44 protein-coding genes (2 of these 44 only partly in view) are annotated in these 57,671 nt (G+C 50.7%); 21 read left to right on the top strand and 23 right to left on the bottom strand.

Translation table 11 applies throughout. The features are described 5' to 3' along the window. From ACNI29_RS05650 to ACNI29_RS05620, 7 genes are all read left to right on the top strand, one after another. On the top strand, window positions 1-404 hold the 3' portion of the coding sequence (locus tag ACNI29_RS05650; RefSeq protein WP_419781224.1) for an ERF family protein. 277 nt of this gene lie to the left of the window's left edge; 404 of the gene's 681 nt are visible here — the last part of the coding sequence; the start codon falls outside the window, past its left edge; it ends in the stop codon at window positions 402-404. 77 nt (window positions 405-481) lie between these two features. Next, entirely contained in the window at window positions 482-868 is a 387-nt protein-coding gene (locus ACNI29_RS05645) for a hypothetical protein (protein ID WP_419781223.1), read from the top strand. Window position 869: 1 nt separating this feature from the next. Further along, window positions 870-1,865, top strand: coding sequence for an AAA family ATPase (locus ACNI29_RS05640; protein ID WP_419781222.1), 996 nt, complete (start codon window positions 870-872; stop codon window positions 1,863-1,865). Window positions 1,866-1,937: 72 nt separating this feature from the next. Next, window positions 1,938-2,909 carry a DUF3150 domain-containing protein gene (locus ACNI29_RS05635; RefSeq protein WP_419781221.1) on the top strand — a complete coding sequence of 324 codons (972 nt, stop codon included), beginning with the start codon at window positions 1,938-1,940 and terminating at the stop codon, window positions 2,907-2,909. A gap of 12 nt (window positions 2,910-2,921) precedes the next feature. After that, window positions 2,922-4,451: a cobaltochelatase CobT-related protein gene (locus tag ACNI29_RS05630; protein ID WP_419781220.1), complete on the top strand. Its 1,530-nt coding sequence runs from the start codon at window positions 2,922-2,924 to the stop codon at window positions 4,449-4,451. Window positions 4,452-4,467: 16 nt separating this feature from the next. Continuing rightward, window positions 4,468-4,803, top strand: coding sequence for a hypothetical protein (locus ACNI29_RS05625; protein WP_419781219.1), 336 nt, complete (start codon window positions 4,468-4,470; stop codon window positions 4,801-4,803). Window positions 4,804-4,817: 14 nt separating this feature from the next. After that, complete coding sequence (locus ACNI29_RS05620) at window positions 4,818-4,982, top strand: hypothetical protein (RefSeq protein ID WP_419781218.1); 165 nt, start codon at window positions 4,818-4,820, stop codon at window positions 4,980-4,982. A gap of 133 nt (window positions 4,983-5,115) precedes the next feature. Here ACNI29_RS05620 and ACNI29_RS05615 read toward each other — a convergent pair whose 3' ends face one another. The 8 genes from ACNI29_RS05615 to ACNI29_RS05580 form a co-directional block, all read right to left on the bottom strand. Further along, the gene (locus ACNI29_RS05615) at window positions 5,116-6,240 is read right to left on the bottom strand and encodes a hypothetical protein (protein ID WP_419781217.1); all 1,125 of its coding nucleotides are present in this window, start codon (window positions 6,238-6,240) and stop codon (window positions 5,116-5,118) included. Window positions 6,241-6,266: 26 nt separating this feature from the next. Continuing rightward, window positions 6,267-7,244: a protein NO VEIN domain-containing protein gene (locus tag ACNI29_RS05610; protein ID WP_419781216.1), complete on the bottom strand. Its 978-nt coding sequence runs from the start codon at window positions 7,242-7,244 to the stop codon at window positions 6,267-6,269. 33 nt (window positions 7,245-7,277) lie between these two features. Further along, complete coding sequence (locus ACNI29_RS05605; protein WP_419781215.1) at window positions 7,278-7,721, bottom strand: hypothetical protein; 444 nt, start codon at window positions 7,719-7,721, stop codon at window positions 7,278-7,280. Window positions 7,722-7,903: 182 nt separating this feature from the next. Beyond that, window positions 7,904-9,214, bottom strand: coding sequence for a tyrosine-type recombinase/integrase (locus ACNI29_RS05600; protein WP_419781214.1), 1,311 nt, complete (start codon window positions 9,212-9,214; stop codon window positions 7,904-7,906). A gap of 395 nt (window positions 9,215-9,609) precedes the next feature. Then, entirely contained in the window at window positions 9,610-9,960 is a 351-nt protein-coding gene (locus tag ACNI29_RS05595) for a tyrosine-type recombinase/integrase (RefSeq protein WP_419782090.1), read from the bottom strand. After that, the gene (locus tag ACNI29_RS05590) at window positions 9,960-10,541 is read right to left on the bottom strand and encodes a site-specific integrase (RefSeq protein WP_419781213.1); all 582 of its coding nucleotides are present in this window, start codon (window positions 10,539-10,541) and stop codon (window positions 9,960-9,962) included. The genes ACNI29_RS05595 and ACNI29_RS05590 overlap by 1 nt, the downstream gene beginning before the upstream one ends. A gap of 4 nt (window positions 10,542-10,545) precedes the next feature. Beyond that, the gene (locus ACNI29_RS05585) at window positions 10,546-10,797 is read right to left on the bottom strand and encodes a MerR family transcriptional regulator (protein ID WP_419781212.1); all 252 of its coding nucleotides are present in this window, start codon (window positions 10,795-10,797) and stop codon (window positions 10,546-10,548) included. A gap of 296 nt (window positions 10,798-11,093) precedes the next feature. Beyond that, a protein-coding gene (locus ACNI29_RS05580; protein WP_419781211.1) for an IS3 family transposase occupies window positions 11,094-12,181 on the bottom strand; the annotation gives its coding sequence in 2 pieces (ribosomal slippage) (window positions 11,094-11,929 and window positions 11,929-12,181; 1,089 coding nt in all). A 448-nt stretch (window positions 12,182-12,629) separates the two neighbouring features. Between ACNI29_RS05580 and ACNI29_RS05575 the strand changes: the two genes are divergently transcribed. From ACNI29_RS05575 to ACNI29_RS05565, 3 genes are read left to right on the top strand one after another with little or no spacing between them, the layout of a single operon-like run. Then, the gene (locus tag ACNI29_RS05575) at window positions 12,630-20,417 is read left to right on the top strand and encodes an amino acid adenylation domain-containing protein (RefSeq protein ID WP_419781210.1); all 7,788 of its coding nucleotides are present in this window, start codon (window positions 12,630-12,632) and stop codon (window positions 20,415-20,417) included. Window positions 20,418-20,438: 21 nt separating this feature from the next. After that, window positions 20,439-22,226, top strand: a complete 1,788-nt coding sequence (locus ACNI29_RS05570; RefSeq protein WP_419781209.1) for an MATE family efflux transporter — start codon at window positions 20,439-20,441, stop codon at window positions 22,224-22,226. Window positions 22,227-22,252: 26 nt separating this feature from the next. Further along, window positions 22,253-23,629, top strand: coding sequence for a phenylacetate--CoA ligase family protein (locus ACNI29_RS05565; RefSeq protein ID WP_419781208.1), 1,377 nt, complete (start codon window positions 22,253-22,255; stop codon window positions 23,627-23,629). A gap of 307 nt (window positions 23,630-23,936) precedes the next feature. Here the strand turns inward: ACNI29_RS05565 and ACNI29_RS05560 are convergent, their stop codons facing one another. Together ACNI29_RS05560 and ACNI29_RS05555 are read right to left on the bottom strand one after the other, a co-directional pair. Continuing rightward, window positions 23,937-24,803, bottom strand: coding sequence for a class I SAM-dependent methyltransferase (locus tag ACNI29_RS05560; RefSeq protein ID WP_419781207.1), 867 nt, complete (start codon window positions 24,801-24,803; stop codon window positions 23,937-23,939). After that, entirely contained in the window at window positions 24,803-25,615 is an 813-nt protein-coding gene (locus ACNI29_RS05555; protein ID WP_419781206.1) for a class I SAM-dependent methyltransferase, read from the bottom strand. The genes ACNI29_RS05560 and ACNI29_RS05555 overlap by 1 nt, the downstream gene beginning before the upstream one ends. Before the next feature lie 126 nt (window positions 25,616-25,741). On the opposite strand from ACNI29_RS05555, the gene ACNI29_RS05550 reads away from it, so the two are divergent. The 6 genes from ACNI29_RS05550 to ACNI29_RS05525 all read left to right on the top strand — a co-directional run bounded on the left by ACNI29_RS05550 (window position 25,742) and on the right by ACNI29_RS05525 (window position 31,991). Continuing rightward, entirely contained in the window at window positions 25,742-27,295 is a 1,554-nt protein-coding gene (locus ACNI29_RS05550) for an ABC transporter substrate-binding protein (RefSeq protein WP_419781205.1), read from the top strand. A gap of 8 nt (window positions 27,296-27,303) precedes the next feature. Further along, window positions 27,304-28,248: an ABC transporter permease gene (locus ACNI29_RS05545; RefSeq protein ID WP_419781204.1), complete on the top strand. Its 945-nt coding sequence runs from the start codon at window positions 27,304-27,306 to the stop codon at window positions 28,246-28,248. Further along, a complete protein-coding gene (locus tag ACNI29_RS05540) occupies window positions 28,238-29,083 on the top strand; it encodes an ABC transporter permease (RefSeq protein ID WP_419781203.1) in 846 nt (281 codons plus the stop codon). Before ACNI29_RS05545 ends, ACNI29_RS05540 begins: the two co-directional genes overlap by 11 nt. Before the next feature lie 10 nt (window positions 29,084-29,093). Further along, window positions 29,094-30,044, top strand: coding sequence for an ABC transporter ATP-binding protein (locus tag ACNI29_RS05535; protein ID WP_419781202.1), 951 nt, complete (start codon window positions 29,094-29,096; stop codon window positions 30,042-30,044). An 80-nt stretch (window positions 30,045-30,124) separates the two neighbouring features. Continuing rightward, window positions 30,125-30,970 carry an ABC transporter ATP-binding protein gene (locus ACNI29_RS05530; RefSeq protein WP_419781201.1) on the top strand — a complete coding sequence of 282 codons (846 nt, stop codon included), beginning with the start codon at window positions 30,125-30,127 and terminating at the stop codon, window positions 30,968-30,970. Between the two features lie 94 nt (window positions 30,971-31,064). Then, the gene (locus tag ACNI29_RS05525; RefSeq protein ID WP_419781200.1) at window positions 31,065-31,991 is read left to right on the top strand and encodes a sirohydrochlorin cobaltochelatase; all 927 of its coding nucleotides are present in this window, start codon (window positions 31,065-31,067) and stop codon (window positions 31,989-31,991) included. A gap of 75 nt (window positions 31,992-32,066) precedes the next feature. Here ACNI29_RS05525 and ACNI29_RS05520 read toward each other — a convergent pair whose 3' ends face one another. From ACNI29_RS05520 to ACNI29_RS05480, 9 genes are all read right to left on the bottom strand, one after another. Continuing rightward, a complete protein-coding gene (locus ACNI29_RS05520; protein WP_419781199.1) occupies window positions 32,067-32,945 on the bottom strand; it encodes a DMT family transporter in 879 nt (292 codons plus the stop codon). Window positions 32,946-33,054: 109 nt separating this feature from the next. Then, on the bottom strand, window positions 33,055-34,437 hold the full coding sequence (locus ACNI29_RS05515; protein ID WP_419781198.1) for an SLC13 family permease: 1,383 nt from the start codon (window positions 34,435-34,437) through the stop codon (window positions 33,055-33,057). Window positions 34,438-34,445: 8 nt separating this feature from the next. Continuing rightward, window positions 34,446-35,363 carry an NAD(P)/FAD-dependent oxidoreductase gene (locus tag ACNI29_RS05510; RefSeq protein ID WP_419781197.1) on the bottom strand — a complete coding sequence of 306 codons (918 nt, stop codon included), beginning with the start codon at window positions 35,361-35,363 and terminating at the stop codon, window positions 34,446-34,448. A gap of 27 nt (window positions 35,364-35,390) precedes the next feature. Then, window positions 35,391-35,699, bottom strand: a complete 309-nt coding sequence (locus ACNI29_RS05505; protein WP_419781196.1) for a thioredoxin family protein — start codon at window positions 35,697-35,699, stop codon at window positions 35,391-35,393. A 62-nt stretch (window positions 35,700-35,761) separates the two neighbouring features. Continuing rightward, window positions 35,762-37,285 (bottom strand): sulfatase family protein, encoded by a 1,524-nt coding sequence (locus ACNI29_RS05500; protein WP_419781195.1) that lies wholly within the window; start codon window positions 37,283-37,285, stop codon window positions 35,762-35,764. A 181-nt stretch (window positions 37,286-37,466) separates the two neighbouring features. After that, window positions 37,467-38,174 carry a Crp/Fnr family transcriptional regulator gene (locus tag ACNI29_RS05495; protein ID WP_419781194.1) on the bottom strand — a complete coding sequence of 236 codons (708 nt, stop codon included), beginning with the start codon at window positions 38,172-38,174 and terminating at the stop codon, window positions 37,467-37,469. A gap of 143 nt (window positions 38,175-38,317) precedes the next feature. Beyond that, window positions 38,318-39,940: a sodium/proton antiporter NhaB gene (nhaB, locus tag ACNI29_RS05490; protein WP_419781193.1), complete on the bottom strand. Its 1,623-nt coding sequence runs from the start codon at window positions 39,938-39,940 to the stop codon at window positions 38,318-38,320. A 140-nt stretch (window positions 39,941-40,080) separates the two neighbouring features. Next, a complete protein-coding gene (locus ACNI29_RS05485) occupies window positions 40,081-41,880 on the bottom strand; it encodes an SLC13 family permease (RefSeq protein WP_419781192.1) in 1,800 nt (599 codons plus the stop codon). A 41-nt stretch (window positions 41,881-41,921) separates the two neighbouring features. After that, on the bottom strand, window positions 41,922-42,533 hold the full coding sequence (locus ACNI29_RS05480; RefSeq protein ID WP_419781191.1) for a hypothetical protein: 612 nt from the start codon (window positions 42,531-42,533) through the stop codon (window positions 41,922-41,924). A 503-nt stretch (window positions 42,534-43,036) separates the two neighbouring features. On the opposite strand from ACNI29_RS05480, the gene ACNI29_RS05475 reads away from it, so the two are divergent. Then, a complete protein-coding gene (locus tag ACNI29_RS05475; protein ID WP_419781190.1) occupies window positions 43,037-45,082 on the top strand; it encodes a S16 family serine protease in 2,046 nt (681 codons plus the stop codon). Here the strand turns inward: ACNI29_RS05475 and ACNI29_RS05470 are convergent. The 3 genes from ACNI29_RS05470 to ACNI29_RS05460 are packed head-to-tail and all read right to left on the bottom strand — an operon-like array spanning window position 45,079 to window position 48,672. Further along, the gene (locus tag ACNI29_RS05470; RefSeq protein WP_419781189.1) at window positions 45,079-46,422 is read right to left on the bottom strand and encodes a sigma-54-dependent transcriptional regulator; all 1,344 of its coding nucleotides are present in this window, start codon (window positions 46,420-46,422) and stop codon (window positions 45,079-45,081) included. The two genes, ACNI29_RS05475 and ACNI29_RS05470, sit on opposite strands and share 4 nt — an antisense overlap. Further along, window positions 46,419-47,834, bottom strand: coding sequence for an ATP-binding protein (locus tag ACNI29_RS05465; RefSeq protein WP_419781188.1), 1,416 nt, complete (start codon window positions 47,832-47,834; stop codon window positions 46,419-46,421). Before ACNI29_RS05465 ends, ACNI29_RS05470 begins: the two co-directional genes overlap by 4 nt. Next, complete coding sequence (locus tag ACNI29_RS05460) at window positions 47,722-48,672, bottom strand: GDSL-type esterase/lipase family protein (RefSeq protein WP_419781187.1); 951 nt, start codon at window positions 48,670-48,672, stop codon at window positions 47,722-47,724. Before ACNI29_RS05460 ends, ACNI29_RS05465 begins: the two co-directional genes overlap by 113 nt. A 301-nt stretch (window positions 48,673-48,973) precedes the next feature. Here ACNI29_RS05460 and ACNI29_RS05455 point away from each other — a divergent pair, with 301 nt between their 5' ends. The 4 genes from ACNI29_RS05455 to ACNI29_RS05440 all read left to right on the top strand — a co-directional run bounded on the left by ACNI29_RS05455 (window position 48,974) and on the right by ACNI29_RS05440 (window position 56,508). Next, complete coding sequence (locus tag ACNI29_RS05455; protein WP_419781186.1) at window positions 48,974-50,683, top strand: alpha/beta hydrolase family protein; 1,710 nt, start codon at window positions 48,974-48,976, stop codon at window positions 50,681-50,683. A 13-nt stretch (window positions 50,684-50,696) separates the two neighbouring features. After that, on the top strand, window positions 50,697-51,956 hold the full coding sequence (locus tag ACNI29_RS05450) for an alpha/beta hydrolase family protein (protein ID WP_419781185.1): 1,260 nt from the start codon (window positions 50,697-50,699) through the stop codon (window positions 51,954-51,956). A 21-nt stretch (window positions 51,957-51,977) separates the two neighbouring features. Further along, entirely contained in the window at window positions 51,978-53,069 is a 1,092-nt protein-coding gene (locus ACNI29_RS05445) for a hypothetical protein (protein WP_419781184.1), read from the top strand. A 127-nt stretch (window positions 53,070-53,196) separates the two neighbouring features. Continuing rightward, complete coding sequence (locus ACNI29_RS05440; RefSeq protein WP_419781183.1) at window positions 53,197-56,508, top strand: ATP-binding protein; 3,312 nt, start codon at window positions 53,197-53,199, stop codon at window positions 56,506-56,508. A gap of 73 nt (window positions 56,509-56,581) precedes the next feature. On the opposite strand, the gene ACNI29_RS05435 is transcribed toward ACNI29_RS05440, so the two are convergent. Continuing rightward, on the bottom strand, window positions 56,582-57,671 hold the 3' portion of the coding sequence (locus ACNI29_RS05435; RefSeq protein ID WP_419781182.1) for a methyl-accepting chemotaxis protein. 1,055 nt of this gene lie beyond the right edge of the window; 1,090 of the gene's 2,145 nt are visible here — the last part of the coding sequence; its start codon lies beyond the right edge, outside the window — the gene reads right to left on this strand; the stop codon is at window positions 56,582-56,584.

Raw genomic sequence — 57,671 nt, 5'->3', positions numbered from 1 at the left:
TGGTCATGCCGTTACCCAAAGGTGATCCGCAGGGCTACGGTTCGGCCATGACCTATGCTCGTAGGTACGGACTTGCTGCTTTGATCGGAATCGTTACCGAGCATGATGACGATGGAGAGGGATCGTGCCGCCCGCAAAATCAAAATAGCGGATACAATCCGGGTAGACATCTGGGAACACAGTCCTCGACTACCCCGCAAAAGAAATCTCAGCCCTCTGAACCGGTCAACCCGAACCTGCCGCGTCTTGAGGGAGTGCAGTACCGTAAGGAGAATGCACGGGATGGCAAACCTTGTATTCTGGCAACCGGTAACACTCTTCAGCAGAAAGATTCACTACGGAAGGCCGGGTTTCGCTGGGATGGTAACCGCAAATTGTGGTGGAAATACGAACAGGCCGCATAGCCGGTAACAAAATTTAACGCAGCACATGAAGCGCGTCTCTTAGGAGGCGCGCTTTTTTATTGCCTAAAGGAGTACATATGGAACCCTTCAGCTACATTACCATTTTTCTGTCCAGTTCCGGACTCACAAAATTTAACAATCAACAGGCAGAAGCTCAAAGGACGTTGACCAAGCCTGAATTGGTGGCCGTGCAGGAAATGCTGGAAGAAAATGTAAGCAGCCAGACCGGACAAGGATACGGCGGACACCTCTTTTACTGGACTCGTACCGCGTGGGATAAGCGTCATCCTTTGGTCTTTTTGATGGAATCTGTTCTGGATGAACTCGATACCGTCGACTACAGCTTCCTGCGCATCGGTGAGGACGAAAGTGATTTCGAAACTCGCGGCGACTATTACAATAACCCTTTTGATAATCCAGACGGTCTGATCCAACAGGTCGTGTCAAGTAATTGCGGAGGATAACATGACCAATACAATCGAAGAGATTGAAAGACTCAGTCCAGCTGAGCTGGATGCCGGGTTGATCTTCAGCGGAAAGACTTCCGGACGCATGGTACAGGGATTTGGAGAGGCCTCATCATTCACCCCGAGTCTGGATATCGAATACCTTTTTCATGAATCCAGCCGGGATGTGGTGGTCTGGTTCATGGACAGTTCCGACCCGATCTACCTGTTTGGACCGAGCGGCAGTGGTAAGACAAGTCTCATCAAGCAGCTTGCGGCCAAACTGAATTACCCGGTGTTCGAAATCACGGGGCATAGCCGTCTGGAGTTTCCTGAAATGGTCGGTCATTTGACCGTGGAAGAAGGGAGCATGGAATTCCAGTATGGACCTCTTGCTCTGGCAATGAAATACGGCGGTCTTCTGCTCTTAAATGAAATCGACATTATTGATCCGGCGACTGCGGCAGGACTGAACGGGATTCTGGACGGCGAACCGCTCTGCATCCCGGAGAATTCCGGGGAGATCATTCATCCGCATCCCATGTTCAGATTTGCAGCTACGGCCAACTCCAACGGCGCGGCTGACGAAACCGGGCTTTATCAAGGAGTCGTCCGTCAAAATCTTGCGTTCATGGATCGTTTTTGGCTCTGCGAAATTGGATATCCCACACCGGAAGCTGAGACGGAACTGCTCTCACGTAAGGCTAACACTCTGCCTGAAAACGTCCGTAAAAAGATGGTCGAGTATGCCAATTCCGTCCGCAAACTGTTTATGGGTGAGGCATCCGGTAATCTTGCCGATACCATTGAGGTTACGTTTTCAACTCGCACCTTGATCCGTTGGGCTGATCTTACTGTCCGGTTCCAGCCGTTGGCGCGGCAGGGAATCCAGCCGATAGCTTATGCCTTGGACCGGGCTCTGGGGTATCGGGCCAGTCGGGAAACTCGCACGGTCCTGCATGAACTGGCTCAGCGTATTTTTCCTGTTGAAGACGGATCAGAATCAACATCATAGAATACACGCAAATTTCATTAGCGGGGCGGCTTAGGCTGCCCCGCTTTTGTTTTGCAAAAAACAGGAGGAATCATGGAAAACAATACTAGAATCACGGTCCTCAATCATATTTTGGCCTTGAATCTGGATATAAATATCTGGTCTGCCAGAAAGAAACTTACCCCGTCCGACTTCGGAGCAACCCAGCTTCCGCCGGAAGAGTTGGCTTCACTAGGGAGTAAGCGAATTTGCAATCCTGAAGATCTTCGTATTTTCGGTACTCTCAAATCTCGTGCTGTGAACATACTTGATCGGCATGGCGTGCGTTTCCTTGGTGGCTGGGCCATTCCTGAAAAGGTTGCTGATGAAATCGTGAAGGAGCTTACAGTTATTGAAAAGGAATTCTTCGCAGCCAAGGAAGATTTCCTCAGTCGTTACGATGAAGCAGTGCAAGACTGGATCAAACAACATCAAGGGTGGGAAAAGCTCATCGGAAGCTCGACAGTCAGTGCTGAGTATGTGCGCTCACGGATCGGTTTCAAGTGGCAGTTCTTTAAGCTGGCTGCTCCTGAAAAGAACTCCGTAAAGAAAGGACTCAAAGAAGAGGTTAACAAGCTTGGCTCCACGCTCTTCGATGAAATCTCCAAGGCCGCAACAGATACATGGAATCGCTGCTATGCCGGAAAGGTCAAGGTGACGCATAAGGCACTGTCGCCGTTGCGGTCCATTCAGAACAAGCTCAATGGACTTTCCTTTGTTGACCCCAGAGTCCTGCCCATTACCGATCTGCTTCAGACGGCATTTGACAAGGTACCGTCCCGTGGATTCATCCGGGATACCGACCTGCTCATGCTGCAGGGGGTAGTCTCCCTGCTCCGGGAACCTGCTTTGCTTGTTGATAACGCACAGAAGATTCTTGATGGGAGAACTGCCGAGGACCTTCTGAAAAGTCTGGTCGCAGTACCGATAAAATCTGACATTCAGGATATTCCTGAAAACCCCAAATCGACCCACATTCCACATTCCGTGCTTCAGCAGCAGATTGATAGCCATGGATTGTGGTAATTCGGAGGAGCCATGAATAGTAAACTGCTCATGAAGTCTTTGCCCTTTGTGACAAGCGTGCTTGGTCGGAAGTATGGAGTGCAGGTCCGCATAGGTGGAGACAAGGCTTTCACTGATGGAAAGATGATTCAATTACCGGCCTTACCGTTGGGTAATGAAGAGCTGGTGCTGAAACTCGCCAGAGGTTACGCGGACCACGAAGCAGCTCACATCCGCGAGACGGACTTCGAATCGCTTAAGCTGGCAAAATTTACTCCATTTGAAATGCACATATGGAATTCGCTGGAAGACTGGCGGGTAGAGAATAAGCTGGCCGAAATCTTCCCCGGCTGTTGTCAAAACTTCCATTGGTTAATCCGACATATCTTTATTGATGATAGTGGAGATGCTCAGGCAGCTAAAAACGATTCGGCGACATCCATTCTTAACTGGTTGTTGCTGACCGTCCGCTCCTGGGATGTTGAAGAACTGGACACTGAATGCGTTCGCTTAGCCTCAATTATCGATACGCAATATCCTGACCTTACGGATCGTTTAAATGTCATTCTGCAAAAAGTCCGGGCAAAGTGTGACTCAACTCAGGATTGCATCCTTTATACCCGTGAGATCGTGTCCCTGCTGAAAGGATATCTCACTCAACTTGAGTCCTCGAAGCAGTCTAGATTAGCCAAGAAAATCAAAAAGATACTTAATTCAAGCCCTGAAAGTCTGCCTAAGGCGTTCGGAGAAGTTCTGGAAGAGCAACTTACTAGCCATTCTCCGGATAATGCTGACGAAGGACTTCGAGTTGCCAGGAATGGCTATAAACAACTCAGCCCACTGGACGCAGAAGAACTTAAACTGACTCGCAGGGCTTCCACTGCCCTCAAGTCACGTCTCCATGGCATTATTCAAGCCAAAACTATCAAACATGACCGCATCGGCAGGCGCGGACAGTTAAGTACTGCTCACCTGCACCGCATAGCTGTTGGAAATTCCCGGATATTTCGTAGCAGACATGAAAGCCGGGGCATCAGTACAGCTGTTCATATCCTTATTGATTGTTCCGGCTCTATGCGCCGAAGTATCGGGCTGGCCTCGCAGATCAGTCATACCGTGGTCAGTGCGCTTAATTCCATCAACGGCGTGAGTGTGGGCGTCAGTGCCTTTCCCGCTGTCAGGGCTCAGGGAGGCGAAAATTATGATGAGCCGACTGTGGCCCCTATCCTTAACCATGGACAGAAACAGCATACACACTTCGGTGTATCTGCTTCAGGATCAACTCCACTGGGGGAAGTGCTCTGGTGGACATTTCAGCAAATGCTGCCGCTACCGGAGAATCGAAAAATCATCCTCTGCATAACAGACGGCGTCCCGGACAACCCGGCTAACGCCCAGCAAGCGATCAAAGACGGAAGCGCATACGGCTTCGAAATCTACGGTCTCGGAATCAAATCCGAGGCCGTTTTTAATTTGTTCCCCGGAAAAAGCAGTGTCATTACCGAAATCTCGGATCTGGCTCCGGCCATGTTTGACCTGCTTCAGGAATCATTAACCAAATAGAACAGGAGAATACACAATGTCTGAAGATACCCCCTTATGCCCAAACTGCTGCACTGGAACTTTCGTAATACTCGTCAACAATACCCAGAAAATCGGAACCGCAGTCGGCGGAGTTGCCGGAGGCGCAGCCGGATACGCCGGTGCAACTTCCGGAGCCGCAACCGGCGCGGCCATAGGATCGGTTGTACCTATTGTAGGAACAGGAATCGGTGCCATCGCCGGAGGGCTGGCTGGAGCCATGGCCGGATTCTTCGCCGGTTCCAAAATCGGAAATGAAATTGGCGAACATGTGGATCGTCATATGATCGGCCTGTACCGCTGCAACCGTTGCGGTATTCAGTTTGAATCTTAAACAAGGAGGATAAAATGAAAAATTTGCTCACCTTTATCGGCGGTGTAGCTGTTGGTGTTCTGGCCATTACCGGAATTTATGCTCTGGATGATGGGCATGGTGAAGCGTGTGAGGGGGTTGAGGATTTGGCTGAGGTGGATGATGGACTGGAGGAATTATTGGAGCCTGATGGGAGTTAGGATTAGTGGAGATGATGCCGCCGGGAAACCGGCGGTATAACGCAATGCTTGTGTTTGGAGATTTGAGCGGCAGGTTAACCAGCATCCTAATTTGTTTAAAAAGTATTTTTAGAAATACCGGATAGTAATAAAATTAAATAATTGAATAGCCAAAATGATTTCTAAATTCTTCTAAAGTATCCTGAAATATATTCTCTCCCTCATAACAATCAAGAAATGAACTCCACAGTGTCTGTTCAGTTTCTAAGCGGGTAAGAATGTTGATCAAATATGATGCCGCCATAGTGCCGTTAAGGAACTCAATATATTCATTTTCTGCGGCAGGATGGTAGTCCTTTTCACTAAGGAAATTCATTATTTCTTTTGTTGATATAAAGGATAGCGTTTCCAGTACATTGTCGTTTGGTATAAAATTAGCGTCCTTTTTATCTTCACCACTAAATTGCACAATAGGCAGACGCTGCGAGTCTTTTGTTCTAAGTAATTTGTCCGTAGATCTAAATTCTAGATACAATTCTCCAGAACGATCAGTAATGTTAGGTTTTGTTGAGGGGAAACAAGAAATCTCTTCAAATTGTTCTAAATTCTGCAATTCAGAAGGAGAAAGATCATTATTCATTATCCCAAACGAGATGTTATCGTCCAGCTCTTCCAAAACTGACAAGACAAGCTGTGAGCAATATTGTCCACGATAAGAGTCATGGTATTTGAAAGGCGCGAGACTTGATATTACAGATTCGGCTTTTTCTCGATACGAAGGGTTTTCTCTTAAAGAAGGAATAGCGCCAAGAAGTTTTGCCAGTTCAGGATATTTCAATCCCCAGAAAGGTAAAATTTTTGTCAATAAACGTTTAGTTATTTCATTTGGAGGTGTGTCTTTGATTTGCTTGTGTCGCAAGACTTTTATAGCCTTAGGTGTGCTAGGTTTTCGTGGAGTGTTTAGAAAACGATAGCTGTTAACTGAGGCTATGTGTTTCATTCTTCCTTGTACGCTTAAGTCAAATTTATAGCTGCTAGGGTTTATATCCGGATATGAAGCAACCACTTCAAACGTATTCTTACTTTCCCCAACATATTCTGTATGCAAAGCAGTAAAACAAAGTCCGTCGCTTACCGCTTCAAAAATAATTTTTGGAGACACGAATATTGCGGCATGTGAGTATTCTCCTCCTGTAACAGTTTTAATACTCTTACTGGATAGGCTACTTGAGCTGATAAGGAGTACGTCACCGGGGCGAATTTTGTTAAGAGCAAGCATAATGATTTAAGTAGATGTTTGCTAACTTAGTTTGCTGTATTACATCTCCCAACAGCTGAAATTTTCTCATGCAAGTTAAGGATGTTATCATTGCTATCAATCCATACGTTTTCATCATAACAACGGAAAATATGTTTTTGGGGGGCAAGAAGAGCCTCTGTTACAACAAAGATAACGTACTTTTTATGATGCTCGCGCATTTTGTCGTATTCATTCGGGGTAAACTCGACTGAAAGTGTGTCACCACTAAGTCCTTTTACTTCTATAAATAGTTCCAGGTTGTCATTGCGTGCCTCTAAATCCCAGCCAACTCCTTCTGTTTCTTTTGAAATGACAGTGAATCCTAAATTTTCGTAATGGTAGATTGCAAGGTTCACTGCAGTCTCTTCCACCGTTTTACGAAGTTCAGGATCATTATTTCTTGGACTGCTGCCGTTTTTTATTTTTTTAGATGAATTCGGCAGAGCTCCGTTACGGATATATTTGACGGTTGCTTTTTGAATGTCAGGTCGTTTGTCTGCATACCAATATGAACTTTGGCCAAACCCATGCTTCACTGTTCTGGAACTGGGGATAATGAAAACTCGTTGGTCTGTCGGGACCAATTGTGTTTTGTTTTCTTTTGCAACAACTCCATAAATGTATGGATTACCGTGTAGATTTCTTTCTTCCTGTAAATCATCTTGTGGCTTGCGAAATACTTTAGCGTCCTCAAACCAGCCAACAATATAGGTCAAATTGTCAACAGGGCTTCTAGCAATCCAAACAACTAGGATCTCATCAATGCTTTCGTCCTTTCCGCTGGCACCTAATCTATTAATGTTTGCTCCTCTGCCGCCTGGGACATAGCCATAGCAGTATCCGTTTAACGGCTTGAAATTAAAACATTCGTGCCCATGGTCATGGTCTTGCAAGTATCCATGATTGCCAGTTGTGTTGTCCCCTGCAACAGGTCCTTTATAGGAATTCATCCAGCCAATGTTGATATATAGAATTTTGGGCATTTTATTGTTTAGAGATAGTGATTATATTGATATTTAGAGAAGTGCAGCGATGATAGTTATTAAATAGCATACAAGGCCAAGCATCATAAATGATAACGCATAATGGTAATCTTTAAATTTGTAGTTTCTTATAGTTATAGCTTTTTTTCGTAAACATGAAATAAGATCACATTTAAAAGGTTGATGTATGCTGGTAATCAATTTTATTCTGAATACAAACATCCCATTTATTAATGCTGATAACATAACAAATCCACTGCCTATGATTATAGGTATTTTGGGGACTGTGTTTGCTTCTCTTAATACAGGGAGAATCGAAACGGTAATGGCAAGTAAAACACCTGCCATTGTAATCAATTGATGCCCCATGGTGTCTACAGCAGATACCTGGTGCCCAATAAATCTTATTTCTTCAGGACTTTCACTCGCAAACATGCTTTCAATGATTTCAAGTTCTGTTTTTGTTTCATTCTTCATAGTATATGTTTTAATTTTTATCATTATTAATGAATCTTAAATATATTTTTTGACATCTTAAAGCAATACTGGCCTCCTGTTTTTAAAACTGGAAGTAAAATATATTGGTATACGTAAAGCAAAGAATTTCAACAAATCTAACAAGTTTGCTGGGGTGTAGGGCTTGTTCATCGTTATTGCCATTACTCCCCAGTCCCATCCCGATGCAAAGGAATAACCTTAGTCTCTCCATCTCCAAGAATACGGCTCAGCACTTTATCCAATACGAGCATGGTCTTGGTCTTCGATTTTAGGTGCAGACTACGGTCATAGTGTTTCTGTCCGACACCGCTACGTCCATGGTTCAGGAAAAGATCAAGGCGGTAATCTGGTTCTCCGGCATCGGCCAGTTTGGTCCGGATGGTTCTTCTGATGTCCCGTGGGGCCCAATGCTCTCGGTGATGCTTTTTATGGAAGCGGGTGATAGCCTGCCGTAGTGAGGTGTACATGATCGGTTTGGCCGGATTTGTTCCAGGAAAAAGGAATTCGCTGTTATTCTCCTCAATCTGAGCTTCAATGATCCGGATTGCCCGATCCGAGAGGGGGAGGGCATGGAACTTATCGTTTTTGGTCCGGTCCGGGGTCAGGTTCCATCGTTTTTGCTTAAGGTCGAACTCGTCCTGACGGGCCTCGACGCATTCCTTGACCCTTGCGCCTCCGACACTGACCATTAGCTGTAAGACTCTCGCTACCGGCAATGATACATGATTTCCAGGAACAGTCATTTCAGTGAATATAGAGCGGATTTCCTCTTCGCTGAGGACCCTGTTCCCGACTTTCTTGGCCTGCTTGTCTACTCTGATTGCTGCAACCGGGTTGAATTCAATACTGAAGTTGACTTCGCTTGCCTGTACGTAGTCATTTTCGATTACCATTCCGTATTGATAAGCACTATGCAAATAACTGCGGGTGTGATCAGCTGAGCTGGCAGATCCTCGTCTATGAATTGATCCAAGATATTTTTTTATATCGGATGTCGTTACCTGGTTGGCTTTGACGTTACGCCCTAATGCTTTGGCTGCATTGTATTTCCCGGTCAGCAATGACCTTTCGACCTGCGGCCATGTGCCCTTGCCCCGGTGCTTGAGGTCTTCAATGTAGTTGCGGAAAAGCTGCTCAACAGTACCTTGAGATTCTAGTTCCCTGCGTTCCTTTTCAGCTTCCGCTTCTTGTCGCTGGAGTTCTGCTTTTGGGTCAACCCCGTCCACAAGCATGGCCCTGAACTCATCGGCTTTTGCTCGGGCAGCGGCAAGTGTCAGGCAACCTGCTCCATGCGCATTGGCGAGCTTTATCATTTTCCGCTTACCGTTGACGTAATATTGAAACAGCCATTCTGCGGAATATTTTCTCACCCTCAATGCTAACTTGCCTGTTCCCTTCGGGGCATCCTCGGTGAGGATTTGGTCCTTACCTGAACGGATGACTTTCTCGATTTGTTTGACCGTAAAATTCATGTTTTCACCCTCAAAATGTGGTGGCGGTTGTGGTGGCGGTACGGCGGCGTATTTCACCTAAAATCACTCACCGTCACTGGAGGAATATTTTACGTCTTTGAGAGGGATAAATCAAGTATTCAAAAGGTTTTAAGTATGCGTTTAGGGATGGTCTGTGAGGGTGTGTGAAAGTATAGAATTCTTCATTCGTAACCAGCAGGCCGTCGGTTCAATTCCGATCGTTGGCTCCATGAAAAAGTTAAGCCTCACAGTGTGTTATCGCATTGTGAGGCTTTCTTTGTATGGGCCGAAAAGTGGCTGTGTACGCAAATTGTACGCAAAATTCAATTTTGGTGACGGTTGTGGTGGCGGTTTGAAAAACTTGGGGCGCGTACATTTGGGCAATGAGCGAGAAATTATTCTGGCTGATAAGTAAGCTTCTGGATTGACTGAGTAAGGTGTCCACTGGACAGGTGAGCATAAATTTCAGTTGTACGCTTGTCGGTATGCCCAAGCAGCTCTCCGATGGAGTGAAGGGACTCACCTGCTTCTGCCAAGTTGGAAGCAAAAGTATGACGAAGGTCATGAAGTCTGAAATATTCAAAGCCTGCGTTGATCAGAGCCATCTTTACATGTTTGCTGATCGTATCAATATGCAGCCATTTCTTGAAAACACGGCCAGTTCTTTCCTCATAGGACTCTAAGACTTTTCTAAAGGTCGGATGCATGGGGTAGTGCTTTGAGAGGTGGGGTTTGCTTCTGCGGATCAGGTAGGAATTCCTTTCGAAGTCGATGTCTGTCCATTCCAGATTAAAGAGTTATTCCCTGCGCCGTCCGGTGAACAGGTAGCTGATAAGAGTTTTTTTAGTTCGTTATCAGCGATGGACGTCAGAAATTCAGTGCATTGTTCAGGGCTAAGGAAAGCAGGAGGTCGTCTGTTTTTTTTAACTAATTTACAAGATGCAAATGGATTCTCTTTTACGTACTTCCATTCAACTGCCTTGTTCATGACCATGCGGGCATGGCTGATGTAGTTATTGATAGATGCAGGCTTGAGCTTCTTTTTCCGGCTTTGAGCTATCAGTTTATCAATCGTCTTGGGGCTAAGTTTGTCCAGCCGTTTGGAAGCTGATTCAATCGCAAGGATTTTGTTCAGGGCTAATCTGTTGGCCCTGAAGGTCTTATATATCTGTGTAGTCTCTGCCCACTCTAGGTATTCAGCTGCAAAGTCATCTAAAGATATGGATTTTTCTTTTGTAAGCAGCTTCAGTCTACCCGCCAAATATTCCCTTTTGGTCTCGTTAAAAACTCGCAGGGCTTTGGCTTTGTCCTTAGTCTTGAGACTCATTCTTTTACGATTGATTTCGTAGTACCAAAAGTCGCCTCTTTTGAAAGGTTTCCGTATAGCCATTATACTCTTGCTCATACATAAATACCTGTAAATGTTCAACTATTAATCTGTCGTTTTGAAGCATTTCGTCTATGTTGGTGGAATCTATCCGCCAGTGACCGGAAGGAAGTTTTTCGGCACGAACCAACCCTTCTTGGCAATATTTGCGCATGGTATCGCGATAGACATTGAGCTCACTCATTGCCTGTCCCATTTTGAGCCAAGTGATATGTTGGTGGTGTAGTGGTCATGTGACTTCCTCAGTTTTAGAAGCTAAAGAAGTCGGTTAAGGAAAAGTAGGTTGATATAATAGAACCCGGTCAAAACATATTAACCGGGCTTCTAATTTTTAAGTAATTGGTAATTAAGTATGCTGTATATCAATGGGAGTGTCGAATAATGGCTTCCTACGCTCTAATAATATATCTTTGTTGGTAATCGTTTTGATAGTAATTGTTCTGGTATTGGAGGGGTAATCCCCCCATTCTTAGGGGGCCTGAAAAGTAGAGGCTATGCAGCCATTCTCAGTTTCTGCATCGGAGTGATGCCGCCAATGCCCATATTGGGGCATTCATTGTTATATGTCCAGAGCCATTTGGTTGCGTAATCCTGCACCTCTTGGATGCTTTCAAACATGTAATGGCTCAACCAGTCGTACCGCACGGTCCGATTGAAGCGTTCAACGTAAGCGTTTTGTTGCGGATTTCCTGGCTGGATATATTCCAGCCGTATCTTTTCTTTTTCTGCCCATAGCAGTAGCCTGTTGCTTATGTATTCAGGGCCGTTGTCGCATCTTATTGCTTCGGGTTTGCCACGCCACTCGATAATCTGGTTCAGTGTTCGAACAACACGATCCGCAGGCAATGATAGATCTACTTCGATGCTCAATCCTTCACGATTAAAGTCGTCGATTACGTTCAACAAACGAAAACTGCGCCCATCTTCAAGTTGGTCATGCATAAAATCCATGGACCAAACTTGATTGGCAGATTCGGGCTGGGATAAAGGTTCCGGTTTTTCACGCACAAGCCGTTTCTTAGGCTTAATGCGCATGTTCAGCTCAAGTTCTCGGTAAATCCGGTAAACGCGCTTATGATTCCAAGAAAAGCCTTGCACGTTGCGCAGATACAGGAAGCACAATCCAAAACCCCAGTTGCGTTGGTTGTGCGTTAACCGGACTAGCCAGTCGGCAACAAGTTCATTTTCAGCGGAGAGCTTCGGTTCGTACCTGTAGCAAGTTTGGCTGATGCTGAAAGCCTCGCACGCCTGACGGATATTGACCTTTTCTTCCTTCACGGCTGCCTTTGCCATCTTGCGCCGACAAGACGGCTTTACCACTTTTTTTCGAGAGCTTCCTTGACGATTTCCGCTTTCAATCGCTCTTCGGCATACATTTTCTTAAGCTGGCGGTTCTCACGTTCCAACTCTTTCATTCGAGCCATCAAGGATGCATCCATGCCGCCGTATTTGGAACGCCATTTGTAAAACGTGGCACTGCTCATTCCGTGTTCACGGCAAAGCTCGGCAACGGGAACTCCATTCTCGGCCTGCTTCAAAATACTCAAAATTTGACTGTCGCTGTAGCGTGACTTTTTCATCTGAATCTCCTCGGTCTTCTTTACGAGAAAATTCTACTTTTCAGAACAATTAATTTTCGGGGGGATTACCGTGCCATGTCAGTGCTGCAATTTCTCCAAAGTGTAGGCCACAGCGTATAGCAAGCAGAGCCATGTCATGTGTATGACCACGATGCTGTTTCAGTTCGTCTAATAGTTTTTGGGCGTAATTAAGGGAATTGTGCGGACAGTTTGCGTACAAACTGTATCTCTAGCTGGTAGGACCTTCTGTTTATTGGGATAGTCTGCTGATTTTCAATCGGTTGGTAAATGCCGGTTTTGCCCTGTTTTTTTTACTAAGAATTATGAATCTTTTAAGTTCACTGACATTTCTTTTGTTCTGTGTAGTAACATGCTATAAATTCGGCAAAATTTTAGTTTTGGAAAGACTTATTATATTCACTGATACTTCTAAAAAAGCAGGCCGCCTATGTCTGAAATCGTCACTGTTCCACTGACCCATGCTGAAAAGCGTATTTATTTTACCCAGAAGCTGTACCCGCAATCCTGCATGTGGAATGTTCCCATTTCGTTGCGTCTGGCCCGTGGGGACATAAATATCCTCAGGCAGGCAGTGCTTATTGCAATTGAGAATATTCCCGGACTGCATGTGGTGTTCAGCGAAAAGAACGGGGAGCCTGTTAAGTACATCGACAACGCTCTTGAGCCGTCCGTAGGGCTGCGTGATTTCAGGGAAGGCGGCGAGCAGGCCTATCTGGATTGGGCGGAGCAGCAGTCTGGAATGCAGACTCCCATGCTGGATTGCCTGCCATACGGCCTGACTGTTGCCGATGCCGGTTCCGGTGTGGTCTTCCTTTATTTCAGGGGACACCACATAGCCATTGACGGCGGGGGTGTTGATTTCTTTTTCCGGCGCATCATGCAGGTCTATGAAGCCCTTAAAGACGGCGGTGAGATTAAATTCGACCCGGTCCCGGAATTGGATGCCGCTTACAAGGATGAGCAGGAATATCTTCAATCTGAAAAATGCAGAGAAGACAGCGGCTATTGGAATTCAAAGTTCGAAACATCCCCGGACCCGATGGATATTGCAGGTCGGGTGGAAACGGCCGCGCTTAAGCTTGATGCTTACGGACACTTATTTTCCAGAAAGGCATCCCGTGAACTTCTCGCATTCTGCTCGGCAAACCGGGTTTCCCCTTTCAGGGTGGTGCTGGCGGCAATGTCGGCGGTTCTTTCCCGGATCATGCGCCGCGAGGATGTTGTTTTCGGGACCGGGATCGCCAACCGCTATCCAGCGGAACTGCGTGATTCCGTGGGAATGTACGTAAATACATGCGCCCTGCGGATGGAAGTCGAACCGCAAATCTCTTTTGGCGAACTGGTCAAGTCCGCCAGCAGCACGGTCCGGGAATGCCTTGCCCGTGGGCGTTATCCTTATGACAAGTTGGCTGCCGACATCCGCGAACGCAGCGGAGATGTTCCGGACCTTATGTCCTGTACGCTGGTGGAGTTTGTCTACAACAATATGCCGGATTATGTTGAACCTGTTTTGCATAATCATGGCGAATCGCTGGTGGCCCTCACAGCCTTCATGACCTTCCCGCGCCTTGATGATCCGCACAACGACAGAATAAGTTTGCGGCTGGCTTACCAGAAGGCTGTTTTTGAGCCGTGGCGGGTCAGGAAACTTGCCGCCTACATTGAGAATGCGGTGCTGAGCGGGATTCGCAATCCTGATACTCCGGTTTCACGTCTGGAATTCATTCCTGCCGCCGATCTTGATAAGGTCTTGAATGATTTTAATGACATAAGCGGTGACTGGGAGGTGGAAACCACCTTGAATGAATGCGTGGACAGAAGTGTCCGGCGTTTTCCGGGTCGCAGGGCGGTTGTCTACCGGGGACGCTCTCTGACCTACGCGGAACTGGATGCAAAGGCGAATTCCCTTGCCCGGACCTTGCAGTCTCAGGGGGCAGGACCGGAGACTGTTGTGGGCCTTCTCGCAGACCGTTCCGCCGAACTGATTGTTGCTCAGCTGGCTATTCTGAAGACCGGGGCGGCTTTCATGCCCATTGATACCGGATACCCGGAAGAGCGGATCAAATTTATGCTCGATGATATTTCAGCTCCGCTTATCGTCACCCAGTCCCGGTTCATGGACCAGATTGATGCTGAAAAGGTGAATGTGGTGGATATGGATCTCCCGGAAGCCTATTCCGCTGACAGTTCGGCACTGGGCGTTTCCTGCTTTCCCGGAGATTTATGTTGCGTTGTCTATACTTCCGGTTCCACCGGGGCCCCGAAAGGTGTTCTGTTGGAGCACCGGGGTATCTGCAATATTATCAACGGGGTCATGCATACGCAGGGCATCAATGAGGATGACCGCATTGCCAAGCATGCCAGCTTTTCTTTTGATGCCAGCCTGCTGGAAATTTTCCTCGGCTTTTTCAGCGGCGGGGAAGTGCATATCATTCCTGATGAAATTCGCCTCTCGTTAAGCTCTCTCAATGAATATTACAGCTCCAACGGCATAACCTGGACTTTCCTGACCACCCAGCTGGGTGAACAGTTCATGAATTTTGTGGAAGATTCCTCGCTTAAGGTTTTGAACACCGGCGGGGAGAAGCTGCGCACTTTCAATCCCGGAAATTATCCGGTCAGAAATGTCTACGGTCCAACGGAATGTTCCATCTACACCACCCAGTATGAAATGTCTGAGTGGGAAGAAAATATTCCCATCGGTAAGCCTTTTCCCAACTATTCGGTATTCATTGTTGATAAGCACGACAATCTGCAGCCTCCGGGATACGGCGGGGAGTTGTGCATTCATGGTCCCGGTGTTGCGCGGGGTTATCACAAAAGACCGGATAAGACAGCGGAATGCTTTGTTCCTTGCCCCTTTAAGCCGGGTGAGATTATGTACCGCTCCGGTGACCTTGCCGCCTGGACCCCGGAGGGGAATATTCTTCATCTGGGACGTATCGACAGGCAGGTCAAGCTGCGCGGGTTCCGCATTGAGCTGGGAGAAATTGAAAACGCAATTCTCGCGGTTGAAGGGATCTGCGAAGCCACTGTGGTCGATTACAAGGACAGCCGCGGTCACGTTTACCTTTGCGGATATTTCTGCGGACCGGTTGAAGTTGATACCGTGCTTGAATATCTGGAAGATAAGCTGCCTGAATTCATGGTTCCTTCCTGTATGCTCAAGCTGGATTCCCTGCCGCTTAACCATAACGGCAAGGTTGACCGCAAGCAATTGCCCGAACCGGAGTCATCTGAAGAGTCTGTCGAGGAGTATGTTGCCCCGGAAACCGAATTGGAACAGGCACTGGCTGATATCTGGGGCGAAGCTCTGGACCGGGAAAAAGTCAGTGCTGAAGCGGATTTTTTCAAGTCCGGCGGTGACTCCCTGCGGGCTGTGGCCTTGCAGGTGCTTATTTCCAAGAAGCTGGAGCGTGATGTCGAGCTTTCGGCAATATTCGAGCACTCCACACCGCGCTTGATGGCGGCTATGCTTGTAAATACCGAGGGCGGGGGAAGTGAGAAAATCCAGCCCGCGCCGGAAATGGAATATTACCCGGCTACGGTTTCACAACAGCAGCTTTTTCTGCTTAACCGCATGAAAGGCATCGGAACCGCTTACAACATGCCGTTCTGCATCCGGCTGGAAGGTCCGCTGGACAGCAAAAAACTTTCGGCGGCCCTGCTGAGCATGCTGGAGCGGCACGAGTCCCTGCGCAGTTCATTTGAAATTATAGATGGGCGTTGCGTGCAGCGGGTGTTTGATAAGGTGCATCTCAAACTCGATTTCGCCAGCACCTCTGCTGATGATCCGGCAAAGTTCGGAGCCGGGTTCATGCGACCGTTTGATCTTTCCGCACCGCCGCTGATGCGGGCCAAGCTGTTTTCCCGCGATTCGGGGCTGCACTGGCTGCTGCTGGATTTCCACCACATTGCTTTTGACGGGGTATCCGCCGGGGTATTTCTGGATGAGCTTTTCGCGCTTTATCAGGGAGCGAAGCTTGAACCGCTGCCTTTCCAGCATAAGGATTTCGCCTTTTGGGAAGCGGAACGGCGGGAAGAAAACGAAGCGCGCCACAAGAAGTTCTGGACCGGGCTTTTTGAAACCGTTCCTGAAGCGGACCTGCCCACAGATCTGCCGCGACCGTCCCATCAGGATTTTGCCGGGGAATCGTACCGCCATCTCATTGAGCTTGGGCTGAGTGACAAGTTGCGGGCACTGGCTAAAGAACACGGGGCCACGCTGCACCATGTGTTCATGTCCGCCATCGGCATTCTGCTGGGCCGCTGGTCCGGCAGTGAGGATGTCTGTCTCGGAACCAGCATGAGCGGCCGGGACCGCGCCGGAACCAACCAGCTGGTCGGTATGTTCGTGCGTACCCTGCCTACCCGCATCCGTCCGCAGGGAGAGCTGCCTTTCAGCGATCTGCTGGCTGAAACCCGCAAGCAGATACTGTCCATTCATGAACACGCTGAGTATCCCATCAGCAGCCTGTATGAACATCTGGGCGTGAACCGGGGGCCGGGCCGCCATCCGCTTTTTGATGTGAACTTTGTTTCGCGAAATACCGGGGTCAGCAACCGTTATGAGCTGAACGGGGTAAGTGCGGACGTGGGCATGTTGGAATTGAACACCGCGAAATTCGATATCTCCATCGCCCTTGAGGATGATGGTGACAATCTGGTTCTGGAGGTTGATTACCGCAGTACCCTTTACCGCAATGAAACCATAGCGCGCATGACCGGACACCTCTGCCGCATTCTGGATGTGGTCAGCGGTGAACCGGAAACAATGCTCAAGGATATTGATATCCTGCTGCCCGAAGAGCGGGACAGCCTGTTCAGTGACTTCAACCCCGCAGCAACTGAAGCTCCACAATGGGCCACAGTTTGTCAGGCCATTGCACAGCATGCTGAGGAAAATCCAGATCACATTGCGGTGCAGGCCGAAGACGGAACCCTGACCTATGCCGAACTGGATAAGCTGGCTAACCGGGCCGCCCGCGCAATTGCGCAGAATGGCGGCGGGAAGGACAAAATCATCGCCGTGGTTGCCGCCCGTTCCATTTGGTCGGTAGCCGGGATGCTGGCAGCGTTGAAATCCGGTTCAGCCTACGTGGGTCTGGATACTGCATATCCCCCGGAGCGGGTGCAGTTTATCCTTGAGGACACTGCGGCCCCCTGTGTGCTGGGCACAAAAGAACAGCTTGCCGGTATTGAACACGACTGCACCGCCATTACCATGGACGGACCGCTCCCGGAAGATGACAGTGATCCCGGTTTAGCCGCCGGCGGTGATGCATTGGCCTACTGCATTTTCACCTCCGGCTCCACAGGCAAGCCCAAAGGTGTGCTCATCGAGCATCATTCCATGGTCAACTTCATTGACTGGTACGCCACACATCACTGCATGGACAGCAACTCTGCATGCGCAGCCTTTGCAGCCTTCAGTTTTGATGTCTCGGTTGTGCAGGTCTTCGCACCGCTGGTTTCCGGTTCCACCCTGCATGTCATTCCTGAAGATTTGCGCCGTTCCCCTACGGAGCTTGATGCATATTTTAATGAAAACAAGGTCAGCCATGCCCACTTCCCGACCCAGTTCGCGGAGCAGTATATGCGTATCTGCGACATGGACAGCCTGCGTTACCTGATTGTGGGCGGTGACCGGTTACGCTCTTACAGGCTGGGTGGTTTCCGGCTGACCAACGAGTACGGTCCCAGTGAAACAACCATGGCCTGCCTGAGTTACGATGTGCCGAAGATCATGTCCAAGCCGCCCATCGGCAGTCCGGTTGCCAACACCCGGATTTATATTCTCGATGGGCGGGACCGGCTTTGTCCTATCGGCGTTCCCGGAGAGATTTGTGTTTCCGGTTCTGGTGTGGGACGGGGCTACCTGAACCGTAAGGAATTGACGGATAAACATTTCACTGCCGATCCTTTTTCCCCGGGAGAGCGGATGTTCCGCACCGGGGACAAAGGCTGCTGGCTTCCGGACGGGACCGTTGATTTCATTGGGCGTATGGATTTTCAGGTCAAGATTCGCGGCTACCGTATTGAGCCGGGTGAGATTGAATCCTGCCTGAATAAATTTGATTCAGTTCAGGATTGCGTTGTGGTTCCGTTGGATGATCCGGGGGGCAACAAAATTCTGGCAGCGTATCTGAGTGCGACAAAAGAGCTTGATCTCGCTGAAGTCCGTTCCATGCTCAAAAGGGAACTGCCTGAGTACATGGTCCCGGCCCATGTGGTCCAGCTGGAAAAACTGCCTTTGAACCGTAATGGCAAGGTCGACCGTGCAAAGCTGCCGCGCCCGGAAATTACCGGACCCGCAACCGGACCTCTGGAACCGCGCAACCATAAGGAAGAACGTGTCGCCAAGGCTTGGGAAAAGGTTCTCGGACACCGTGGCTTCGGTCTTTATGATTCCTTTTTTGATATCGGCGGGGATTCCCTGAGTGCCATCGGACTGCTGGCTGAGCTCAGTGATTCCTACGACATCAGTGCCTCGGACCTCTTTGCCCACACCACCGTTGCAGATCAGGCTGCCAGTTTCCGGGAAGCGGAAGTAGGGCGTTCCGCACGGCTGCTGCGTCTTAAGGAGCTGGTTAAAACTCCGCCGGAAGATGATTTCATCAATGACCAGATTGCGGCTTATGATGCGGCCTGTGAACAGGACCGCGAGCTGGATACTGAAACAGTGCGCGAACCGGAACACCTGTTCCTGACCGGAGCCACCGGGACCCTCGGCATTTACCTGCTGCGTGAGTTGCTGCAAAGCACCGCAGCAAAAGTGACAGCCATTGTCCGCGCTGCGGATGACCGTGCCGCCCATAAGCGTCTGGCTGATTTTTATCTGGAGAGGTTCGGACGTGCTCTGGAGAATGTCGGCGGGGAACGGGTGGAAATTCTGGCCGGGGATCTTGGCCGTGAGGATTTCGGGTTATCAGCCGAGTCTTTTGAACGCCTTTCCGGGGAAGTTGATGCTATCCTGCATTCCGCAGCCCTGACCAGCCATTACGGAGACTGGGAGGTCTTTGAAACCGCCAACGTGACCAGTGTGGAAAATCTGGTCGCCTTTGCCCGCCGGGGCCGGGAAAAAACCATACACCATATCTCCACCACCTCTATCGGTAGCGGGGATGTTGAAGGGCGCAGCCGTATCCTGTTCACTGAATTTGACGTTGATCTGGGCCAGAAGCCTAAGAACCTCTATGTGCGTTCCAAGCTTGAGGCTGAAATACTGCTTGAAAAATACCGGGCCGAAGGTCTGGCAATCAATGTCTACCGCGCCGGAAACATCACCTGCGATTCCCAGACCGGGGTTTTCCAGAGCAATGTTGAAGATAACGCGTTCTACCAGCAGTTGCGCTGCTACGTTAACCTTGGTGCAGCACCGGACCTCACCGATACCCGCAACATGTCTTATGTGGACCAGTCGGCGCAGGCCATTGTCGCGGCCCTGATCCGTCCCGGTGTTAGCGGGCAGACATTCCACATCCACAACCCGCAATTGATGAGCCTTTCCAAAGCACTCGGGGATGAAAGTCTGGGATTGCGTATGGAGCGGATGTCTTTTGAGAAGTTCATTGAGTTTGTGGCCCGTCATGCCGGGTGCGAGGGCTTTGACACCTACGTAGAGCGTTTGCTGGTTCATCTTGGCTGGCAGGATTGGCTGACCAATTCCGGGTCGACTTCCGCGCAGGTACGGGTGGACCGTTCAGCGGAGCTGCTCGGACGTTGCGGTTTCGTATGGAAGGAGCCCTGCCCGCAGGATCTGTCCCTGTTTGTCAAAAAGGCTCTTGAGGACCGGGTTGCAGATCTGCGCAAGACAAGCTTCAACCTGCTGGACGGCGATACGCTTGAGGCCGTGGCAGCGCGGGTCAAACCTGCCTACTACGCTGAGAATGGATTGATCCAGCAGGAAGATTCCGAATTGGAGCAGGTCAGTCTGGTTATGGACGGCATGGTGGAAGTTTACCGCAACAGCGCATTGGGCTGGGTCGGTACGGTACGTGTTGACGGTTCCGGGGCCTGTTTCGGTGAAGGCGGCGTACTGGACGGAGGAAAGTCCGGCAATTCCGTTGAAGCGATGGACCCGAGCTTTGTTTACCACTTTTCCATGGAAGATATGCGCAAGCTGATCACGGATCATCCGCAGTTGGGGATGATACTGCTCAAGCTGTCCAGCGGAAAGAGAGATCGGGCCGAACGTCTGTTTGTTTCCATGTAATTTATCAGGATCGAAATAAAAATGAATACAATGACAATAAATACCCGCCACAGCGGGCTTCTGGATCGCAAGTACCGGGAGTTCTTTATCCCGACCATACTCATGGCAATGACCACCACCATGTCCATTGTGGTGGACAGCATCATCGTGGGCAACATGCTCGGTGCAGATGCTTTGGCGGCTGTCAATCTGGCCCTTCCGGTAATGATGGTTTACACCTCAGTGGCGGTAATGCTCGGCTTCGGGGCGGCAACCATAATTTCCGTCTCTTTTGGGAAGCGGCAGACCGCTTACGCAAGGGAAATTTTCAGCAGTGCCATTGTGGGCATGTTTGCCATCAGCCTGCTTCTTGTTGTCGTGCTGAGCGGTAATCTGGACTCAATCACCAACCTGCTGACTAAAGAACCCTCGCTGAGGCCGCTGGTGCATGATTTTCTGGAAGAGCTTGTTTACGGCGCACCGTTGATTATCCTGCCGCTGGGGCTGGTTTACAGTCTGCGGGCTGACGGATGGGTGAAGATGGCCTCGGCAATGCTGATCACTTCCAATCTGGTGAATCTTGCTCTGGACCTGCTCTACATGGGGCCGTTCGGCATGGGAATTTCCGGTTCGTCACTGGCTACCGTTTCCGGTTACGCCGTGGGCGGAGTGTTTTTCTTTGCTTATGCCAAGAGCAGTGAACGCAATCTCGGTTTTGATCGGGGGATCTGTCTGCGTCCGGGGATTCTGCTTAAAAACATCAAGGAAATTGCGGCAACAGGTGCTCCGGCAGCTTTGAGCAGTATCCTGATTACCATCAAGATTTTAGCCATCAACACAATGGTTCAGGATGTAGCCGGAAAAACCGGGGTAATTGCTTTTTCAGTCTGCCTGTCCTGTCTTTCTTTTGCTTCCATGTTCATTTCAGGTGCAGCGCAGGCCATGACTCCGATCGTCGGGGTTCTTTACGGTGAAAAGGATTATCTGGGAGTGCGCTTTGTGGTCAAACGGGCCGCGCAGGTCCTTATGGTTTCAGGTGTGGTCGTCATTCTGCTGCTGGAACTTTTCCCCGGCACAGTGCTGCATCTTTTCGGGGTCCGCTCTGCGGAAGTGATCGCCGAAGGCGTCCCGGCGGTGCGTATTTTCGCAGTCAGCCTCATGGGAACATGCTTCACCTTCCTGGCCATGTTCTACTACATGACCATCGGTAGAAAGCGGATTTCCACCGCCATCTCTGTTGTGCAGGGAGTGGCGATCCTTGTCCCTTCAGCCTATGTGCTTTCAATGATCATGGGAGTTACCGGGATCTGGGTTTCCTTTTCCCTTGCCGAAGCCGGAACCCTGCTTATGGTTTACGGCTGCTACCGGCGGATGAGACGCGACAACCCCGGAAAATACGACAGTATCCTGCTGCTGGAAGGGGGGAGCGTTGCCGGGGATAAGGTTTTCGAAGCCACCGGGGCAGACAATGAAGAGAGTGTGGAAGGTATAATGAAAAGCCTGTCCTCGTACCTTGAAAGGCTGGAGCTGGAGGAAAGCGTTGCCGCAAATGTTCGGGAGAGTGTCCGGGAGATGCTTTCCAATGTCGTCCGCCATGCCTATCCCGGCAGCCGGAAAGGTTTTGTGGATGTCCGCATCCATGACAACGAAGGGAAGCTTCACGTTAACCTGCGCGACAGCGGATTGCAGTTCGATCCGCAGGCCGTCATGCAGAAAACCGCCGACAACAAGTCAGGTTTGGGGCTGGTAAAAGATAGGACCCATTGTGTTGAATATTCGAGAGTTATCGGATTCAACAACACAACCCTGACCTTCGTGTACGGACAATAATTTTGCTTAATCCAAAAGGAGAACATATGAAATCCATCACACGGGAAGAAGCCCTGAATCTGGTACGGGAAGCAAATAGCCTTACACGGGATGATATCCCCGCATTGCAGGCAGAACGCTTGCGTGAGCTTGTCGCCCATGCCCGCGAAAATTCTGCTCTTTATCGTGAAAAATATAAGCATCTGCCAGAGAATCCGGCTCTGGAAGACCTTCCGGTCATGACCAAGCAGGAGCTGACCGCCAACATGCAAAAACTGGTCTGTGACCCTGATTTTTCAGAGGAAGAGCTTCAGGCCTACATTGGCGATCTGGATAATCTGGGCATTCCTTTCATGGGTCGATACAGTGTCTCCACCACTTCCGGCACCACCGGAGAGCCGCTGCGTATGCTGCGGGACCCCCGCCATGTGGCAATTAACGGTTCCATTTTACAGGTCCGGCTCTTTGAAAGTGAGCAGTTTAAAAATTTTCCGGGCATGATGGAGAAGGAAGTGCGTTTTGCAAGTGTGCTTGCGGGCGGCGGATTCCATGCCGCTTTTATGGCTTTTGAAGGGCGGCGCAAAATGCTTGAAGCCGAAGGTATCACCGGGACCATGCTGCTGCTTGAGATTGATGAGCCGGTGGCGGAAATGGTTCGTAAGCTGAATGAATTCCAGCCGGAAGTTATCACCGGATATCCTTCGGTTATGCATATTCTCGCCGGGGAACAGAAAGAAGGGCGGCTTAATATTTCACCCAAGGCCATCCTTTGCTCCGCCGAGCAGCTTACTGATGAGGTGCGTGAAGTGATTGAGACGGAATTGAAGTGCCCCGTGGGCAACGTCTTTTGCAGTACAGAGGGCGGTGAGGTCGCTATCCTCTGCCCCCACGGCCACATGCATCTCAACACCGATTGGATTATTGTCGAGCCGATAGATAAGGAAGGAAATCCTGTCCCGGCCGGGGAAATGTCCGCCGCCATGCTGGTCACCAACCTGACCAACGGAGTCCAGCCGATTATCCGCTACAGGGTTGATGACAGTGTTATCGTGCATGAAGATCAGTGTTCATGCGGTTTGCCCTTTCCCTATGTAGATATTCTGGGCCGCACAGACGATCTGCCGGAATTCAGCACTGATAATGGTTTCGTCCGTTTCACCCCGATTGCATTTTATAATGCCATTGTTGATATCCCGGGCATCTCCATCTATCAGTTTGTCCAGACCGGACCGGAAGCTTTAACAGCTCGCATTAAGTATCTGGATGGAAATGTTGCAGACGATGTTGACCGTCAGATTCGTGAGGCAATCTCCGGAGTAATGGGCCAGAACGGTCTGGCACATGTCTCCTTCGACGTTGTCCGTGCAGAACCTATCCGGGCGAAGAAAGGTAAGAAGATGCGTACTTATCTGAAGGATTTTTAGGTTACGTTTCTGTTCGCAAATTGTCCGCAAATCTGCGTACAAAATTCGGTAGTTATCGGCAGCTTTGAAAATGGTCTGAAATAGCAGTAGGTCTCATGAATCAAGGGATTGTAGGCGTTCCCGGCTAAAATATGATTTTCCGCCGGACAATTCGTAACCCGCAGGCCGTCGGTTCAATTCCTATCGTTGTCTCCATGAATATCAAAGGGTCACACTCTTATGAGTGTGACCCTTGTTTTTTATCTATCTGTTTTAGAGTGTGGTAGGGCCAAGTAACTATTACGCGAGTTATGTCTGGAATTAATTCTTATCTGCTTTTCCAGAAAACGACGGATGCCTTGCAGTTTTCACGGACAATTCCGTCCTGCACGGAGGACATGACATTCTGCTCAATCAGTGCTTCCTTTTGCGGGGTAAGTTCTGTGTATTTTGCATAGAAAAGTTTCTGCTGCTGTATTTTGCTTTCGGCTGACCTTTGGGTGGAATAATCAACAATGCGGACTTCCGGCTGGCGACCCATCGCATAGAGAAGATTGTAGGCAAGGGGAAATTCTGAATAGCCCGGCTGCGGAACATCTCCCATTATAGAATTCCACAAGCCATCGCTGTGTCCGCTTGTCTCTGCACCAGCTCCTCCCACAATGCAGCAGAGGTGGCGGGAGACCGATTCCAGCCGCTCCAGCTGCGGTCGCAGGTCGCGGAACATCCACATGGTGATGGCGGAAAGGGCCAGATCGAACTGCCCTTTCAGGCTTTCAGTATCCACCTCCTGCCAGATTTTTTGGATGACTTCATATTTATCAACCCCGGCGGATTCCGTATTGCTCCGCATCTGCTCAACCATTTTTCCGGCTGGCTCCACTGCGGTTATCCGGTGTCCGGCCTGTCCCATAGGTACTAGTATGCTGCCCGGTCCGCAGCCCACGTCCAGAACTTCGGCCTGTTCTGGCAGTTTACGGTTGAGGGCAGAGAGTATGCTGCGACCGAAATCATAATCGCAGGCCTTGCGGCCCACGGAAAAATCTTCTGCTCTGTCCTGCCAGTAGTTTAGATGGGCATTGCCCACATACATTGTTTCGCGGGTATCCCAGCGTTCGGCCCAGAGGTTTTCCCAATATTTTGCGCTTTGCCTCTCATCCACTTCTTGCTCTGTAATATCTACCTTCTTATTCATTAGGACCTCCACCACATCAAGGACATGACAGCCGGGACTTCGTAAAATCCGGAGTTGCTCTGGGTGGTCACGTGCTGCTCAATGAGTTCTCTGTCTTCGGTTGAGACCGTGCGGTACTTTGAAACGAGATTTGTCCACATGGATCTCGCCGAATCCGTGGAACGGCGCATGGTGTAATTGACGTTGGAGATGTCCGCCGGTCTGCCCAGTTCATTTAGGATGTTATATAGATATAGGGAGCGGTCCAGTTCAGGGGCTTTGATCCCCAGTTTACGTTGCATCTGATGATTCTCGGCATCGCCCATTCCCATAGTGTCGGCTAGGCAGCAAAAGCCGCGTGAGATTCTGCTCATCTCGCTGATCAGTTTTTCGATGTCCGGGAACTGCCAGGCCGCGTGGCAGAGGAAGACAAGATCGTAGCTATTGTCCTGAGCTTTCGCGGCGAAAGAATCAAAATCCATAATTTCAGGTTTGATGTTTTTGATCCCCACGGAAGCAGCATTTTCTTCGAGCAGTTTCGCCATGGATTGGGCCGGTTCTACTGCTATTACTTCTTTTGTGCGACGGGCAAAGGGAAGTGTTACGGCTCCCACTCCTGAAGCGATCTCAAGAACGGATGAATCGGCATTGATTATTTCTTCGGCGGTTAGAATGTCGCACATCTTCTCGCCATATCCGAATCTGCTAGATGTGATGAAATCATTGTAATCTTCAGCTCTCCTGTTCCAGTAGTCAGTGTTGCTGCGGGCGGCCATATCCTCCATTTGGAGACTCCAGACTTCTTTCCATGATGCAGTTTTCTGCAGATTCATCAACAGCTCCTTTTATTTATTTTTGTAATCTGTGTCGCGTTAAGCGATGTCTTTATTCTATTTTATGCTTGATGCATGTCACTTTTTTAATTAGCGTGTCAACAAATTAATCAAGCTGGAGGATTCATGTTACTGAACTGTCGCCTGTCTCTTAAAATATTTCTACTGAGCCTGTGTCTGGTTGCCGGACTGGGATCGGCTGTTTTAGCTGCTGAAAAGGTATTGAATGTTGCCGGTCCATGGGGCCCCAAGACTCTGGATATTCAGAAAACCGGGTATGTTTTTAAAAGACTGGGGGTTACTGAGAGTCTGATCGAAGTCGGGCAGGATCTTGAGTTGAAGCCGGGGCTGGCCGAGTCCTGGACTGTTTCGCCTGACAAAACAACTTGGACTTTTACCATCCGAAAAGGAGTAAAATTCCATGATGGGACTGCGCTTAAAGCCGGAGCAATCAAATCCTGTCTGGAGCGTTTGCAGAGTAAAGGTTCCCTGTTCAAAGCTGTGCCTTTGAAGTCCATCACTGCCCCTGATGACCGGACTCTGGTTTTGACCACCTCTGAGCCTTTTGCGCCGTTGGGGGCATATCTGAGCATGGGCGAAACCTCGCCTTTAGCACCTTCATCTTTTGATTCTTCCGGGGAAGTGGTCAATCCGGTGGGAACCGGGCCTTTCGCATTCGAGAGCTGGAAAGTAAAAGATCATGTTGTGGTTAAGCGTAACCCCATTTACTGGGGCGAAAAAGCCAAGGTATCCAAGGTGGTCTACAGGGGAGTTCCCAATGCCATCACCCGTCTTGGGCTGCTCAGAGCCGGTGAACTGGATATCGCGATGATCCTGCCCCCGGATGCTGTCGCTTCTCTGCAAAAGTCTGATAAATATCAAGTCTTCCGCACACCTATCGGGCGTTGCCGCATGGTTGCCCTGAACATGGCTGAAGGGCCTTTCTCCGATCTGCAGGTTCGCAAGGCCGCTAATATGGCCGTAAATCGTGATGATCTTGTGCGTTATGTACTGGAAGGAATGGGTGATTCCGCTACGACCCTTTATCCGCCGATGATTTACTGGGCAAATGACAAGATCAAGGGCTTCCATTTTGATCAGGCCGGAGCAAAGAAACTTTTGGAACAGGCCGGCTGGAAGGATGCTGACGGTGACGGAATCAGGGAAAAGAACGGCAAACCGCTTAAGGTCAAGCTGGTAACCTATCCCGAACGAGCGGCACTGCCGCCCACCGCGGAAGTCATGCAGGCCCAGTTGCGTGAGGTCGGCTTTGATGTGGAGCTGGTGGTGACTCAGGTGGACGCAGCGCAGGCTCTGCGCAGCAAGGGTGATTTCGACATGTTTCTCGTGGGACGCGGATTGCTCTTTGTTCCCGACCCGGATTACAACCTCATGAAGGACTACTATTCCGTCAACACAGCCAAGGATAGCGGTTGGGGCGCATACCGTTTCAGCAACGCCAAGGTTGACGAATTGCTCTTTGAGGGCCGTAAAGTTTTCAAACAGTCTGAGCGCAAGGCTATCTATGATCAAGTGCAGACCCTGCTTATGGAGGAGGTTCCCATGATGTACCTCAATTATTATGTCAATGTGGACGCGGTGGCCAAGGATGTTGAAGGGTACACCATGCATCCCACGGAAAGCAGCTATCATTTGGAAACCGTCACTTTGAATAGATAGTCGTGTTTTTGTTCATAATAAAAAGAATCGCATCGCTGGCTCCGGTTATGTTCGGGGTCAGCGTTGCGGCTTTTCTGTCTCTGGTATTGAGTCCGGGTAACCCGGCTGAGATCGCGCTGCGCTCTTTGACTGAATCGGAAACACCGCCCAAGGCTGCCATTCTGGAATTGGAAAGGGAAATGGGTTTGGACCGCCCGCTCCATGTTCAGTACTGGCGTTGGCTAAAAAGAACGGTTGGCGGTGATCTTGGCCGTTCTTACCAGACGGGGCAGAGTGTTGTTTCAGAGATAAGGCAGGCTCTGATTCCTTCCGCGCTGCTGGCGGGCACTGCAATCCTTTTGGCGCTGTTCATTGTCCTTCCCTGCGGCGCCCTTTCCGCGTCCCTGCCCGGGTCGTGGGTGGATAAAGCAGCCATGGCCGGATCATTGGCAGTTGTCTCTGTCCCTGATTTCTGTGTTGCTATCATGCTTTTTCTGATTTTTTCAGTGCAGTTGGATTTGCTGCCTGTTGCCGGTTACGGATCGTTTGCCAACCTGATCCTTCCGGCTCTGACTCTGGCCCTGTCCAGCTCCGGGATCACAACCCGGCTGATGCGAACATGCATGGTTCAGGCTCTTGAGGAAAAGTATATCATCACCGCCCGTTCCAAGGGTATGGGTGAATGCCGTGTTGCCGGGCTGCATGCCATGAAAAACGCCTTGCCGCCGGTACTGACCTATCTGGGAGCGCAGATGGGCTATCTGTTCGGCGGAGCTGTGGTGGTTGAATCAATATTTCTCTGGCCCGGATTGGGCAGTCTGCTGGTAGAGGCGGTCAAGGCCCGGGACATATATGTCGTTCAGGGGTGCGTGCTGGTCATTGCCTGTATTTACGTATTCATTAATCTTGCCGTGGATGTAGTTCAGGCATGGCTGGACCCGAGAATTCAGGAGGGAATCAGCCATGCTGGATAATCGGTTCACACCCGGCATGCTGACCGGGATGATTCTTTGTCTGGGGCTTATGCTCTGTGCGCTTTTTGCTCCCGAAATTGCTCCCCACAACCCGGACAAGCAGCACCTTGCCCACAGGCTGGAGGGGCCAAGTGCCCGGTTCCCCCTAGGTGCGGACAAGCTTGGACGCTGTGTGGCCAGTCGTATTGTGCATGGGCTGCGACCTTCCCTTGGGTTGGCTGTTTCCATCACGGCCATGGCCGCTGTGGTCGGGACTCTTCTAGGCATGTGTGCCGCGTATTTCCGGCCTCTGGATGCTTTGCTTATGCGCGTTACCGACTGTTTTTTTGCCTTCCCCGGATTTGTAATGGCTCTTATCGCAATCAGTATAATGGGACCGGGCACAACCAGCCTGATCATTGCTCTGGGGCTTCCGGGGTGGCCTAAATATGCCAGAGTGGTGCGTTCCAAAGCCCTTACCCTGCGTGAGTGCGGATATGTGGAAGCCAGCCGGGCAGTGGGGGCAGGTCCGCTTTATATACTCCGCTACTGCATCCTTCCCGGAGTTCTGCCTTCGGTGGTCACCATTTCCACCCTTGGTATAGGCGGCAAGGTTATCCATATTGCGGGATTGGGGTTTCTCGGCCTCGGGGTACAGCCTCCCACCCCGGAGTGGGGGACCATGCTTATCAAGGGGCTTCCGGTGATCGAGACCGCCCCTCACATATCTCTATCTGCCATGGCGGCAATTTCGGTCAGTGTGCTGGCTTTTACCCTGCTTGGAGAAGGCTTGCGGGATATGCTTGATCCCCGCAGCAACCTTTCAGACTGGCGTAAATTGCAAACTGTCTCTTGAGGATAAATGTATGAATAAAATGCACCAAGAAGACAGGCCGCTGCTTCAGGTCAGCAACCTGAAAGTCCATTTTGACTCTTTGGACGGAATTGTCCGTGCAGTGGATGAGGTAAGTTTCCGTCTCGGCAGCGGGGAGAAGGCCTGCCTTGTGGGTGAGTCTGGTTGCGGAAAGACAATTCTGGCCTTGTCTCTGCTGCGTTTGCTTCCGCCCGGGGCTAAGCTGAGCGGTAATGTTATGTTTCAGGGCGCAGATTTGCTGCAGTTCCCGGAAAAAGAAATGCGCCGGGTCAGGCGGCAGGGGATGGGGATGATTTTTGAACAGCCCTCGGCCTATCTTAACCCGCTTTTCCCCGTAGGCTGGCAGGTGGCCGAAGCGGTCAGGCTCAGTCGGGGATGCAGCAGGCGGGATGCGATAAGCAGAGCGCTGCGGCTTTTTGATCTGGCTCGCATACCCGAAGCCCGAAAGAGGTATTGGCAGTTTCCACATCAATTGTCAGGCGGAATGCGCCAGCGGGTGATGATTTCCATGGCTCTGGCTAAAGACCCGGCTCTGCTGGTGGCCGACGAACCGACCACAGCCCTTGATCCCACTGTTCGGCGCAGTATCCTGAATCTGTTGCGGGATTGTCTGGATGAGACCGGAGCCGCTCTATTGTGCATCACCCATGACTGGGAAGCCGCCCGCAACCTTTGCGAGACAGCTGCAGTTATGTATGCCGGGCAGATTCTTGAGATTGGTCCTGCCGATCAGGTTCTGGACTGCCCGAAGCATCCCTACGCATCAGCACTGCGTCGCTCCATGGGCGGAAAAAGACCTGAACCCATACCGGGGAATCCCCCGGCCCTGACCGATCTGCCATGTGGTTGCAGGTTTCAGCCCAGATGCGGCTGTTCATGTGAACAATGCGTTTCCGTTGTGCCGGAATTCAATGGAGGGGTACGTTGCCACAACCATCAGTGATTGAGATTGCGGGACTGAGCAAGAGTTATCTGTCGGGCTTTTTCTTTAGGCGGGAGAACAAAGCGGTAAGAGATGTTTCCTTGAAAATTGCGCCGGGTAGAACCCTTGCGGTTGTGGGGGAATCCGGGTGCGGCAAAACCACTCTGGCCCGTATGGCCGCAGGTCTGCTTAAGCCCGACTCCGGCTCAATTTCATTCAAGGGCAGAAGTCTTGCCCGCTGGGAGAAAAAGGGTCTGCGCAAAAATATGCAGGTGGTTTTTCAGGATGCGGACGGCTCGCTTAACCCTAATTTCAGTACCCGTGACCTACTACTGGAACCGCTATTACTGCACGGCCTGTCCCGGAGTGAAGCCGAGGAGCGGCTCCCCGAGCTGCTTTCCATGGTCGGGCTGGTACCGGACCTGCTGCACCGCCATCCGCACGAGATGTCTGGCGGACAGCGGCAGCGCATCGGAATCGCAAGGGCCATGTGCCTTTCCCCGGCGCTTGTCATTGCCGATGAACCCGTCTCAGCGCTGGATCGTTCCATTCAGGCACAGATCCTTAGCCTATTGCAATCCTTCCAGAGTGATAGCGGGGTATCGTATCTTTATATCTCCCATGATCTGGGTTCGGTCAGGGCGGTTGCCCATGATGTTGCCGTCATGTTGGGCGGTCTGTTTGTGGAGACCGGACCGGCTGAGGATGTTTTTGCGAACCCCCTTCATCCGTATACGAAGTTGCTCCTTGCCGACGATAACTGCGCAGAACTGCCGTTTAAAAATTATTCTGTTGATCTTGAAAACCGTCAGGGGGCGGAAGAAGGCTGTCCTTTTGCAGGGTGCTGCAACTATTGCGAACCGCAATGCACAAAGGGTGTTTCCGGATTAATTGAGGTTGAACCGGAAAGATCGGTACGCTGTAGAATGGTGCACAGAATTGCTTGAACCAACTGTTGATCGCCTCCAATTTACAAAGATAAAGCTTCAGACAGGGCTACTTTGGACTGTTTGGATATAAGACTATAAAATGAGAGTATTTATGCATATTGATTCAGAAAAGAACACCGTTGGAGAATGCACGCATAACTGCCACAGCCATGGCCACGACCATTGTGATCACCACCACGGTGATCATAGTCATTCATATGATTATTCGCCCGGACCTTTGGAGGGTAAGCAAGGAATTCTGCTGACCGCTTTCGGCTGTGCTTTACCTGATACCCATCATCTCTATAAGAGGTTTGAGGATGAAGTCCGGGAAAAATATCCGAATATGGATGTCCGTTGGGCTTTTACCGCCAACCGTATCCGTAGGAAATTGCGCAGTCGCGGTCTTGCTGCTTTTTCCGTTGCCGAAGCTCTTTCGCAGATGATTGATGACGGGTTCAGCCATGTTGCAGTGCAGTCACTGCATACCCTGCCCGGAGTTGAATATGATTGGGTGAAGCAGCAGGCCCGGTCCATGTGTCATCCCCGCAAGGGACTCAGCCGGGTGACCATGGGAGTCCCTATGCTATATAAGATGGATGATCTTGAACAGACAGTGCTGGCTGTGTCCGGTTATCTGCCGCCGGATCGAAAGGAGGATGAAGGGGTAGTTCTTATCGGGCATGGAACTTACCATAAAGAGCATACCGCCTATATGGCACTGGAAGGCTTGCTTTCACGATCCCTTCCTGATGTGCTTGTAGGTACACTTATGGACAAGTCCGGTCCTGCGGAACTGGGAACCCATTTTCTGAACAGGGGAATCCGCAAGGTTCACCTTGTTCCTTTCATGTGCGTCCCCGGTCATCATGTTCAGGTAGACTTATTTGGTGAGGGGGAGCATTCATGGAAGAATATTCTTTTGGGTTTGGGGTGCGAAGTCCTGCCGGTATTTAAAGGTTCTTTGGAGCATCAGGATTTCCGAAACATCTGGCATGAACATCTGGCTGAAGCTGTTGCAGACTTGAAAGATACCTGATGATTGGTGGAACGTATAATTCAGAATATCGTATTGGGATGGCCTGCTGATTTGGTATCGGCAGGCCATTTTTATTTAGTTGTTTTCCACTGAATCCGGCGATCCGGCTAAAAACATCCCTGCCAGGACGAGGGCTGCTCCTGCATATTGTACAGGAGTGAGAGTTTCGCCAAGGACAATAAAGGCCAGAACAAGGGTCGCCACAGGTATGAGGTTGGAGAAGAGGATAACATGTGCGGCTTTGATTTGGGTCAGTGCGTAGTTGATGACAAAGTAGACCAGAAAGGTGATTCCCAGACCTAGATACACCAACGCGGCGAAGGCCTGCCAGTTCATATTTTCCGGCATAGGAGACATGATTGCCCCGGGCAGGAAGAGGATGGTGGCCCCGAAGACCTGAATGGCGGAGAGGTACATAAAATGGTAGCGGGCTGCGAGATGTTTTACTGTCAGGGCATAGCAGGTAGCCGAAAGTACAGCACAGAAAATGAAAAAGTTGCCCAGCAGCGGATTGCTGCCGTGTTCATTTGCTTCCCCGAAGGCGGAGACTATTCCGACCCCTGCAACTGCGCAGAGTATCCCGGCCATACAACGGCGGCTGATTTTTTCCTTGTAAACAACATAAGCACCGATGGCCACGGTCATGGGAACACAGGCTACGATCATCCCGCCCTGTGAAGCTGAGGTGTACTGTAATCCCAGAGTCTCAAAGGTAAAGAGCAGGAAAGGTTCACACATGGCGAGGAGCAGGAGCATTTTCCAGTCGCCTTTTTGGTAGGCTGGTTTGGGGATGCGTGACCAGAGGATGAGGTACAGTATGGAAGCGAAAAATACCCGGCCAAGCAGAATCTGTTCGATCGTAAAATATTCCTGCACCATTTTGAGGACGATGAAGCCGCCGCCCCAGATGATATGGACCACAGCAAGGGCCACGAGAAGAAGGGATTTGGACATGGAAAAACTCCTGAGTGGCTTTGGCAGCCTTCAGTAATAAAAAATTGATATATGAATGAGGAGAAAGGCGGGCTGCGAGGTTCAGCCCGCCTTTAGTATGGATATGTAGTTAGAAAATCCACTGCCAGTATGTAGAAGCAACAATCCAGACCGCAACCGCTCCGCAAAGCATCCTGACAGCCATGATCAGCATCAGGTAGCGCATGCGCACGTATCCGGTGGCGAACATGATCAGTGCTGCTGCCAGCTCGTAAGGGAAGAGGAACTGGTCCAGCCCGTAGAAGAAGCTGTAGAGCAGAGGCTTGATGTCCATGCCGAGGGTGGTGGCGATCTCAGCCAGCGGGATACTCAGCGAGGTGGCGGCTGCAACGGGTGTCAGGGCAAAGTTTGCGAGAATCCCGGTGCAGTATGCCAGCAGAGAGGAACCGGCCAGACTCTGGACATTCTCAAGGTAAGGGACAATCTTTCCTGCCATCCATGCGGGAATGCCAAGGCTTCCGGCAACAATTCCGATAGCCATGCAGCCCACAATAAAGAAGAGGATGGAAAACTGGACTTGTGCCACATCTTCTTTTTTGAGCAGGTCGAAAAGTGGAGTAAATCCGAGCAGGACCACGGCGCAAAATGCGTAGTATCCGGGAATGCCGTGCAGTGATTCCGTTGCAAAAGCGGCAAGGGCTAAGGTTGTTAAAATCAGTGTTTTCTTCTCATCGCGGGTGATGGACCCCATGGCGGAAAGGTTTTCGCTGGCATGCTCAAGGCACTGGTCCATGTATTTGCCCAGTTCCCTCGAACCGAAGAAGTGCAGAATGCCAACGCATGCAACACCAACAAGCAGGGCGAAGGCAATGTTCTCAATAAAGAAGCTCAGCCACTGGATGGGTACGCCCATGTCTTTGACCATCAGCAATCCGACAATGCCGACGTTGTTGGGCAGATAGTTGGTAGCCGGGACCGTAGCACCGAAGAAAGCGGCCATGATCAGGGTCGTGGCGGCTTTGGAACCTTTCTCCAATTTCATTGCTGCGCACATACCGGAAGCAATAGCCATAAACAGGATGGTTACGGTGATGACGTCCGGGATGATGGCTCCAACGGCGTAACCGGCAACAATCATGGCGATATACAGGCGCAGGGGTGTGCGTCCGATGCGGGTTATTGCCAACAGGGCGATGCGGTTGGAAAGCTTGGTTTTTTCCATGAGCACGCCGATGAGCATCCCGCACATGCAGACCCACGGGATGGGAGTGGTCCAGCCCACGAAGGCAAGATCCGGGGTCGCAATTCCTGTGACAATGTAGGCCATAAGCAGTAGTACTGCCGTTGCGAACAGGGGCATTATTTCAAAGGCAAATCCGGCGATGGCAAAGATAGTTTCAAACCAGTAGAGAGCGATCTTGGGATTGCCCGGATCGTTCATGATATAAGCCCCGGTGGCGGCGATTGCAGCGGCCATGGCCCATTTTTTTATTGTTTGCATTGCGTTGGTCATGGTTCTTCCTATGTACGAATATATCTTTCAGCAGCCAAAGCTGCAATTGTTCCGTCGGACATGGCAGTGGTGATCTGGCGGTAGGCTTTATCGTTGATATCGCCAGCGGAAAAAACACCGGGTATGCTGGTTGTCATGTGTTCATCGGTAATGATGTAGCCGTTTTTGGACAGCTTGATTTTCTCGGCAAAAAGTTCGTTGTTGGGATTCTGACCTAAAAAGACGAATGCCCCGTCAACAGGTACGGTTTCCTGTTCATTGGTAGAAACATTTTCCAGTACTGCGGCTTTGAGTTCATCCTTTTCAACAACGAGATCGACTACTTTGGTTTCGGTGCGGGCATCGACTTTACCTGTTCCGAGCAGTTGGTCCTGAGTGCCCTGTGCGGCAAAGAAACGGTCCATTACTTCAACAAGGGTTATGTGTTCAATGCCGAGGGTGATCATATACAGACTTTCGTCAAAAGCACTGTTTCCGCCGCCGACGACCAGAACGCGTTTGCCCTTGTAAGGACCTCCGTCACAGATGGCGCAGTGGTGGACCTGATCGCATTCGGTGGGAACATCAAGGGGAATGGGCTTACGGCCGGTGCAGATGATGACTGCTTTGGCTTTGATTGTGCCTTCGTCTGTTTCCACGGTCTTCAGGTCACTTTCAAGTTCCATGCTTTCGATTTCGCAAACCTCTTCAACCTCAACTTCAAGGCTGTCCACATGGGCGCGCATTTTTTTCATCAAATCCATGCCGTGGATAGTGGGGTAGGAAGGAAAGTTCTCTACTGTGTAAGTAGAGTTTACCAGCCCGCCGGTGATGTTTTCTTCAAGGATTACAGCTTTCAATCCGGCGCGGGCAGCGTAGATGCCGGCGGTCATTCCGGCGGGGCCGCCACCGACAATCACCATATCGTATATTGTGCTTTCACTCATGATCTCTCCCGTTGCTTTTATTGAAGGCTATGCAGAAGCAAAGAAGGCCTTCATTTCTTTGGGGTTCATCAGGCCGCCTTTGCGGGCGACCATTTTTCCGCCCTTGATGACGAAGATGGTCGGGGCGCGTTCTGAATCAAGGTCAGCCAGTGCTTCAGGGTTGGCTTCGCTGTCCAGCTTGAACAGGCTTACATCGGGATTTTTTTTGCTGAATTTTTCCAGCACTTTTTCCATGTTTTTGCAGTGCGGGCACTGCTGCTTGTAGCAGATGAGCACACCGGATTCAGTGTCGGAAACGGTCTGGGCATAGTTTGCATCGGTCAGTTCGGTAAACATGATTTCTCCAATGAAATATTATCGTGGGCGGCCCCGGAATAGTGGACCGCCCTTGTTTATAATTAGGAAGTGCGCAGTTCGCCGATGACGAGCTTGAGCTTCTGGAGCAGCTCTTCGGCTTTTTCGGGATTCTCTTCGGCAATGTTATTCAGCTGGAAAGGGTCATTACGGCGGTCGTAGAGTTCGTTGTGCTGGGGCACTTCGATCTTTGCTCCGGCAGTGCAGGTCCACATATCTTCGGACATGACTTTGTCCGCACCTTCAACGCAGTCGGCGTTGTTTTTTTCGTCTTCGCTGACCAGCCAGTGTACGTAGCTGTAATCATCGGTGATGATGGACCATGACATGCCGTAATATCCGGCAATGGCGTAATCGCGGATTTTGTCCACTTCGCCCTGCATCATGGGCAGCAGGCTTTCACCCTGATAGTCTTCAGCACCGAAAGTCTTCATGCCGTGATCGCTGATACCGTCTTCGGTTTCGAGCAGGTCGAGTACGTCCATGATGGTGGCGGTTACGTCTACGTTCTGCACAAAGGAGGAAATGCGCTGGCCGCCTTCAACACCGGGGATGTGCATCATGAGCGGTACGTGGACCAGTTCCTCATAAGGCCAGGGACGGGATTTGCGCATGATGCCGTGTCCGTGTTCAGCTTCGCCCATGGGCTGGCCGTGGTCGGACATGACCACAACCATTGTTTCGTCCATGAGTCCCTGTTCGCGGATGGAGTCCAGAGTACGGCCCACCCAGCGGTCAACGTCAGTAATTTTTTCCATATACAGGGCGCGGATGTGTTCGCATTCGCGTTCGGTTATGCGGCCTTCCACCGGAACCCAAGGGGCGAGCATGATGGGATTACCTTCGTACTCGGGGTCGTAGGGGCAGGGCTCACCTTTCCATACGGACGGCGGATCCCAAGGCTCGTGGGGATCAAATGAATCAATCCAGAGGAAGAACGGGCGGTTTTTGTCGCGGCGTTCCTTGAGCCAGTTGTCAGTGCGGTTCATGACTTTGGCAACGTAGCTGTCTGCTTCGGTGCGGCGGTGCTGCTGCTGGCGCAGGAAACAGCCGATTTCGTCCAGAAGCTGCGGGCTTTCATCGTCAATATACTCGCCGTTCTCGTCCCAGACCATGGTGGCGGAGGTGAAGTCTTCAGGCTTGAGGGCCGGATCAAGCGGGTCGTTTTCAAAAGTGGTGTGGTCCAGTTCCTGACCGGGGCAGAAATCCACGTAGTCAAATCCGCGGGAGTAGCCGAACTTGGCAAGTCGCATGGGGGCGGTATCGTAGATCAGCGCGGTCTGCATGTTGCGGCCCCAGAGTATGTCGGTGATTGTGGTGTCATCAGCGCCCAGAGGCTGCCAGCCGCCATAAGGCAGGGTGAAGCGTCCGGTCATGAGTGCGCGACGGACAGGGATAGTGGGGACGCCTTCGCTGTATGCGTTTTCGAAAAGGACGGACTGGCGGGCGAAACGGTCAAGATTGGGAGTCTTGACAGTATCGTTGCCGTAGCATCCAAGATAGTTGAATTGTAGGGTATCCAGCATGATGAATACCACGTTTTTGATTTTGCTTCTGTCAAAGGACATTGTGCTGCTCCTTGAAAATTGTTTGCGAAGCAATTTAATTTTGCCTCGCGCTTTTTTTCACATATGGAGCAGGGTGATGAAAAATTCTGTCTCATATGAGACAAAAGTTTAATTGAGCTAAAATTTTCTGGGCTGGTTTTTTTTATTCAAAGGCCGGGTTCAATACTATTTGCGTACTATATCACAAGCTTAAATTTTGAAACAGCAGTCCGCCCGCTTCTCGTGACAATGCTTCGGGGTCGAGAATCTCAAGGGTTGTTTTGGTGAATTTGCCGATAACCCCTTGCTGGCGCAATGCTTTGATCACTCTGCATAAGGAACTGCGGTGAACACCGAGAGTGCTGGCTAGCTCACTTTGGGTCAAACCGGGAGAGAAGGATTCGGATTCCCCGTTCTCCTGCCAGAGTTGGTAAAGCGAACGGCTGACCCGCGTACTTACTTCAAGCAGGCCGGAATCAAAAAGCTGGGAAAAGAAGGCTCCGGCTTTGATCCCAAGTGAGTGGATCATGTTGCAGGCCAGTTCCGGGTGCTGGCGGAAAAAATTTTCGTCTTCCAGAATGGATTTAGGGAAGCGGGCTACAACACTTTCTTCCAGCGTGTGCAGGCTGTGGCTTTGCAGCAGGGAAGTATGGATGTGAGATACTTCATTGAAAAGAGTGCCGGGACCGATACGCATGACCACGCGTTCCTGACCGCCTTCGGAGAGGCAGGATAATTTGACTGATCCTTTTAGGAGAAAAAAGAAATAGTTCGGGTTGTTGGCTTCTATCTCGTGTGCTTTAGGCAGTGAGATCTGCACTGCTTTATCAAGTACTCTTTCCCAAACGGAATTTATACCTTCAACACTGAAAAGAGCCTTTTCCTGGCGGAATATTTTGTCTGTGGGCATGCTGCATCTTAAACATCATGGGGCCGGGAGTCGACAGCTTTATAGTGGGTTGGGAGTAAACCCTGTGTCGGCGGTTTTCCCCTAACCCGGCAGTGGAGAGTCTGCCGGATTAAGGGAGTGCCGCATCCATGCGGCTTGGCAGCCTACAGGAAGTAGTTGACTGCCAGCAGTCCTGTCAGGGACATGGTAATGGTGTATGGTAACGCCAGCATTACCATACGGCCATAAGAGAGCCTTATGACCGGGGCAAGAGCTGATGTCAGGAGAAAGAGGAAAGCTGCCTGACCGTTTGGGGTTGCTACACTGGGGATGTTGGTTCCGGTGTTAATGGCAACGGCCAGCTTGTCGAAGTGATGCATAATCTCAAGAGCTTTCGCAGCAGTAGCTTGAGGCATTCCGGCGACAACATCGACCCTCGCCAAGTGCGGGTCGGTGAGCTTTTCCATCAGCGCCTGAGCGCTCATGCCTATGTCTGGGAGGGTTCCCAGCAAATTTATGAAATGGAGTTTTGTTTCAGATATATAGACGGTGGCCACAAATACATTATCCGAAATTGCGGAGAGCAGCCCGTTGGCAATGTAGTATGCGGCGAGCTGTGTGTGCCCCTGCATGCTGAGCACGAATTCAATGATCGGGTGGAATATTTCCTGATCATGAATAACGCCGACAATTGAAAAGAAAACAACCAGCAGTGCGGTGAAAGGCAGGGCTTCCTCAAATGCCTTTCCGAGTTGGTGCTCCTCAATGTAGCCGTTCATGGAAGTCAGAAAGATAATAACTGAGAGGCCGATGATGCCTACTGCTGCAAGGTGAAAAGCAAGAGCCACTACCAGCCATAAACCGACAATACATTGGATGATCAGTCTGGTTTTTCCGTTCTGGCCCTGTTTCTCTTCCATTTTCACCGCAGTTTCAAGCAGATGGGAACGGATGTTTCCGGGCAGTGTTGCGCCGTAGCCGAAGAGGTGGAATTTCTCCACAGTCATGCAGGTCAGTAGTCCGATGACAAGTACGGGCATGGAAACGGGCATGACTTCCAGAAAGAAGTCGACAAAATGCCAGCCCATTTCCCCGCCGATGAGCAGGTTCTGGGGTTCTCCGACCAGCGTACAGACTCCGCCCAGTGCAGTTCCGACAGCGCCGTGCATCATCAGGTTACGCAGGAAGGCGCGAAATTCTTTCAGGTCAGCACGGTTCTTTTCGACAACAGCCTGATCGTTGCAGAGATCATGTTCGCACTTCATGGTTTTACCAGAGGCGAAGCGGTGGTAGATATTGTAGAAACTGTAGGCTACAGCGATAATTACCGCGGTAACGGTCAGCGCATCCAGAAAAGCGGAAAGAAATGCACCGGCAAAACAGAACATCAGTGAGATAGCAACTTTGGAGCGGACCCGGACCAGAATGCGGGTGAAGGTGAACTGCAGGAATTCCTTCATGAAGTAGATACCCGCAACCATGAAGATAAGCAGCAGGATAACTTCAAAGTTGTTCATTGCTTCATGGTAGACAGTCTCCGCAGAAGTCATGCCGAGCATTACCGCCTCAACAGCCAGCAGTCCGCCAGCCGGGAGGGGGTAGCACTTCAGGGCCATTGCCAGTGTAAAAATGAATTCGGCGATCAGTGCCCAGCCCGCGATCTGCGGTCCTACAGTGAACATGAGGATGGGGTTGATGATCAGAAATGCCAGAATGATTTTTTTGTACCATTTGGGTGCGTGGCCCAAAAAGTTATTACCGAGTGATTGCAGGAAAGTTGGCTGCATCATTGTCTCCTATTATGATTCGAGGCCGGATATTGAGCGGCAGTTTTATCGTTGTCGTATGCCCGGCTTAATTGGCAGTATTTCCCAAAGGTGGAGGGAGGTTCATGGAGTGGCTGGGCGAACCTCCCTCCGGGGGAGTGCTAGTAAAGTATCGTCAGAGCTGAAATCATGACGGCCATATAAAGGATGGTCATGCCGGTCCCGGCCCGGACATAATCGATGGTTTTGTACCCGCCGGGTCTCATGATCAGGGCGTTTACCTGATGGGTTGGCAGTACGAAGGTATTGGATGCGGCCACGGCGACGGTCAGGGCTGCGATACGCGGATCGACCCCGGCCCCCAAAGCCATGTTCATGGACAGGGGAACCAGCAGGACTGTTGCGCCCACATTTGAAGCAACCAGTGTGAAGAACGAGGTCAGTGCACCGATAACAGTCAGCAGCACCAAGGCCGAAGGATGGCCCAAAGCGGCCATGATGGTATCGGCAATGTATTTTGCGGCCCCGGTGTTTTCAAAGGCCATACCCAGCGGAATCAGGCCGCCGAGCAGGAAGACGGTCATCCAGTCGACAGACTGGTAAGCCTCGTCAATGGACAGGACTTTGGTCAGGACCATGCCCAGTGCTCCGGTGAGCAGGGCGATAGACAGCTGGATGTGCAGGCCAAGAATCATGAACAGGGAAACCGCCAGCCAGCCGAGGGCCAGTTTGGCTTTATCCGTGCGCAGGATTTCACCTTTTACTTCTTCGGTGAAGACAAAGTCCGGGCGGTCTTTAAGCATGTGGAACATTTCCCAGCGGCCGTGCAGCAGCAGGGCATCACCGGATTCAAGGCGCAGGTCGGTCAAACCGCTGATGAATAGCTTTTCCCCCCTGAATATTGCCACCGGGGAAACCTGAAAACGGTTACGGATGCCCAGTGTGCGCAGGGTTTCGCCTACAAGCTCGGAGCGGGGGGTGATGATACCTTCCATGAGTCCGGCATTATTGGGGGAAAGCTCTTCGGCAAAGGTCTCAAGATCCGTTTTGAGGGACCAGCCGTAATCGGCAGCCATGCGCTGTACGGATTCGATAGGTCCGACCACAGCGAGATGGTCGCCGGGGAGGATCACTTCATTGGCATCCGGGGCGATTTTGTGGTTTTTGCCCCGCTCGCGGGCGATGGCGACGATGGTTGAGAAATAGATAGGCCGCAGTTCAAGGTTCATGAGGTCGTGGTCACAGTTCCAGCTTTCCGGAACATGGATCTCATATAGAGAGCCGATGCCGCCGTAGGTATTGGCAAGCAGCTCCGACATGGGACCGGAAGTTTCGTCAACATTCTTGCTGGGCAGGATGAAGCGTCCTAAAATCATGAAATAGATAAGTGCGGCAACGAGCAGGCAGAGACCGATGGGTGTTACCCCGAACATTCCGAACGGCTCGTAATGCTTGCCGCCCACAACCATGAGGTCGTTGAGCAGGATAAGCGGGCTGGAGCCGACAAGGGTCAGACAGCCGCCGATGATGGCGCAGAACCCCATGGGCATGAGCAGCCGACCCACCGGGACCCCGGTCTGGTTGCCGATGCGTTTTGCCGCGGGCAGGAATAGGGCGGCGGCCCCGATATTCTGCATGAAGCCGGAAATGATCGCTACGGTTCCGGCAATAAGTGACATGATCCGGGTTTCGCTCTTCCCGGCAAACTTAAGGATAACCCGCGCAAGGGAATTCATTACGCCGGTCTTATCCAGTCCGGCTCCGATAATGATAACAGCAATGATGGAGACGACAGCGTTACTGCTTAAACCGCTGATGGCCTGTTTTGGGGTAACAAGCCCGAGCAGGGGCAGTAACACCATCATGATGATGCCGACTACGTCGACCCTCACCCATTCGAATATGAAAAGCAGCACCGCGAAAGCCAGCACTGCCATTACTAGTAGAATTTCTGGAGTCATAAGTATCCCTTTAGTCTTTGAGACAGTATTAAAATCCGGGATTACCCGACTCTAAGTGTCGCTCGTGTGTATACCGGAATGGTTGCCGCCGTATTTTTATTGCGGGCAACGTCTTCCATTACGTAACGCAGTTCATCATCCTGATTGTGGAGTTCAGCCACAACGGAATCTTCGTCTCCCTGTTTAACAATATGTGCGAAACAGAGGCCGGCTTCTGCCGCCTTTGCAGAGAAATGAGTGATATTCTCTTCAGAGCTGGAACAGAAATCGCCGAAATTAGAACCGCGTTCGTCCAGATTAAGGGCTATGAGACTGCTGTTTGTTCTTGCCGCCATTTCAACGGCATATTTGACTACTTTACCGGAGAATGCGGCTCCCTTGCTGACTACAAGGATTTTGCCGCCGGCACAGGTGCAATCGGAAAGACAGTTTGCCAGAGTATTATTATCCTCTTGGGAAACTTCAGGTTTTCCGCTTCTGGTTAATAAGCGGTTCAATAAAGTTAACAAGAAAACCTCCCTCGCTTTGGGGTCAGTCAGAGTCTGATCCCGGTTGATGGCCCATGCGCCAACATTACAGGTGTTGCATTGATTCGCTGCTTTTGTTGCGTAAAACCGTTCCAAAAGACCGATAAATCCTTGTTTTGTGGCCATGGTTCCTCCTGATTGTTGTTTCCTTCCTTTGATCCTGATCGCTTGTAAATCAATATCCATGCCAAGCTTTGTTTTGAGTTAAAAGTCTTTAAAAACAGATGTTTATTTGAATGTTGCAATTCGAGGTGTTTTGCTTCTGTTACTATTTGCAACGTAGCTGTTTCCGGGAATGCCGGGCTGGGGGGAAATGGCTTAGCCAATGGGGGGTAAAGTGGTGTTGTCTTTTGCAACACAGCCGTGAGGTGCTCGGTGTTGCTCAGAATTGGAATTCGATCATATTTGCGGCTGATCGATAGCTTGCAGACATAAATAATGGGATACTGCAAAGATTTAGTGCCGCTCAGAGATAGGTTGTGCAAAAAAGAACATGAGAGCCCCGTATTGTTTCACAATGCAACATTAACAGCAGATTATATTAATGATATTAAGAGAGTAGAGTATAAAAAATATGCTCGCCGGAGATCGGTTTTAATACGTTTTACAGGTGTTCTGCGGAGGTTGTTATGAAGTGGTTTGGGAGGAAGAATGTTGAAAGCGCGCGGTCTGAAGAGAATGTGACTGAATCCAAAGCAGGACCGGAAAAAGTAACTGAAAGTGCGGCTGATGAAATTTTCAACCGGGTGGAATCAACTGACCTTCCTGTCCATATTCTGGATGCTGCGCGGGATGAATGTGAACGCCTTCTCAAGACCGAAAAGTCATCCCCGGATTTTGCCATTTCCCATGCCTATCTTGAGTTTATACTTTCCCTTCCGTGGAATGAAACAACCAAGGATGACCTCGATGTAAAAAGGGCGGCAGAGGTTCTTGATGCCCGGCATTACGGGTTGGGTAATGTTAAAGAACGTATTCTGGAGTTCCTCGCGGTCAAGAACCTGCGCAGCCGGATCAGCCCGAAGTTGATCATTGTTGATGATGAAGTCATCGCCCGTGAAAATTTATCCATTATCTTTGAGCATGAAGGATATGCGGTGCGTACTGTGGGGAGCGGCCTTGAAGCTGTTGCAGCCATGGAGAAAGAGGTTGCTGATATCGTGATTACCGACCTTAAAATGGATGGCATGGACGGCCTTGAACTGCTCGAAGTGCTGCGCAACCGCTGGCCGGATACCGGAGTGATCATGCTTACCGGTTATGCTACGGTGCAGACTGCCGTGGAGGCCATGAAGAGCGGGGCCGACCAATATCTCGGCAAGCCTGTAAACCTGACAAAATTACGCGAATATGTTCAGGGTCTGCTGTCCCGCAACCAGCGTATTCAAGGCTTGCATGGTCCGGTGCTTTGTCTGAGCGGCCCTCCCGGAACCGGAAAAACGTCCATCGGACGCGCAATTGCCGAGTCTTTGGGCCGGAAGTTTATCAGCATTTCTTTGGCCGGCTTGCGGGATGAGTCGGAATTGCGAGGGCATCGTCGGACATACGTGGGAGCCATGGCCGGGAGGATTTTGCAGGGCGTCCGTAAATGCGGCGTACGCAATCCGGTGATCATGCTCGATGAGATGGATAAGATTGTCCAGAATTTTCAGGGCGATGCCACCTCCGTGCTGCTGGAAATCCTCGACACGCAGCAGAACTCAGGTTTTGTGGATAACTATCTTGGATTGCCTTTTGATCTTTCCGGTGCTCTGTTTATCGCCACGGCTAATGTCGTTGAGCATATTCCTGCACCATTGCGGGATCGCATGGAGATGATCGAATTTTCCAGCTACACGCCCGGTGAGAAATTGCAGATTGCCCGGAACTATATGTTTCCCGATCAGCTGTTGAAGCATGGTTTTTCCGCGGATGAGGTTTTACCTTCAGCCGATGCATTGCAAAGATTAATAGCCGACTACACCCGTGAGTCCGGATTGCGCGGTCTGGATAAGCAGATTGCCGCCCTGTGCCGCAAAATTGCCCGGCGCAGGCTGGATGGGGGTGAAGATGGCCCGATCAGGATTTATGCGCATGATCTACCCGGAATAATGGGAACACCGCCCCATTTCAGTACCACTGTCGGGCGTGTTTTGAAAGCCGGGGTCGCCACCGGGCTGGTCTGGTCTGAAAACGGGGGCGAAATTATTTTTGTGGAAACCGTGCGCATGCATGGCAGCAAGAATCTGTTACTGACCGGATCGCTCGGCGAAGTCCTCAGGGAATCGGCTCAGACCGCGTTGAGTTTTCTGCGGGCCAACGCCTGTAAGTTCGGGCTTTCCGAGGATTTTTTCGAGACATCGGATATTCATGTCCACATCCCTTCCGGGGCAGTAACAAAGGAAGGCCCGTCCGCCGGGGTGACTATCGCCGTGGCTATGCTTTCCCAGCTGACAGGGCGTTGCGTTTATCAGGATATGGCTTTTAGCGGAGAGATATCATTGCACGGGGATGTGCTGCCCGTTGGCGGAGTGCGTGAAAAAATAATGGCTGCGGTCCGCTCGGGAGTTAAAACCGTAATCCTGCCGGAGCAGTGCGCGCCCGCCGTAGAACAGCTTGATTGTGAAGTGCTGGACGGCGTTGAAATCAGGCTTGTTTCCAGACTGGAAGATGCGCTGGAAGCCGCTTTAATCTAGTTGCTTTTATCAAGGTCGAGACGCTTCATCTTGCGCCACAGTGAAACGCGGTCAATCCCCAGTATTTTGGAGGCCTGGGTTTTGTTCCCGTTGGTCGCCAGCACGACCTTTTCAATGTGGTCGCGCTCAACTTCTTCAAGGGTGCGCAGAGGTTTGTTGCGGTCGATGTTGCGGATTTCCTCGGGCAGCAGGTCCGGGGAGAAAACCGTCCCCCGGGCCAGAGCCAGTGCCCGCTGGGAAATATTCTCTAGTTCGCGGACGTTGCCGGGAAAGGAATAGTTCATCAGGATATCCAGTGTTTCCTGCGAAATACTATCGATTGATTGTGTTTCGGTGCGGTGTTTTTCCAGAAAATGGCCGATCAGTACCGGGATGTCTTCACGGTGTTCACGTAGGGGCGGGGCGGAAAGTGTGACCACGTTCAAACGGTAGAAAAGGTCCTGTCTGAAGGTTCCTTTCTCTACTTCTTTTTTGAGATCGCAGTTGGTCGCGGATACGACCCGGATATCCACCGGGATTTCCTGCGTGCCGCCGACCCTTAAAAAATTTCGTTCTTGAAGTACCCGCAGCAGTTTGACCTGCATATTCAGAGGCAGTTCGCTCATTTCATCGAAAAAGACCGAGCCGCCATTGGCAACTTCCAGTATTCCTTTCTGCCCGCGTTGCGCTCCGGTGAAGGCTTCCCTTTCATGGCCGAAGAGCTCCTTGTCCATTAGTTCGGCCGTAAATGTCCCGCAGTTGATTGCCATGAACCGTTCCTGTGAACGGGGGCTGAGCATGTGGATTCCACGGGCGATGAGTTCCTTACCCGTGCCTGTCTCACCCTGAATGAGCACGTTGCAGTCCATGTGCGCCAGTTGCTGGATTGTTTTTTTCAGCTTGAGAATCCGGTCGCTTTGACCCACAAGAGGAAAGTCCTGCTTTCCCTCCTCAATGACGGTCCTCAGCCGCTGGACTTCCACCGAAAGAGCCTGCCGTTCAAGGGCGTTATGAACCTGGGCGCGCAGTTCATCCAGATTGAGCGGCTTTGCGATGTAGGAGTGCGCCCCTTTCTGCATGGCAACGACAGCTGTATCGACTGTGGCATGTCCGGTGATAACAATCACCTGCGTTGAAGGCTGGATTTCCTTGATATGTTCGAGCAGCTCAATACCGTTCATGCCCGGAAGCATGAGGTCGGTCAGCACCAGTTCAAATTCCTGCTTACCGAGTTTTTGTAATGCTTCAGTACCGGAACCTACTGCCGTGACGGTATGCCCCTCTGCATTCATGACGTGGGTGAGGTTTTCCCGGGCAATGGTTTCGTCTTCAACGATGAGGATGTCGGCGTGGTTGATCATATCTTATGCTCCTTATCGAGGGGTAGCGTAATGTAAAAGTTTGTGCCGTTTTCCGGGCTGCTTTCCGCTCTGATGCTGCCTTGATGTTTTTCTATGATTCCGTAGACGATGTACAGCCCCAGTCCGGTTCCCTGTCCGATTTCCTTGGTGGTAAAGAAGGGATCGAAAATGCGTTCCATGATTTCCGGGGACATGCCCTGTCCGGTATCGCTTACTCTGATGACGGTGTTTTCCGAATCCGGGAAAGCGGTCACCTCAATTGATCCGGGTTGCTCTCCAATGGCCTGCACGGCATTGATCAGCAGGTTGATGAATGCCTCCTGAATCTTGCGGCGGTCGGCGTGTACAATGATATGTTCGGGGATTTCCGTTGCAAGGGCGACATTGGACGGGACCTGGCTGGAGACCAGATCCATTGCTGATTTCATGACCATTCCTATTTCAACCGGACCGGGCGAATATTCGCTTTCCCTTGAGAATTCCAGCAGTCCCTTGACTATATCCCGTGCGCGCAGTGTTTCCTGCATAATGTTATGCATCATGCGGTCGGCCAACGCGTCTTTGCCTTTTTGATTCTCTTCAAGAATCTGGCAGGAGGTGGAAATGTTGTTCAGGGGGTTGTTCAGCTGGTGCGCGATGCCGGATGAAAGTGTGCCTATGGATGAAAGTTTCTGGGCCTGCACTAATTGGCGTCTGCGTTTGACCAGCTGCTCGACCATTGAATTCAGGGCGGCAAAGACCTGCTGGACTTCATCATGGGAATTTTTGATCGGCAGGGGGGTGAAAGTTCCTTCTGAAATCCGGCGGGTGGCTTCCTGCACTTCCCGCAGGGGCTTGAGGATGTTTGTGCTTAGAAAAGCCACAAGGCAGGCGATTACCCCGGCAAATCCGATCATGGAAAGGGCAAGATTGGAGCGCAGGGTGCGGTTGATGCTGAGGATATAATTACGTTGGTAGTTGGAGATGGCCTTGGATAATTCCACTATGGCCTGTCCGGTTTCACGAAGGCGGGTGCTCAGATTTTCGTCTGTGCTTGCTGATGTGTCCGGAGCCTTTTCAAGTTGTTCCAACAGGCCGCGGTAATGGCTCAGGCTTGTTTTCAGCTTTTTGCCGCTTTGTATTTTTTCGAGTTTGCTGAATTCTCCCATAAGGTCCATCAACAGGGCGTCTGCACGGTTTATGTAATCAAGACCGACGGTGAACAGGGCCGGGTCATGGTAGAGCAAGTAGTTTTTCTCAATGCGGCGAACTTCAAGAATCAGGTTGCTTAAGTCGTCACTGCGTTCGATGAGCTGTACTTCATCTTCCAGCTGTAAGGTGTTCATATAGGAAATAAGTCCCAGACAACCGAAGCAGATTGAGAAAATGATGATCCCGAGGATTATTTTTTGGCGGATATTCAGTTTGAGCACAGTAGTCCCTCGCTATTAATTCAGAAACGCCTGTAAACCTACGACTACTGATTTGAAATGGCAATTGTGGGAACTTACGTTTATAATCAGTTGAGTTGAATACTATATTTTGCATTTTTAAAAAAGAACAGTACTTCATATAGCCGTCAAGGCTCAGGTGTACCCCGTCTATGGTGTATTCCTCGGCAAGACGTCCTGCTGAATCCAGCAGTTCCGGGTACATATGAATGTATTCTATGTTTTTATATTCGGAGCACAGAAATTTGATCATGCGGTTTATTTTGACGAAGTGAGCGTTACTGCAATGTATGGAACCTGATGCCACTTCTGTGTTCACGGGCAGGATGCTGACTATGTATCCTTTTGTTTCCTGCGGTATGCTGGAAGCAAATAAATCTAGGTCCTTCAGGTAGTTGTCCACCTTTTGTTCAGTAATACCTGATTTGAAATTGTTGAACCCCACAAGCAGAATTATTTTGTTCGGTTTTTTTCGCGCAAGGGGCGCGAACCATTCCCTCATCCCGACAGTTGTTTCTCCGCCTATACCACGGTTTTTAAATCGGCAATCCTGAAAAAATTCCCCCCACTTACCGAATTCTGTGATGCTGTCCCCGATCATCAGGCAATCTTCTGAGGTTACAGGCAGGCTGAAAAAGATATCAATCATGCTTGAGCGAAAATGGGTGAATCCCGGCCTAATATTACTGACGGTTTCATTTTCCGCCGGCTCCTTTGCTCTTGCTTCGGCACAATCAATTCCACTTGTCTGGTGGATCGAACAAACAAAGGCGAAGACCATAACCAGAGTCATTGAAAGCGATAAAATTCTCTTTTTCATTGGCTTACCATCTCCTGTTTACCTCAAACCGTGAAAAGTAATGGTAGCTTTGTCAAACAATCCTAACGTGAAAAACGTGAAGTTAATGTTTGGATGATTAAGTTGCTGATATCTTGATTTTTTTTGTGTAGTTGATTTGTTTTTCACGTTAATTCACGTGGAATGAAATTGACAAATTTACACTGCCTTGGTCGGTATTTATATGAAAGTAGGGGGGCGTCCGGTTGCTTGCAGGGCAATCTTTTCGCCAAAAAGCGTCTTTTCTATAACATCAGTCGGGGGCAAGCATATGTGTCGTTTCATGGCTTTTAGTAAACATGCTCTGGCATTCTTTTTTCTGGCGGCAATGGTTCTTTTTCAAACTCCCGCCATGGCTGAGGGCGGCATCGACCCGGCTGATCCCATGGTCAGGGTGACCTCTCCGCCCTGCGATCTGGATGTGAACAAAGTGCTGGCGGCAGTCAGCAAGGACGTCAGCAAAGCAACGGGTATCAAAGAGTCCTTCATTACTTATTACTGGCAGACTTTTGATAACGTTGTTTACGAAGGAAAGGAAACCGACAAACCGCTTTATGTCGACCTCTACGTACCGGGATTTTTCAGCGATGATGATGTTAAAGGCATGCTCAATGCCGTGGCGGATGCCCTTGTGGATCATGCCGGGGTAGAGCGCAAATGGCTGTTCATCCATACCCATTTCCCCCTGCCGGAACAGGTTTACATCGGTGGCGGTATTACCAAATGGGATACCTACCGGGGCAAACCCAACAACAAACCGCGCGACATTGCAGAACGCGCCCTGAATAAATTCCAATTCAATGATGCTTCCTTTGTTTTCCAATGTCTCTGGCGTTTCGGTGTTATTGCCTCAGGCGCATCTGATTTAGGCGAGCTGCTGACCATTACCAGTCAGGTTGAGGATTACAATAAAGATAGCTGGTATAAGGCATGGAACAGCATGGCTGCCGAAGTCCATGCCATGGGTGATAAGTTTTCTGTGGACGGACATGGCATCAGTGCCAGGGAAGCTTACTCCCGGGCCACCAACTACTACCGCGCCAGTGAAATCTACCTTTCAAAAGATGATCCGCGTAAGCATCTGGCATGGGAAGGCGGACGGGAAACCTTCCTCAAGGCAGCCGCCCTTTCCGGCGGACTCATTGAGCCTGTCCGCATTCCTTATGAAAAGACAACCCTGCCGGGTTATTTCATCAAGGCTGATAACAGCGGTAAAAAACGCCCGTTGCTCATGATCCAGACCGGACTCGACGGTACTGCCGAGGATCTCTATTTTATTCTCGGTGTACAGGCTGCCAAACGCGGCTACAATTGCCTGATCTATGAAGGTCCGGGGCAGGGGGAAGTAATTTCGGTTGAAAAGATTCCTTTTAGATATGATTGGGAAAAGGTCGTCAGCCCGGTTGTTGATTACGCGCTGACCCGTTCAGATGTTGATGCCAAGCGGCTGGCTATCATCGGTTATTCCATGGGCGGTTATCTTGTTCCCCGTGCGCTGGCATATGAAAAGCGTATTCGCTGGGGCATTGTTGACGGCGGCGTCTACAGTGTCTTTGATGGAACCATGACCAAGTTTCCCAAGGAAGTGCGTGAAGGCGTGGGCAAATCCAGCCGCATAAACGACGTGAACAAACTTGCCTATGCTGAAATGGAGAAGCACCCGGACCTGAAGCAGTTCATCAATCAGATGCTCTGGACTTTCGATGCAGCCACTCCCTATGAGCTGTTCTCCAAGCTGAAGAAGTACAGCATGGACGGTGTTCTTGGTAAAATTGAAACCGAGATGCTGGTGCTCAATTCCAGTGACGACCAGATCGCCGGGTCCAACGCGCAGGCCAAGAAATTCTACAACGGCCTGAAATCCAAGAAAAGCTACTATGAATTCAATACCGACCACGGTGCGCAGTTCCATTGCCAGTCGGGCGCACCTTTTGTGTCCAGTGAACGCATCCTGAACTGGTTGGATGAACGCGCCAAGCCCAGACAGGACTAAGGGGGATCAGATAATGATGAAATTCAGGACTCTTGTATTGCTGGGTGTGATGCTGGCAGCATCGGTGACCAGTGCCGGAGCGGCTGAGGACGGTAAGGAATTTGACGCCCATGCCACCAGTTTCAGCTACTTCTTCAAGGACGCGGATATGGATTTCCATTTCGGAAACCTTGTCCTCGGCTCTGCGGTGAACGGCGGTGTTGAAATAGGCGAGGCGTTCTACGCTGCTTCGCAGATCAAAGACGGTGACGCCGCAAGCTGGCAGAAGGAATGGTATGATCTCGCCAAACGGGTAGAGGCTCGCGGGCTGCGTGCCTTGAAACAGGGCCACAAGGTCAGTGCGCGTGATCAGCTGCTGCGCGCCGCTTACTATTACCGAATTTCCCTGCTGGCCATGCAGCCGGATAATCCGCAGCTGGAAAAACGCGGGCTAAAGAGCCGTTCGCTCATGAAAAGGGCAGGTGCTTTGTTTGATCCGCCGCTGGAATATTTTGAGATTCCCTTTGAAGATACGGTCCTGCCCGGTTTTTTCCGCAAGGCATATTCTTCGGGCAGGCCGGCCAGAACCCTGCTCATGATCGGGGGCGGCGAGACCTACATTGAAGACCTCTTCTTCTATATCGCACGTCAGGCCCACGACCGGGGTTACAATTTCATGACGATTGACCTGCCCGGACAGGGCATGCTGCCCCATGCGGGGCATGTCTTCCGTACTGATACCAACGTGCCTATGAAAGCCGTGCTGGATTACGCTTCGAAAAGGCCGGACGTAGATTCTGCCAAGCTGGCTGCTTACGGCATCAGCGGCGGTGGGTTATTTGTTCCGCAGGCCGCCATGCATGATAAGCGGCTCAAGGCAATTGCCATGAGTTCGGCGGTCGTGGATGCCCATTCCCTTTTCGCGCTCATGCCTGCCGCCACTGCTTCCAAAAAAGAGATGGCCGGCTGGACTTCTTTTCACGGTGATGTGGTCAAATCCATCTGCTGGCGTTACGGCGTTGATAAGCCTTCTGAGCTGATCGAAGCCAACAGGGGCAACACCTTTGATGCGAGCCGCATTGCAGTTCCGGCACTGCTTATCGTCGGCGAGGGTGAATACCGCAGCAAGGAAGTGCAACGGCAGCAGAAAGAAGCTTTGGACAACTTCCCGGATTCAAGAAGTGTCATGGTGGTTACGCCGTCAAATGAAGGGGCTACCAACCATTGCATCATGGAGAATCGCGCTGTGGTGGGACAGGTGCTGTTCGATTGGCTGGATAAAGTCTTCAAATAGAGCCGTTGCGGGGAATAAACAATGCTTCAAAATGTTCTTCGAATACTTATTTCGGGGTTATTGCTTTCGCTGTTTGCGGGGTGCGCCGCCATCGGCCCGCCGCGTGTGGAACGGGACCGCATTGAATATAATATGTCGCTTACGGATTCATGGAAGAAGCAGATATTGTTGAATATTGTCAAGATAAGGTATGTGGAGCCGATTTTTTTCATGGATGTGGGAGAAATCGTCGCGGCCTATTCCATGGAAACCGGAGGAACTGTAGGGGCTTCTCGTTCAATATATGACAGTTCCTTTGCCAATGCCGGATCGGTCTTCGAACTGGGGGGGAGTGCCAAATATACGGACCGCCCGACAGTAACTTACCGCCCTTTGACCGGAACAACCTTTTTGCGCGGCGTGATGTCGCCCATGCCGCTGCGCAATGTGCTAGTCAGCATTGAGTCCGGTGCTTCGGCGGAGTTCTTTTTCAGTCTGGGAGTACGCAGCATAAACGGACTACTGAATGAAACTCTGAGCGCAAACGGTTATCGGGCTGCGGATAAAAGTTTTGTCCGTGTCGTTAATCTCATGACTGAGTTGCAGTCGCGTAACGCTCTTCATGTTGTCCGTGACCCCGGCGGCAGTGAAGAAGTGCCGAAACTGCGGCTGAGAATCGGTGGTCCGCGTGATGACAGGGAAACCGTGGCACAGGTTGAAGAGTTAAAGGGGCTGCTGGGGTTGTCGCCTAAATCCGACAGTTACAGGATCGGCTTCGGTTCGAGCAAAGTGGATGATGAATCCATCATGCTGCAGACTTATTCTCTGGCGCAGGTTCTTGCTTCCGTTTCCGGGCGGGTGGACATGCCGGTGGAAGATCTGGAGTCTCAGCGGGCCGCTCCCGGTATGCCGGCCTCCGGCAATGGCGGGTTGTTTAAAAATGTGATGGTCAAATCAGGTCGCGATAAACCCAAAGATGCCTTTGCCTCAGTGGAATACCGGGACAGCTGGTTCTGGGTTGATGATCATGATCTGCTGACCAAGAAGGTTTTTTCCTTCATGATGCTGGCTTTTACCCTCATGGATAAGGGGCAGCAGGAAACACAACTGCAATTGACTCTTCCTACGCAGTAGAGCATGTTACTGTAAGTCTATAAGTCGAATAATTAAACCCTGCTGAACTTATTGCTTACGGGATCTTTACATGCAGCTGCGTAGAAATAGAGTGCATCCGGGCTTATCTGTATTCTTTTGCCTGATCATGATCTTGTTTCTTCTTTTCGGCTGCGTTCCGGAGAAGGAATCACCAAAGGTTGTTGACGGGGTTGTTGACCTTTCTTCATGGGATTTCGAGCGCGACGGCCCGGTGCGCCTTTTCGGAAATTGGGAGTTCCGGTGGGGAGACAGTGCAGGCGGTGACCGCTTTCATGTGCCCGGACTCTGGCAGGGGCAAACTGCCGCCGGGAAAGTTCTCAGCCCGCAGGGGAATGCGCTCTACAGCCTCGGGCTGATCATGCCGGAGGGTATTCCGGAACGGATGGCTGTTCTGGTTGCCGGAGGCATGTCGGTCTGCGAGATAAGGATCAACGGTGAAACGATTGAATCCAGCGGGATTGTCGGCATCAGTGCCGGGTCTGAAAAGCCCGGCAGACATTATGTGATAGCCGAATGCCCGAATTCCGCGCAGTTGTCCCGGCTGACGCTGCTTGTCTCCAATTATCATAATGTACAGGGCGGTCTGAACGGGGACGTACTGCTCGGGACCTCCCGGCAGATTAATGATTTCTACACCATCCCCCGTTTGCTCGGGGCCTGTATGGCAGGCGCGTTGTTCTGTCTGGCCCTGATGTATGCGGCCCTGTTCTTCATGCGCCGTTCCAGTGGTGAATATTTCTATTTCGGGCTGTTTTGTCTTTTCTGGTGTGCCGCTATTCTTTTCAGCCCCTCTTCCGGTTTTTTGATGACCGTTCTTGCTCCATCCATCCCATGGAAATATTATATCAGCTTTTCCATGCTGCCATATGGCGCAACAGTCCCGTTGATGCTGATGTTTTATCATCGGCTGTTCCCCAAAAGGTTCGCTAAAGTTGTTGAGCGTGTCTGCTGGGCTGTCGGCCTGCTCTATGTCGGTTATATTCTGCTGACCCCTCCCAATGCATATGATGTGGTGCTGTTTTTTTACTATATGTTCAGCAATCTTGTGTTGATTTACATGTTTGCCTGTTTTGCTCTGGATTTATTCAATAGGGAAAAAGGGATCTGGGTATTGTTTTTAGGCTACGCCGCCCTTGGTTTTGCGGAGCTGGACGAGATGCTTTTCGACCTGAATATAATCAACTCGGCATCACTGCGGCCGCTTGGTGTCTTCATCTTTATCCTTTCTTATGCCTGCTACCTTGCGCTGCGTTTCTCCCGTGCTTTTGCCAAGGTGGAGAAGCTTTCGGTGGAACTTGAAAGCGCCAACGTGCGTCTCTTGCAACTGGATAAGTTGAAAGACGATTTTCTGGCCAAAACCACTCACGAATTGAAAACCCCATTGGCCGGGATGATCGGTGTTGCGGAATCCCTGCTGGGCGGCACGGGCGGAAGCCTTTCCGGTACAACTTCCGGACATTTGAAGGTCATTGTGCATAGCGGAAAGCGGCTGGCAAATCTTATTAACGATGTTCTTGATTTGTCCCGCCTGAAGCACCGGGATATTGTTTTGCAGCAGGAACCGGTCAGCCCGTATGCTGCGGCCCGGCGTGTTCTGGCGTTGGGCGAAACCCTCAAACGCGGCGAGAATGTTTCGCTCATCAATTCCATCAAACCTGATTTCCCTGCGGTGAAAGCGGACCCGGACCGCATTGAACAGATTCTGTTCAACCTGATTGGCAACAGCCTTAAATTCACGCAAAGCGGCCATGTCACTGTCTCCGCCGAGGAGCGCGGAGGCATGGTTGAGATCAGTGTCACAGATACCGGACCGGGCATTTCCGCCGAAGACCGGAAGGTTATTTTCGATACCTACGAGCAGGGCAGTTCTCCCGAATCCGGCGGCATGGGGCTTGGCCTCTCAATTACCCGCCATCTTGTGGAATTGCATGGCGGGACGCTTACAGTTACGTCTGAGCAGGGCAGTGGAAGCTGTTTTTCCTTTTCCCTGCCCTTGGCAGAAAAATCCATATTTGAAGCTCCTGCCGGTCCCATGAATGAAGCAGTCTCTCCGGCTTTTGTGACGGCTGAATCCCTGCAAAGTCACGTACCCATTTCCGGCAATAAATATCAGGTGCTGGTTGTGGATGATGAGCCTGTTAACCTGCAAGTGGTCGCATCCATATTGAATCTTGCCGGGATTTCTTTTCGCACGGCGCAGGACGGGAATACAGCCTTGCAGATGCTCGCCGGAGGCCATGAACCGGACATGCTGCTGCTTGATGTCATGATGCCGGACATAAGCGGTTATTCGCTCTGCCGGGAATTGCGCCGGAAATATCCGGCATCGGTGCTGCCTGTTGTTCTGCTGACTGTGAAGAACCGCATTGAAGATATTGTTGAGGGCTTTGCCGCAGGAGCCAACGATTACCTGACCAAACCATTTTCCCGTGAAGAGCTGGGTGCGCGCGTTGCCATGCAGCTTAAGTTGAAAGAAGCCTACATCGCATTGGAAGAGAACCTTGAGCTTAAGCGGGAGCTTGAGTTGCGCCGCAGGACGGAAAGCGGATTGCGTTATATGCAGGCCAGGCTGTCGGGAATACTGGATTCCATCGACGAGGCAATTATCGGTGTGAACCTGAGCAATGAGATTGCCTTCTGCAACCGTCCTTTTGAGGAAATCTGCGGACGGTCCGGGCGGGAATTGCTTGGACAGCCGCTTGCGTCCCTGTTTGTTGATACCGAAAACTCCAAAAGCGCGGACTTGCTTGATTATGTGCGCCAACAGGCCGGAGTTGCAGAGCAGCCGCTGATATTTGACGGGCTATTCATAACCGGCGGAGCGGGCAAAAATCGGGATGTTTCCTTCTGGGTTACGGATATGGAGATAGAAGAGGAAACTCTGGCCCTGATGATAGTGCGTCCTGCTAGAACCGCTGGTTTGGCAGGATCTGCAAGCATATCCTCCCGGTTGTTTCAGGAACTCAGTGCCAATCGGCAGCGGATATTGCGGCTCGAAGAGACCGTGCTTTCGCTGGAGTCAGGCGATCCGCAGGACAGGCAGGCTGTTCTGGAGAATCTGAAATCCCTTGATGAACTTCTGGAGGGGCTGGGTTCTCAGTTGCTTCCTGCAAAGAACGGTGACAAGCGTGCGCTGGCTGTCAAGGTGATGAATCTGGCGGTCGATTGCTGGATGGAATCAACAGGGACAGCCAAGGCGGACATGGCAGAACAGTCCGGTCTATGGAATGTTTACATGGAAAAAGACGGTTATTTCCGAACCCAGACTTTGGACAAATATCTTGAAGAGAAGACCCTGCCCAAGAACCCCCGCTGGAAAAAAATCCTTGTCACCGCTGACTTTGTTCTCGCCAATTGCACTGCTGATTCAGCAATTCGCCGGCAGTTGAAAGAGGGGGCGGAGCTTTTGAAATCCTAGCCCGGTTGCAGGTGCAGGCATCATGAAAAAATAAGGCCCCGCAATGCCTGAGTACATTGCGGGGCAGTGCTTGCTATTCTGTTTTCAGGTCTTCAACAATGCTCTGCATTTCAGCTACCTGTTCCGCAAGGGACTCAAGAGCCAGTGCAAATTCACGGGCACTGTTGGTTGTCTCTTCGGTTATCCTGCTGATTTCTTCAACAGATCCGTTGATTTCTTCGGAAGTAGCCGACTGCTCTTCCGCAGCGGTGGCAATGCTCTGAATCTGTTCCGCGCTATGCTGGGATTCTGAAACAATTTCGTGCAGCACATTGCCGGAGCTTTCAGATAAATCACTGGCTTCACCGATGCGTGCGAAGACATTTTCCATAGCCTTGATATTCTCTTCTGCAACCCGCTGAATTGCACCGATGGAGTTGGAAACTTCTCCGGTGGCAGACATGGTTTTTTCAGCCAGCTTGCGTACTTCATCGGCAACAACTGCAAAACCGCGTCCTGCTTCACCGGCGCGGGCAGCTTCGATTGCCGCATTGAGTGCCAGCAGGTTGGTCTGGTCTGCAATGTCGGTAATTACTCCGATGATGGCCTCTGTCCCTTTGGCCTGACTGTCCAGCTCTTCCATATTGCCTTTGAGGCTGCTTACTTCTGAAACTGTATTGTCCAGTGCGTTTCTGGTCTGACCTACTACGTTTGCACCGTTTTCCGCTTTGCCCTGCGCATTGCTGCTGGCTGAAGCCGCGTCTCCTGCGTTGCGGGCAATTTCAAGCACCGTGGCGTTCATTTCTTCCATGGCTGTAGCAGTGGAGGAGATGCGGTCGCTCTGGATTTCTGTGCCCTGCAACAATTCATTGGACTGTGCGGACATCTGTTCTGATGCGGAAACAATATGCTCCAGAACTTTTTCAACCCGGTCAGCTGCATGGCGCAGGCCTTCAGTGCGGGCCATGTCGGCTTTTTGCTTTGCTTTTTCTGCTTCAGCGGTGGCTTCCCTTGCTTTCAAGGACTCTTCTTCGGCTTTGCGGGTTTCATCTTCAGCCTTGAGGATTGTCTTTTTTAATTCTTCAACCATTGACCGTAATGAATCTGCCATATGACCGATTTCGTCTTGTTGGTTGATGCTTAAGTCCGCTTCAAGGTTGCCGTCGGCTACACTGGAAGAATAT

The organism is Maridesulfovibrio spiralis (SeqCode) (assembly GCF_048571135.1).
Classification (GTDB): domain Bacteria; phylum Desulfobacterota; class Desulfovibrionia; order Desulfovibrionales; family Desulfovibrionaceae; genus Maridesulfovibrio; species Maridesulfovibrio spiralis.
The sequence above is the reverse complement of the archived record's forward strand: the minus strand, read 5'-3'. Positions and strand labels throughout refer to the sequence as shown.

What these genes read in the sequence shown, in the direction of transcription:
- ACNI29_RS05590 (WP_419781213.1), bottom strand. Translation starts at nt 10,541, where the DNA reads ATGAGTCTCAAGACTAAGGACAAAGCCAAAGCCCTGCGAGTTTTTAAC.
- ACNI29_RS05615 (WP_419781217.1), bottom strand. Translation starts at nt 6,240, where the DNA reads ATGCTTGCTCTTAACAAAATTCGCCCCGGTGACGTACTCCTTATCAGC.
- ACNI29_RS05440 (WP_419781183.1), top strand. Translation starts at nt 53,197, where the DNA reads ATGATCTTGTTTCTTCTTTTCGGCTGCGTTCCGGAGAAGGAATCACCA.
- ACNI29_RS05450 (WP_419781185.1), top strand. Translation starts at nt 50,697, where the DNA reads ATGATGAAATTCAGGACTCTTGTATTGCTGGGTGTGATGCTGGCAGCA.
- ACNI29_RS05630 (WP_419781220.1), top strand. Translation starts at nt 2,922, where the DNA reads ATGAATAGTAAACTGCTCATGAAGTCTTTGCCCTTTGTGACAAGCGTG.
- ACNI29_RS05625 (WP_419781219.1), top strand. Translation starts at nt 4,468, where the DNA reads ATGTCTGAAGATACCCCCTTATGCCCAAACTGCTGCACTGGAACTTTC.
- ACNI29_RS05575 (WP_419781210.1), top strand. Translation starts at nt 12,630, where the DNA reads ATGTCTGAAATCGTCACTGTTCCACTGACCCATGCTGAAAAGCGTATT.
- ACNI29_RS05560 (WP_419781207.1), bottom strand. Translation starts at nt 24,803, where the DNA reads ATGAATAAGAAGGTAGATATTACAGAGCAAGAAGTGGATGAGAGGCAA.
- nhaB (WP_419781193.1), bottom strand. Translation starts at nt 39,940, where the DNA reads ATGCAGCCAACTTTCCTGCAATCACTCGGTAATAACTTTTTGGGCCAC.
- ACNI29_RS05460 (WP_419781187.1), bottom strand. Translation starts at nt 48,672, where the DNA reads ATGAAAAAGAGAATTTTATCGCTTTCAATGACTCTGGTTATGGTCTTC.
- ACNI29_RS05610 (WP_419781216.1), bottom strand. Translation starts at nt 7,244, where the DNA reads ATGCCCAAAATTCTATATATCAACATTGGCTGGATGAATTCCTATAAA.
- ACNI29_RS05645 (WP_419781223.1), top strand. Translation starts at nt 482, where the DNA reads ATGGAACCCTTCAGCTACATTACCATTTTTCTGTCCAGTTCCGGACTC.
- ACNI29_RS05640 (WP_419781222.1), top strand. Translation starts at nt 870, where the DNA reads ATGACCAATACAATCGAAGAGATTGAAAGACTCAGTCCAGCTGAGCTG.
- ACNI29_RS05470 (WP_419781189.1), bottom strand. Translation starts at nt 46,422, where the DNA reads ATGATCAACCACGCCGACATCCTCATCGTTGAAGACGAAACCATTGCC.
- ACNI29_RS05505 (WP_419781196.1), bottom strand. Translation starts at nt 35,699, where the DNA reads ATGTTTACCGAACTGACCGATGCAAACTATGCCCAGACCGTTTCCGAC.
- ACNI29_RS05605 (WP_419781215.1), bottom strand. Translation starts at nt 7,721, where the DNA reads ATGAAGAATGAAACAAAAACAGAACTTGAAATCATTGAAAGCATGTTT.
- ACNI29_RS05480 (WP_419781191.1), bottom strand. Translation starts at nt 42,533, where the DNA reads ATGGCCACAAAACAAGGATTTATCGGTCTTTTGGAACGGTTTTACGCA.
- ACNI29_RS05540 (WP_419781203.1), top strand. Translation starts at nt 28,238, where the DNA reads ATGCTGGATAATCGGTTCACACCCGGCATGCTGACCGGGATGATTCTT.
- ACNI29_RS05535 (WP_419781202.1), top strand. Translation starts at nt 29,094, where the DNA reads ATGAATAAAATGCACCAAGAAGACAGGCCGCTGCTTCAGGTCAGCAAC.
- ACNI29_RS05555 (WP_419781206.1), bottom strand. Translation starts at nt 25,615, where the DNA reads ATGAATCTGCAGAAAACTGCATCATGGAAAGAAGTCTGGAGTCTCCAA.
- ACNI29_RS05475 (WP_419781190.1), top strand. Translation starts at nt 43,037, where the DNA reads ATGAAGTGGTTTGGGAGGAAGAATGTTGAAAGCGCGCGGTCTGAAGAG.
- ACNI29_RS05550 (WP_419781205.1), top strand. Translation starts at nt 25,742, where the DNA reads ATGTTACTGAACTGTCGCCTGTCTCTTAAAATATTTCTACTGAGCCTG.
- ACNI29_RS05525 (WP_419781200.1), top strand. Translation starts at nt 31,065, where the DNA reads ATGCATATTGATTCAGAAAAGAACACCGTTGGAGAATGCACGCATAAC.
- ACNI29_RS05565 (WP_419781208.1), top strand. Translation starts at nt 22,253, where the DNA reads ATGAAATCCATCACACGGGAAGAAGCCCTGAATCTGGTACGGGAAGCA.
- ACNI29_RS05445 (WP_419781184.1), top strand. Translation starts at nt 51,978, where the DNA reads ATGCTTCAAAATGTTCTTCGAATACTTATTTCGGGGTTATTGCTTTCG.
- ACNI29_RS05620 (WP_419781218.1), top strand. Translation starts at nt 4,818, where the DNA reads ATGAAAAATTTGCTCACCTTTATCGGCGGTGTAGCTGTTGGTGTTCTG.
- ACNI29_RS05520 (WP_419781199.1), bottom strand. Translation starts at nt 32,945, where the DNA reads ATGTCCAAATCCCTTCTTCTCGTGGCCCTTGCTGTGGTCCATATCATC.
- ACNI29_RS05455 (WP_419781186.1), top strand. Translation starts at nt 48,974, where the DNA reads ATGGCTTTTAGTAAACATGCTCTGGCATTCTTTTTTCTGGCGGCAATG.
- ACNI29_RS05585 (WP_419781212.1), bottom strand. Translation starts at nt 10,797, where the DNA reads ATGGGACAGGCAATGAGTGAGCTCAATGTCTATCGCGATACCATGCGC.
- ACNI29_RS05510 (WP_419781197.1), bottom strand. Translation starts at nt 35,363, where the DNA reads ATGAGTGAAAGCACAATATACGATATGGTGATTGTCGGTGGCGGCCCC.
- ACNI29_RS05600 (WP_419781214.1), bottom strand. Translation starts at nt 9,214, where the DNA reads ATGAATTTTACGGTCAAACAAATCGAGAAAGTCATCCGTTCAGGTAAG.
- ACNI29_RS05485 (WP_419781192.1), bottom strand. Translation starts at nt 41,880, where the DNA reads ATGACTCCAGAAATTCTACTAGTAATGGCAGTGCTGGCTTTCGCGGTG.
- ACNI29_RS05635 (WP_419781221.1), top strand. Translation starts at nt 1,938, where the DNA reads ATGGAAAACAATACTAGAATCACGGTCCTCAATCATATTTTGGCCTTG.
- ACNI29_RS05500 (WP_419781195.1), bottom strand. Translation starts at nt 37,285, where the DNA reads ATGTCCTTTGACAGAAGCAAAATCAAAAACGTGGTATTCATCATGCTG.
- ACNI29_RS05570 (WP_419781209.1), top strand. Translation starts at nt 20,439, where the DNA reads ATGAATACAATGACAATAAATACCCGCCACAGCGGGCTTCTGGATCGC.
- ACNI29_RS05495 (WP_419781194.1), bottom strand. Translation starts at nt 38,174, where the DNA reads ATGCCCACAGACAAAATATTCCGCCAGGAAAAGGCTCTTTTCAGTGTT.
- ACNI29_RS05515 (WP_419781198.1), bottom strand. Translation starts at nt 34,437, where the DNA reads ATGACCAACGCAATGCAAACAATAAAAAAATGGGCCATGGCCGCTGCA.